57 protein-coding genes are annotated in these 57,671 nt (G+C 35.0%); 52 read left to right on the top strand and 5 right to left on the bottom strand.

The annotated features are described in order from the left end of the window. Window positions 1-59 precede the first annotated feature (59 nt). Complete coding sequence (locus AC23MC_RS08665; protein ID WP_487567994.1) at window positions 60-1,646, bottom strand: WG repeat-containing protein; 1,587 nt, start codon at window positions 1,644-1,646, stop codon at window positions 60-62. A gap of 35 nt (window positions 1,647-1,681) precedes the next feature. Here AC23MC_RS08665 and AC23MC_RS08670 point away from each other — a divergent pair, with 35 nt between their 5' ends. The 5 genes from AC23MC_RS08670 to AC23MC_RS08690 all read left to right on the top strand — a co-directional run bounded on the left by AC23MC_RS08670 (window position 1,682) and on the right by AC23MC_RS08690 (window position 4,226). Then, window positions 1,682-2,164, top strand: a complete 483-nt coding sequence (locus tag AC23MC_RS08670) for a hypothetical protein (RefSeq protein ID WP_487567995.1) — start codon at window positions 1,682-1,684, stop codon at window positions 2,162-2,164. A 331-nt stretch (window positions 2,165-2,495) separates the two neighbouring features. After that, entirely contained in the window at window positions 2,496-2,873 is a 378-nt protein-coding gene (locus tag AC23MC_RS08675) for a helix-turn-helix domain-containing protein (protein WP_487567996.1), read from the top strand. Between the two features lie 122 nt (window positions 2,874-2,995). Beyond that, window positions 2,996-3,436, top strand: coding sequence for a thioredoxin family protein (locus tag AC23MC_RS08680; RefSeq protein WP_487567997.1), 441 nt, complete (start codon window positions 2,996-2,998; stop codon window positions 3,434-3,436). Window positions 3,437-3,556: 120 nt separating this feature from the next. Continuing rightward, window positions 3,557-3,703, top strand: coding sequence for a hypothetical protein (locus tag AC23MC_RS08685; RefSeq protein ID WP_291095073.1), 147 nt, complete (start codon window positions 3,557-3,559; stop codon window positions 3,701-3,703). Window positions 3,704-3,797: 94 nt separating this feature from the next. Continuing rightward, window positions 3,798-4,226, top strand: coding sequence for a hypothetical protein (locus AC23MC_RS08690; RefSeq protein ID WP_291095075.1), 429 nt, complete (start codon window positions 3,798-3,800; stop codon window positions 4,224-4,226). A 19-nt stretch (window positions 4,227-4,245) separates the two neighbouring features. Here the strand turns inward: AC23MC_RS08690 and AC23MC_RS08695 are convergent, their stop codons facing one another. Continuing rightward, window positions 4,246-5,523 carry a replication-associated recombination protein A gene (locus tag AC23MC_RS08695; protein WP_487567998.1) on the bottom strand — a complete coding sequence of 426 codons (1,278 nt, stop codon included), beginning with the start codon at window positions 5,521-5,523 and terminating at the stop codon, window positions 4,246-4,248. Window positions 5,524-5,768: 245 nt separating this feature from the next. Between AC23MC_RS08695 and AC23MC_RS08700 the strand changes: the two genes are divergently transcribed. Continuing rightward, window positions 5,769-6,524 (top strand): rhomboid family intramembrane serine protease, encoded by a 756-nt coding sequence (locus AC23MC_RS08700; protein WP_487567999.1) that lies wholly within the window; start codon window positions 5,769-5,771, stop codon window positions 6,522-6,524. A 181-nt stretch (window positions 6,525-6,705) separates the two neighbouring features. On the opposite strand, the gene rlmB is transcribed toward AC23MC_RS08700, so the two are convergent. Together rlmB and AC23MC_RS08710 are read right to left on the bottom strand one after the other, a co-directional pair. After that, window positions 6,706-7,440: a 23S rRNA (guanosine(2251)-2'-O)-methyltransferase RlmB gene (gene rlmB / locus AC23MC_RS08705; RefSeq protein ID WP_487568000.1), complete on the bottom strand. Its 735-nt coding sequence runs from the start codon at window positions 7,438-7,440 to the stop codon at window positions 6,706-6,708. 29 nt (window positions 7,441-7,469) lie between these two features. Continuing rightward, a complete protein-coding gene (locus tag AC23MC_RS08710; protein ID WP_487568001.1) occupies window positions 7,470-9,137 on the bottom strand; it encodes a BamA/TamA family outer membrane protein in 1,668 nt (555 codons plus the stop codon). 402 nt (window positions 9,138-9,539) lie between these two features. Between AC23MC_RS08710 and rpsL the strand changes: the two genes are divergently transcribed. The 34 genes from rpsL to eno all read left to right on the top strand — a co-directional run bounded on the left by rpsL (window position 9,540) and on the right by eno (window position 29,787). Then, window positions 9,540-9,944 (top strand): 30S ribosomal protein S12, encoded by a 405-nt coding sequence (gene rpsL, locus AC23MC_RS08715; protein WP_129463124.1) that lies wholly within the window; start codon window positions 9,540-9,542, stop codon window positions 9,942-9,944. 23 nt (window positions 9,945-9,967) lie between these two features. Then, entirely contained in the window at window positions 9,968-10,444 is a 477-nt protein-coding gene (rpsG, locus tag AC23MC_RS08720) for a 30S ribosomal protein S7 (protein WP_129463123.1), read from the top strand. 10 nt (window positions 10,445-10,454) lie between these two features. Next, on the top strand, window positions 10,455-12,611 hold the full coding sequence (gene fusA / locus AC23MC_RS08725) for an elongation factor G (protein WP_487568002.1): 2,157 nt from the start codon (window positions 10,455-10,457) through the stop codon (window positions 12,609-12,611). Between the two features lie 11 nt (window positions 12,612-12,622). Further along, window positions 12,623-12,928, top strand: coding sequence for a 30S ribosomal protein S10 (gene rpsJ, locus AC23MC_RS08730; RefSeq protein ID WP_026710316.1), 306 nt, complete (start codon window positions 12,623-12,625; stop codon window positions 12,926-12,928). 136 nt (window positions 12,929-13,064) lie between these two features. Further along, entirely contained in the window at window positions 13,065-13,682 is a 618-nt protein-coding gene (gene rplC / locus AC23MC_RS08735) for a 50S ribosomal protein L3 (protein ID WP_291095095.1), read from the top strand. Continuing rightward, the gene (gene rplD / locus AC23MC_RS08740; protein ID WP_291095097.1) at window positions 13,682-14,311 is read left to right on the top strand and encodes a 50S ribosomal protein L4; all 630 of its coding nucleotides are present in this window, start codon (window positions 13,682-13,684) and stop codon (window positions 14,309-14,311) included. Before rplC ends, rplD begins: the two co-directional genes overlap by 1 nt. A gap of 6 nt (window positions 14,312-14,317) precedes the next feature. Next, complete coding sequence (gene rplW / locus AC23MC_RS08745; protein ID WP_291095099.1) at window positions 14,318-14,608, top strand: 50S ribosomal protein L23; 291 nt, start codon at window positions 14,318-14,320, stop codon at window positions 14,606-14,608. Between the two features lie 6 nt (window positions 14,609-14,614). Continuing rightward, complete coding sequence (rplB, locus tag AC23MC_RS08750; RefSeq protein WP_487568003.1) at window positions 14,615-15,439, top strand: 50S ribosomal protein L2; 825 nt, start codon at window positions 14,615-14,617, stop codon at window positions 15,437-15,439. A gap of 10 nt (window positions 15,440-15,449) precedes the next feature. Continuing rightward, window positions 15,450-15,728, top strand: a complete 279-nt coding sequence (gene rpsS / locus AC23MC_RS08755; RefSeq protein WP_129463117.1) for a 30S ribosomal protein S19 — start codon at window positions 15,450-15,452, stop codon at window positions 15,726-15,728. Window positions 15,729-15,734: 6 nt separating this feature from the next. Then, window positions 15,735-16,145: a 50S ribosomal protein L22 gene (gene rplV / locus AC23MC_RS08760; RefSeq protein WP_112086728.1), complete on the top strand. Its 411-nt coding sequence runs from the start codon at window positions 15,735-15,737 to the stop codon at window positions 16,143-16,145. 8 nt (window positions 16,146-16,153) lie between these two features. Continuing rightward, window positions 16,154-16,903: a 30S ribosomal protein S3 gene (gene rpsC / locus AC23MC_RS08765; protein ID WP_112086727.1), complete on the top strand. Its 750-nt coding sequence runs from the start codon at window positions 16,154-16,156 to the stop codon at window positions 16,901-16,903. Between the two features lie 19 nt (window positions 16,904-16,922). Beyond that, window positions 16,923-17,342 (top strand): 50S ribosomal protein L16, encoded by a 420-nt coding sequence (gene rplP, locus AC23MC_RS08770; protein WP_112086726.1) that lies wholly within the window; start codon window positions 16,923-16,925, stop codon window positions 17,340-17,342. 13 nt (window positions 17,343-17,355) lie between these two features. Further along, the gene (gene rpmC / locus AC23MC_RS08775; RefSeq protein WP_248432892.1) at window positions 17,356-17,547 is read left to right on the top strand and encodes a 50S ribosomal protein L29; all 192 of its coding nucleotides are present in this window, start codon (window positions 17,356-17,358) and stop codon (window positions 17,545-17,547) included. A gap of 17 nt (window positions 17,548-17,564) precedes the next feature. Beyond that, a complete protein-coding gene (rpsQ, locus tag AC23MC_RS08780; protein WP_112086724.1) occupies window positions 17,565-17,825 on the top strand; it encodes a 30S ribosomal protein S17 in 261 nt (86 codons plus the stop codon). A 2-nt stretch (window positions 17,826-17,827) separates the two neighbouring features. Continuing rightward, the gene (gene rplN / locus AC23MC_RS08785; protein ID WP_007803649.1) at window positions 17,828-18,196 is read left to right on the top strand and encodes a 50S ribosomal protein L14; all 369 of its coding nucleotides are present in this window, start codon (window positions 17,828-17,830) and stop codon (window positions 18,194-18,196) included. An 11-nt stretch (window positions 18,197-18,207) separates the two neighbouring features. Then, window positions 18,208-18,522, top strand: a complete 315-nt coding sequence (gene rplX, locus AC23MC_RS08790; protein ID WP_112086796.1) for a 50S ribosomal protein L24 — start codon at window positions 18,208-18,210, stop codon at window positions 18,520-18,522. A gap of 2 nt (window positions 18,523-18,524) precedes the next feature. Continuing rightward, window positions 18,525-19,076: a 50S ribosomal protein L5 gene (rplE, locus tag AC23MC_RS08795; protein WP_487568004.1), complete on the top strand. Its 552-nt coding sequence runs from the start codon at window positions 18,525-18,527 to the stop codon at window positions 19,074-19,076. Window positions 19,077-19,079: 3 nt separating this feature from the next. Beyond that, on the top strand, window positions 19,080-19,349 hold the full coding sequence (gene rpsN / locus AC23MC_RS08800; protein WP_291095103.1) for a 30S ribosomal protein S14: 270 nt from the start codon (window positions 19,080-19,082) through the stop codon (window positions 19,347-19,349). Between the two features lie 140 nt (window positions 19,350-19,489). Next, window positions 19,490-19,888, top strand: coding sequence for a 30S ribosomal protein S8 (rpsH, locus tag AC23MC_RS08805; RefSeq protein ID WP_112086721.1), 399 nt, complete (start codon window positions 19,490-19,492; stop codon window positions 19,886-19,888). Between the two features lie 16 nt (window positions 19,889-19,904). Next, window positions 19,905-20,447 (top strand): 50S ribosomal protein L6, encoded by a 543-nt coding sequence (gene rplF, locus AC23MC_RS08810; protein WP_291095104.1) that lies wholly within the window; start codon window positions 19,905-19,907, stop codon window positions 20,445-20,447. Between the two features lie 10 nt (window positions 20,448-20,457). After that, a complete protein-coding gene (rplR, locus tag AC23MC_RS08815) occupies window positions 20,458-20,811 on the top strand; it encodes a 50S ribosomal protein L18 (protein WP_487568005.1) in 354 nt (117 codons plus the stop codon). A gap of 6 nt (window positions 20,812-20,817) precedes the next feature. Next, window positions 20,818-21,342, top strand: a complete 525-nt coding sequence (rpsE, locus tag AC23MC_RS08820; RefSeq protein ID WP_487568006.1) for a 30S ribosomal protein S5 — start codon at window positions 20,818-20,820, stop codon at window positions 21,340-21,342. A 14-nt stretch (window positions 21,343-21,356) separates the two neighbouring features. Beyond that, window positions 21,357-21,539, top strand: coding sequence for a 50S ribosomal protein L30 (rpmD, locus tag AC23MC_RS08825; RefSeq protein ID WP_291095106.1), 183 nt, complete (start codon window positions 21,357-21,359; stop codon window positions 21,537-21,539). Window positions 21,540-21,550: 11 nt separating this feature from the next. After that, the gene (gene rplO / locus AC23MC_RS08830) at window positions 21,551-22,003 is read left to right on the top strand and encodes a 50S ribosomal protein L15 (protein ID WP_112086716.1); all 453 of its coding nucleotides are present in this window, start codon (window positions 21,551-21,553) and stop codon (window positions 22,001-22,003) included. Between the two features lie 12 nt (window positions 22,004-22,015). Next, window positions 22,016-23,362, top strand: coding sequence for a preprotein translocase subunit SecY (gene secY, locus AC23MC_RS08835; protein ID WP_487568007.1), 1,347 nt, complete (start codon window positions 22,016-22,018; stop codon window positions 23,360-23,362). Between the two features lie 5 nt (window positions 23,363-23,367). Then, a complete protein-coding gene (gene infA, locus AC23MC_RS08840) occupies window positions 23,368-23,583 on the top strand; it encodes a translation initiation factor IF-1 (RefSeq protein ID WP_112086714.1) in 216 nt (71 codons plus the stop codon). Between the two features lie 12 nt (window positions 23,584-23,595). Beyond that, a complete protein-coding gene (ykgO, locus tag AC23MC_RS08845; RefSeq protein WP_084139925.1) occupies window positions 23,596-23,712 on the top strand; it encodes a type B 50S ribosomal protein L36 in 117 nt (38 codons plus the stop codon). A 2-nt stretch (window positions 23,713-23,714) separates the two neighbouring features. Then, on the top strand, window positions 23,715-24,089 hold the full coding sequence (rpsM, locus tag AC23MC_RS08850; protein ID WP_487568008.1) for a 30S ribosomal protein S13: 375 nt from the start codon (window positions 23,715-23,717) through the stop codon (window positions 24,087-24,089). An 8-nt stretch (window positions 24,090-24,097) separates the two neighbouring features. Beyond that, window positions 24,098-24,481 (top strand): 30S ribosomal protein S11, encoded by a 384-nt coding sequence (rpsK, locus tag AC23MC_RS08855; protein ID WP_112086712.1) that lies wholly within the window; start codon window positions 24,098-24,100, stop codon window positions 24,479-24,481. Window positions 24,482-24,597: 116 nt separating this feature from the next. After that, complete coding sequence (gene rpsD, locus AC23MC_RS08860) at window positions 24,598-25,203, top strand: 30S ribosomal protein S4 (RefSeq protein ID WP_248432898.1); 606 nt, start codon at window positions 24,598-24,600, stop codon at window positions 25,201-25,203. 21 nt (window positions 25,204-25,224) lie between these two features. After that, entirely contained in the window at window positions 25,225-26,217 is a 993-nt protein-coding gene (locus tag AC23MC_RS08865) for a DNA-directed RNA polymerase subunit alpha (protein ID WP_112086710.1), read from the top strand. 63 nt (window positions 26,218-26,280) lie between these two features. Continuing rightward, window positions 26,281-26,787, top strand: coding sequence for a 50S ribosomal protein L17 (gene rplQ / locus AC23MC_RS08870; protein WP_291095108.1), 507 nt, complete (start codon window positions 26,281-26,283; stop codon window positions 26,785-26,787). Window positions 26,788-27,214: 427 nt separating this feature from the next. Next, window positions 27,215-28,333 (top strand): glutamine-hydrolyzing carbamoyl-phosphate synthase small subunit, encoded by a 1,119-nt coding sequence (gene carA / locus AC23MC_RS08875; protein WP_487568009.1) that lies wholly within the window; start codon window positions 27,215-27,217, stop codon window positions 28,331-28,333. Window positions 28,334-28,494: 161 nt separating this feature from the next. Then, on the top strand, window positions 28,495-29,787 hold the full coding sequence (gene eno / locus AC23MC_RS08880) for a phosphopyruvate hydratase (protein ID WP_487568010.1): 1,293 nt from the start codon (window positions 28,495-28,497) through the stop codon (window positions 29,785-29,787). Window positions 29,788-29,836: 49 nt separating this feature from the next. Here the strand turns inward: eno and AC23MC_RS08885 are convergent, their stop codons facing one another. After that, window positions 29,837-30,631: a helix-turn-helix domain-containing protein gene (locus tag AC23MC_RS08885; protein WP_487568011.1), complete on the bottom strand. Its 795-nt coding sequence runs from the start codon at window positions 30,629-30,631 to the stop codon at window positions 29,837-29,839. 363 nt (window positions 30,632-30,994) lie between these two features. Between AC23MC_RS08885 and AC23MC_RS08890 the strand changes: the two genes are divergently transcribed. The 12 genes from AC23MC_RS08890 (at window position 30,995) to AC23MC_RS08945 (ending at window position 57,600) form a co-directional block, all read left to right on the top strand. Continuing rightward, a complete protein-coding gene (locus tag AC23MC_RS08890; protein ID WP_487568012.1) occupies window positions 30,995-33,619 on the top strand; it encodes a T9SS sorting signal type C domain-containing protein in 2,625 nt (874 codons plus the stop codon). Between the two features lie 192 nt (window positions 33,620-33,811). Next, the gene (locus AC23MC_RS08895; protein ID WP_487568013.1) at window positions 33,812-37,927 is read left to right on the top strand and encodes a YDG domain-containing protein; all 4,116 of its coding nucleotides are present in this window, start codon (window positions 33,812-33,814) and stop codon (window positions 37,925-37,927) included. Between the two features lie 220 nt (window positions 37,928-38,147). Next, window positions 38,148-41,867, top strand: coding sequence for a beta strand repeat-containing protein (locus AC23MC_RS08900; RefSeq protein WP_487568014.1), 3,720 nt, complete (start codon window positions 38,148-38,150; stop codon window positions 41,865-41,867). Window positions 41,868-42,137: 270 nt separating this feature from the next. Further along, entirely contained in the window at window positions 42,138-42,491 is a 354-nt protein-coding gene (locus AC23MC_RS08905) for a hypothetical protein (protein WP_487568015.1), read from the top strand. A 205-nt stretch (window positions 42,492-42,696) separates the two neighbouring features. Beyond that, window positions 42,697-44,664 (top strand): tetratricopeptide repeat-containing sensor histidine kinase, encoded by a 1,968-nt coding sequence (locus tag AC23MC_RS08910; protein WP_487568016.1) that lies wholly within the window; start codon window positions 42,697-42,699, stop codon window positions 44,662-44,664. Window positions 44,665-44,721: 57 nt separating this feature from the next. Continuing rightward, entirely contained in the window at window positions 44,722-45,483 is a 762-nt protein-coding gene (locus tag AC23MC_RS08915) for a LytR/AlgR family response regulator transcription factor (protein ID WP_487568017.1), read from the top strand. Between the two features lie 94 nt (window positions 45,484-45,577). Beyond that, window positions 45,578-48,823 (top strand): T9SS type A sorting domain-containing protein, encoded by a 3,246-nt coding sequence (locus tag AC23MC_RS08920; protein WP_487568018.1) that lies wholly within the window; start codon window positions 45,578-45,580, stop codon window positions 48,821-48,823. 174 nt (window positions 48,824-48,997) lie between these two features. Next, window positions 48,998-52,279 (top strand): DUF7619 domain-containing protein, encoded by a 3,282-nt coding sequence (locus AC23MC_RS08925; RefSeq protein ID WP_487568019.1) that lies wholly within the window; start codon window positions 48,998-49,000, stop codon window positions 52,277-52,279. A 198-nt stretch (window positions 52,280-52,477) separates the two neighbouring features. Next, window positions 52,478-53,761, top strand: coding sequence for a citrate synthase (locus AC23MC_RS08930; RefSeq protein ID WP_487568020.1), 1,284 nt, complete (start codon window positions 52,478-52,480; stop codon window positions 53,759-53,761). Window positions 53,762-53,906: 145 nt separating this feature from the next. Continuing rightward, window positions 53,907-56,144 (top strand): C25 family cysteine peptidase, encoded by a 2,238-nt coding sequence (locus AC23MC_RS08935; protein ID WP_487568021.1) that lies wholly within the window; start codon window positions 53,907-53,909, stop codon window positions 56,142-56,144. A gap of 82 nt (window positions 56,145-56,226) precedes the next feature. Next, on the top strand, window positions 56,227-57,144 hold the full coding sequence (locus tag AC23MC_RS08940) for a dimethylarginine dimethylaminohydrolase family protein (protein ID WP_487568022.1): 918 nt from the start codon (window positions 56,227-56,229) through the stop codon (window positions 57,142-57,144). 90 nt (window positions 57,145-57,234) lie between these two features. Continuing rightward, a complete protein-coding gene (locus AC23MC_RS08945) occupies window positions 57,235-57,600 on the top strand; it encodes a four helix bundle protein (RefSeq protein ID WP_487568023.1) in 366 nt (121 codons plus the stop codon). Window positions 57,601-57,671 lie beyond the last annotated feature (71 nt).

Consider the following 57,671-nt stretch of genomic DNA (forward strand, 5'->3'; position numbering starts at 1 on the left):
TCAAAAAAATCATTTATCTTTGAATTATTAACGAAATACTCTATTAGCAAAAGTCCAATTTAGTTTGAAGATATACATTGTTGTATGATATTGTCATACATTGCCGGAGCTACTATTTTGCCGGTTACTTCATTGATTAATCCATATTTTCCATTTTTGTCTTTAAAATATAAAAGGTGGATATTGCTGTAGCTGTCATTGTTATTTAAACGCTCTTCATTTGGCACACAACCGTATTCTGAAACATTTTCTGAAAAGAGGATGTTGTTTTCAGGTGAAAAAAAATTGAACGTTTTATCAGAACTGTCTAAAATGAATAGTTTACTGTTTCGGGTGTTACTCTTTGCAATCCAATGGTAATTTAAAGGCACAATTACTTCTCCCTTTTTATTGCATATCCCCACTCTATTTGGGTTTCGCATCCCCACTTTAAACATATCGTTTTCAGCGTCAACAAAATCATATTCAATCGGGATGACTATTTCACCATTCAAATGAATAACACCCTGTTTTCCGTTGTTTTCAACTTGTATATAGTCTTTGAAATTACTTTGATACATAAAATTATAATTGTCATACATCGCCGGTATGATCACTGTACCATTTTTATCGATCATGCCTTTTTTTCGGTCTTTTGTAAATGAAAAATTATTATTCGAAAGTAATCGTATGCTGTTTGAATCATATATAAAGGGAATTATCAATTTACCTTCGGTATTAAAAACGCCCGTTTTATTATCTTTAACCGCCATTATGTGTTCTGAGCCCTCTGCGTAAACCGACTGGTATTCAAAATTTGTTTTTACATTGGTTTTTGTAAAATAGATACTGTACAGGTTATTTTTCTTTATTAAGTAATGATGTTTTTGCTTTATTCTTTCAATGTTATCATTATCAGGCTCATAGAGTATTTCACCTGTATTGCTTAACAGTCCGATTTTTTTATTTTTTACGGTAAATAAATCATTTACAAATGTTTCGCTTACTTTTAAAGTGGATGGTTGATTATAATTGGATTGTTGAGGTTTATGTTCAACATAGAGTGAATCATATACAAAAGGGGAGTTGAAGCTTTCTGAAATAACCCCAAATTTTCCATTTTGTTTGGCAATAAGTAGGTTTTGATAGGCCGTAACAATTTCTGTATTTTTTGGTAATGAAATTTTAGCATCAATCACTACCATTTTTTTATTTCCTTTTTTGTCTTTTACAGATGCCGCCAGTTTATTGCTTATAAGTATCTCACTGTATAGGATGGGTAGTACTATTTCGCCGGTATTAGAAAGCAAACCGAATTTCTTATTTTTCTTTACTTTATAAAATGATTTAAAGGTTTCGATGTGGTCATAAATGATTTTTGATTTCAACGTTCCTTCTTCGTTGGCTATTCCGAACTTATTGTCTTTTTGCACAATAAAGCCAAAAAGGCCATAAGTGATATTATCATAGATTGCTTCTTGTTTATTATTTTGGTAATCTTCAAACCCAAATTTAGAATTGGCTTGGTATATTTTTACAAACTTGCTTTTGACTTGTGCTGTTTTTTCAGTTGGATCGTTTCCATCAGCGTAACCCGTATTTCCTTTGTTTTGACAAACGATAAGGTTGCTCACCATCAAAAAAAATAAGAGTATATTTTTTCGCATAATTTTTTTACATTTGTTGCCTATACTGCTAAAATATGAAATATTCACTGATATTACCAGCTTTATTTTTATTGATTTTTTCCAACTTCGGAATGGCTCAAACAGTTGAAAAGCTGAGAGAGAATACCGTCACTGTTGAAGAAACTGTTCAAATGGTCGAAGAACCGGATTTCGAAGTGTCAATAGCAGTAGTTGAAGTACCACCTATTTATCCGGGATGTACTGCTTCACGAGAAGAAAGCATAAAATGTTTATTTGAAAAAATAAATGAAAAGTTCAACAAAGAATTTGTGTTTCCAAGTTCTTTAGAAAAAAAGGAACAACGGATATTTGTGAGTTTTAATGTGTCTCATGAAGGGGTTGTTAAAATTGCTGTGCTCAGAAGTCCACATAAGGATATTGATGAACAAGTCAAAAAAGTGTTCAGTGATTTTCCACAACTATTTCCCGGAATCCAAAGAAACAAGCCTGTGGTGGTAACTTTTTTAGTTCCTTTTACGCTTAATAAAGGGTTGTAAGCGGTTATTTTGATGGGGATCTTATGGTCTCGTTTAATATCTTTAAACAGTAACTACCTGCCATCGTTACTTTGGTGTTGGGAAATTGGAGCTTTGTTAATGTGTCAATTTGACAATTAGTCAATGTGTCAATTAGTGGTATAGCCATAAAGGGTAATGATTTCAATTTTTTACTTTCGTTGGGAATCAATCATTAAAATTTGTATTTTTGTTAGAACGCTACATTCGATGAGGTTTTTGTTGAGGTAGTATTTTAATCAATTTGGTTTCTTACCAAATGGATTGGTTTTTTACCAGTATATCGTTTTTAATTTTTTAGTATTTTTACACCATGAGCACAGCAAAACCTAAACACATCGGACGAAATATTAGTCGTATCAGAGAATTACGCCAAATGAAACAAGAAGCATTAGCACAAGCAATGGGTGTTAGTCAGCAGACCGTTTCCAATTTAGAAAATAGTGAAACGATTGATGACGAAAAACTTTCAGAGGTGGCTAAGGCACTAGGAGTTAGTCCGGAAGGTATAAAACAATTTAGTGAAGAAGCTGTTTTCAATTACTTCAATTACTTTAATGATCAGAGTAGCGGTTTCAACACTAATTGCACTTTCAATCCCCTCGACAAAGTCGTAGAATTATACGAGCGTTTAGTTCAGGCGGAAAAGGATAAGGTGGCTTATTTGGAGAAGTTGATGGAGAGGAAGTAGTTGTCTGTTGTCTGTTGTCTGTTTGGGTCGTTTGAATCTGTTGGATGCTTTGTACAACGCTGACTTTACTTTCTGTACAAATTTTTGATTGTCAATTCTTTCCTAACTTTACTAAAAAAGTGATGAAAAAACTAGTTATTCTCTTTAGTGTACTTTGGTTGGGAAGTTTTTTTCTCTCCTTTTCTTTTCCCACTGAAGAAGAAACGGCGGCTAAAGGAATTGATTTCTTTAAGGGAACTTTTCAAGAAGCGTTGGCTTTGGCAGAGAAGGAGAAAAAGTATGTGTTTGTAGATGTTTATGCCACGTGGTGTGGCCCTTGCAAACAGTTGAAACGAACGACATTTAAGGACAAAGAAGTGGGAGCGTATTTCAATAAAAACTTTATCAATATTGCTATTGACGGTGAAACGGAAGAGGGAGACGAAATCCTTAGTCGGTATAGCATTCGTTCGTATCCTACGTTGTTGATTTTGGATGGAAAAGGTCGCGTGCAAACAAGGTATTCCGGTTTTATGAAACCTTATATTTTGATTAATTTTGGTAGACGAATTGTGCCTTTGTAACGGTTTAGAGCGATGAACGGGACTATTCTTTTAAGTCAGTATGTTTGCGGAGCGAGTGCTGATTTTCAAAATCAATTAAGATTCGCATAAATTATTTATATTTGCTAAAATTGATGCAGCATGAACTACAAACTATCCTTTCAGGAAAGAGCCCAGTTGAGTTTGGAACAATTAGAGAAGCAGCCACCGATTACGTTAGAAAAAGCAAAAGCTCAAGCCGAGTGGTTACGAAAAGCTAGTCAATTAAAAGATAAGAAACAACGTTAATCAAACACGATTTATCATCGAAATTGTTTCCCGAAAGCCAGTGAAACTCCTCAAAAACATTTTCCTATTCGCGTTTGTCGTTGTAATCATTTACTTGGCATTCTTTATCCCGAAACGTATCCGTATTGATGGGACTTGGTCTGTTTCAAAAATTCTATTGGACGGCAAATCATTAATCGATAGCAAAAAGGATACACTTTTTTATCATTCGTTAGAGCTTTTTAAACCAAAGTATGTAGCACACATTGATGGAGATTCTCTGATTATTAAAAAAGGGGAACATAAAATAGGAACGAAGTACATTATTCAACAAGGCAAAAACGGAAACCATTTGATTAATTTAACCTCCAATGAACAAACATTAAACGGAACTTTTCAGATCACCTTTGACACACTGGTTACCAGTGCAAGTTTTTATAATGTATATGTTGACATTGTCTCCAATTCTACACAATTGTCGTTGCAAAAAGAGGTTTACGTTAAACCCTGGAAACCCAGACCTATTGAAAGAGGTAAACCTTAATGGATTGATTTTCTTTTTTTTAATACCCATATTTATCCTTCCACCGATTCTTCAAAAAATTCCGCAACTCTTTCTCCCTCGCATTATTCCCCGGTTCATAAAAAGAAGTATTTTGAATTTCATCAGGTAGAAATTCCTGTTCGGCAAAATTATTTTCAAAATCGTGGGAGTATTTATATTCATCACCATAACCCAATTCTTTCATCAATTTGGTAGGAGCGTTTCGCAGATGTAACGGAACAGGCAAATCGCCGGTTTGTTTCACGATTTGCTGGGCTTTTCCAATCGCTAAATAACTTGCATTACTTTTGGCAGATGTCGCTAAATAAATTGCACATTGACTCAATAAAATTCTGCTTTCAGGATAGCCAATGGTGGTTACTGCTTGAAACGTATTATTTGCCATAATCAATGCTGTCGGATTGGCATTACCAATGTCTTCACTGGCTAAAATGAGCATTCTTCGGGCGATGAATTTCACGTCTTCGCCTCCTTCAATCATTCGGGCTAACCAATACACTGCACCGTTTGGGTCGCTTCCGCGAATTGATTTAATGAATGCCGAAACAATATCATAATGTTGTTCACCCGTTTTGTCATATAAAACCGTATTCTTCTGAACCAATTGCATCACTTTTTCATTCGTGATTTCAATTGAATTTTCTTCGGTTGCATTAACGATTAATTCAAAAATATTCAGCAATTTTCTTCCATCACCACCGGAAAGTCGCAAGAGAGCTTCGGTTTCTGTTAACGTAATTTGTTTTGTTTTTAAAATTTCGTCTTGTTCTATTGCTCGGTGTAACAATTGCTCTAAATCATCTTTTGAAAATGCATTTAACACATACACCTGACATCTTGACAATAGAGCCGGAATTACTTCAAAACTTGGGTTTTCAGTGGTAGCACCAATTAATGTAATCCATCCTTTTTCGACTGCGGCTAACAACGAATCTTGTTGTGATTTGCTAAAACGATGAATCTCATCAATAAACAAAATCGGATTTTTGGCTGTGAATAATCCGCCACTCATTTTGGCTTTTTCGATTACTTCGCGAATGTCTTTTACCCCCGAATTAATGGCACTTAACGTAAAAAAAGGACGTTTACTTTCCTGAGCCATAATTTGAGCCAGGGTAGTTTTTCCGGTTCCGGGTGGTCCCCATAAAATTAAACTCGGAATGATACCTTTTGCGATTTGATGTGTCAACGAACCTTGTTCGCCAACCAAATGCAACTGACTAATGTATTCCGATAAATGTTGTGGCCGGATGCGTTCGGCAAGTGGTGCTTCCATGGTGTAAAAATACTCATTTCTGACAAAAAAGCACTATTTTCGTTTTGGATGTGTTTTTGATAATGAATTTGAGTTCGGAATTAATCTTACTTATTTTGGCCACTAATTCACTAATTTATAGGCTATCTTGATTTGGATTAATTCGGATTTTCATCTACGATGAACGAATTTGGTTTTCTAAATTAGACTTTTATTTGTGAATTCGTGGTTATCTAAAATTCCGAACCTATGTAACGAATAGAATTATGAAACAAAAATCCTTTATTTTTTCAACTTCGGTAATTGCTTGGCCTTTATTTTTTGTATTGGCTTTATGGATAGTTTTTTGGGTTGAAGTTCGATTCAAAATCGATTTAGGCATTTACGGTGTTTTACCAAGAACAGTCAGCGGTTTAAAAGGCGTTATTTTGAGTCCGTTTTTACACGGGGATATCAAACATTTGTATAATAATTCGATTCCATTACTGTTTTTAATTGCGGTTTTACGTTATTTCTACCGAGAAGTTTCGTTGCAAGTTTTAGTGTTTGGTATTCTACTTTCCGGACTCGGAACGTGGCTAATTGGAAGAGAAAGTTACCATATTGGTGCCAGCGGATTAATTTATGTATTGGTCAGTTTTATCTTTTTTAAAGGAATTCAAACCAAACATTATCGATTAGTTGCCCTTTCATTAGTTATCGTGATGTTGTATGGCGGAATGATTTGGTATATTTTTCCTGAAGTTGAAAACGGCATTTCGTGGGAAGGCCATTTGGCCGGATTCATCACCGGATTTTTATTTTCACTTTTATACAAAGCTGAAAACTATAAAAAACCAATTCGTTACGACTGGGAAAAACCCGATTTTAATCCTGAAAATGATCCGTTTATGAAACATTTTGATGAGAATGGAAATTTCGTCAACACGCCAAAACCTGAAGAATTAGAAGTAGATTACACTTTTTTCAATATTGATGAAAATGTGTTTTATGAATTTAAATCAGAGAAAGAGAAGGAGTGATTCTTTCTTTACTAATTTGAATTAATAAAAAGCCACGAATGCACAAATTAAAGTTCTAATTTTTAGAATTTAATTAGCTTGTCTTAGATAAATATTCGAATTAAATCGAATTGATTGTCAATTTAAAATTTGTGACCCGAGACCGAAGGTCGAACAGACGAAGTAATTCGTGGTCAGAAAATTATCGTCTCTGTCTCACCACTTCATATAAAAAAGCTCCACACGCAACAGAAACATTCAACGAAGCAATTGTGCCAAACATAGGTAATTTTGCTTTCTCATCCACAATTTTCAAAACGGATGGATTGATTCCGCGGTCTTCGCTTCCCATAATGATAGCTAGAGGTTCATTAAGTGCTAAATCATAAATGGCATCGTCTGTTTTTTCCGTGGCTGCAATGGTTTTGATTCCTGAACCTTGCAAGTAAAAAATGGCATCTTTAATATGTTCCACTTTACAAATCGGCACATTAAAAACTGCACCGGCACTGGTTTTTACCGTATCTCCGTTCACGGGAGCAGCACCTTGTTTACCAATGATAATTCCGTCAACACCGGTACATTCTGCTGTGCGGATAATGGCACCAAAATTTCGGGCATCCGAAAGTTGGTCTAAAATTAAAAATAGAGGAGTTTTACCACTTTCCAATACATTGGAAATCAAACTTTCCAAATCGTGAAAATTTACCGGAGCAATTGTCGCCACCGCACCCTGATGATTTTTGGCAGTAAGACGATTTAATTTTTCAACAGGAACGTAAGTGAAATTCACTTTATGTGATTTCATCACTTTCATTAATTCACGCATCAAATCGCCTTGAATGTCTTTTTGTAAAAACACTTTGTCGATTTCTTTACCGGCTTGAATTGCTTCAATAATCGCTCTTATTCCAAAAATTTGATTGTCTTTTTCCATTCGGCAAAGGTATGATTAGTTTTGATAAACTAAAAATTTGTCCTAAAACTAATATGCACAATCGAATTAGAGAGTTTAATCTCTTGATTGCCCACACTACCATTGGCATACACCAAATTTAAAAGTCCGTTTTTGGTAAGAAGTCCAAACCCGAAGCCCAATCCCAATAATGAATCACTCATATCGGTTGTTTGATCTTGATAATAGCCATAATCAATAATCGAATGAACATACATTCCGGATGAAAGAACATAGCGGTATTCCGTTAGAATAGACGAAAATAAATTCCCCTGTAAACTATTTTCATTAAAACCTCTAATCGAATTAATTCCACCAAAGCGATGCAATTCATTCACAATAAAAGAATCGCTTTTGAGGTAATAACTTTGCGATTTCAGATGCACAATGTTTTTCGCATTCAAATACACATTATGCCTTAATTCCAGCTGACCAAACAACTGACTTTGTGAATCGGTTTTAGAATCCCGACTTCCTAAACCAACTTTTAAATGCAAAGCAGTTTTTTCCGGAAACAAAAAATCATCGGCTTTAAAATCGGTGTATTCAAATTGTCCGGTTACGAATGAGTTTTTAAAATCACTAATAAAACTCGAATTTGTATTTTGAATATCGCTTGATTCTGTGGATTGATAACCCAAATAAACTCTTGTGTTATACGTAAAAAGATAACCCAAATCAATCGACGTACGCGTGTTTTGAAAAGTACTATCTTGTTTAAAAATCTGTAATTCCGTTTTCAATCCCAACGAGCTTTTAAAGAGATACGGAATTTGCAAACCGGCATTAAAAGTTGTCTGCTCATTACCGTCACTTTTCCAAAATATCGAAAACTGTTCGCCGGAATTCAACAGGTTGTGCAAAAGCAAATCTACATAACCATTAAAATTTATTTTTCCGCCTTCGTCGTTATTAAAGCCCACAAAACCATCAAATCGGTTGGCTTTTGCTTTTTCCAAATAAACATACACTTTGGTAGAATCTTGGGTAAACAGAATTTCAGGATATTTTGTTTGTCGCACAAACCGAAAACCTTCTACTGTTTTATACAGCTTGTCTAAATTCGATTGATTAAACGTTTGTTTGGCATACATTTTTTTTAAATTTTTCCGATGACTTTCAGGAAATTTCTCAAAACCATCAATCACAATGTCGTTTAAAGCTCTTTGCTTGTTTGGTTTAATCAACAAATCTGCATAAAGCAAATCTTCCTGATTTCTAAAGTTTTCTAACTTTAATTGAGCCAACGAATAACCGGTTGCTTCCAATCGTTTCAAAATGCCGGACATAAAAGGTTCCACATTTTCAATCGGAAGCTTTAATAATCCATCATCCGCTTTATAATCTTCACCTAAAAAAGGCAGCATTTCGTTACCTATATATATATGTAGGTTTGAAGTTCTTTTTCCTAACCTATATTCAAACAGAAAAGTAGAATCGTTTGCTTTTTTATTACTCAGGTTTTCGCTTTCCAAATAACCCAACTCAAAAAGCTTCTTGCTAAACAGTTTCGTTTCATCCACAACACCTTTTGCATTTACAAATTGCTTGGCATAACCAATCGAATCAATTTTTTTTGTTTCTTCAGTAGTCGAACCTTCGATGGTTAAATAGACATTTTGAGCCTTTCCGAAACAGAAAACCAATATAAACAACACGATAAACAAAAGCCTTTTCAAAACTATTTTAATTTCGATAAAAGTAACGCAAAAAAAGGAGATATGGTATAAGGGCCTTTTTCCTGCTTTCCATTCCAAGTCCGTTTGTTGGGGTTGGTTCGGCTAAGCTCCGCCAAAAGCTTCCTCCGGTCGCTTTGGCAAAGCAAGCCTCACACAACCCCAACAAGCCGGGCTTTCCATTGCAATCAGGGGCAGGGGAGTGGTGGTTAAAAGAAGTTTCAGGTTTCAAGTTTCAGGTTGGATCGTGAAACCTGAAACCTGAAACTTCAAACCTGAAACTAAAAATTTCTCAACTCAAACAAAATAAATAAATTATGATTTGTTTTAACAAAAAAAAGTACTACATTTGCAACCCCTTAAAATAGGGTAATTTTAAAAACATAGAAATTTTTAGTATTAATTATGCCAACAATTCAACAATTAGTAAGAACAGGGAGAGCCCAAATAACTAAGAAGAGTAAATCGGCTGCTTTAGATTCTTGTCCTCAAAGAAGAGGTGTGTGTACTCGTGTTTACACAACGACTCCAAAAAAACCAAACTCAGCGATGAGAAAAGTTGCAAGGGTTCGTTTAACAAACGGAAACGAGGTAAATGCATACATTCCTGGAGAAGGACACAATCTACAAGAGCACTCGATAGTATTAGTTAGAGGCGGAAGGGTAAAAGATTTACCAGGTGTTAGATACCATATCGTGCGTGGTGCGTTAGATACTGCTGGAGTAGCAGGTCGTACGCAACGTCGTTCAAAATATGGAGCAAAACGTCCAAAACCAGGTCAACCAGCAGCACCCGCAAAGAAAAAGTAATTAGAAACTTTTAAAGAAAAGACATGAGAAAAAGACAGGCCAAAAAAAGACCTCTTTTACCAGATCCAAAATTCAATGATCAATTGGTAACACGTTTTGTAAACAACTTAATGTGGGATGGTAAGAAATCTACCGCTTTCAAAGTATTCTATGATGCTTTAGAAATAGTAGAAACAAAAAAGCAAGATGCTGAAAAATCTGCTTTAGAAGTATGGAAAGATGCATTAACAAATGTTATGCCTCACGTAGAAGTTCGTTCACGCAGAGTGGGTGGAGCTACTTTCCAAATTCCAATGCAAATTCGTCCGGATAGAAAGATTTCCTATGCTATCAAATGGATGATTCTTTATGCAAGAAGAAGAAACGAGAAATCAATGGCAGCTAAATTAGCTTCAGAAATTTTAGCAGCAGCTAAAGAAGAAGGAGCAGCAGTTAAGAAAAGAATGGATACGCACAAAATGGCAGAAGCTAACAAAGCGTTCTCTCACTTTAGATTTTAATTCATAAGAAATGGCTAGAGATTTAAGATACACAAGAAATATCGGAATTGCAGCTCACATTGATGCAGGTAAAACTACAACAACAGAGCGTATTCTATTTTACACAGGAAAATCACACAAAATTGGTGAAGTGCACGATGGTGCTGCAACAATGGACTGGATGGCACAAGAGCAAGAAAGAGGTATTACAATTACTTCTGCTGCAACTACTTGTGAGTGGAATTTCCCAACCAATCAAGGAAAACCAACAGCAGAATCAAAACCGTATCACTTTAACATTATTGATACTCCTGGACACGTGGATTTTACCGTAGAGGTAAACCGTTCATTGCGTGTACTTGACGGATTAGTATTCTTGTTTAGTGCAGTGGATGGTGTTGAACCACAATCTGAAACTAACTGGAGACTTGCTGATCAATACCGAGTTCCAAGAATGGGATTTGTTAACAAAATGGACCGTCAAGGGTCTAACTTCTTAGGAGTTTGTCAACAAGTTAGAGATATGTTGAAATCAAATGCGGTTGCAATCACATTGCCAATCGGAGATGAAATCGATTTTAAAGGAGTTGTAGATTTAGTTAAAAACCAAGCTATTGTTTGGCATGACGAAACACAAGGAGCAACTTTTGACATTGTTGATATTCCTGCTGACATGGTTGATGAAGTAAAACAATATCGTTCAATTCTTATTGAAGCGGTGGCGGATTATGATGAAAACTTGTTAGATAAGTATATGGAGGACGAAAACTCTATTACTGAAGAAGAAATTAACAATGCATTACGTGCAGCAACAATCGACATGGCTATCATTCCTATGATTGCCGGATCTTCTTTCAAAAACAAAGGAGTTCAATTTATGTTAGATGCTGTTTGTAAATATTTGCCATCTCCAATGGATAAAGAAGGTATTGTCGGAATCAACCCTGATGATAAAGATTTATTGGAAGAAGATCAAAGAAAAATTTTACGTAAACCGGATGTTAAAGAGCCATTCGCTGCTTTAGCATTTAAAATTGCTACTGACCCTTATGTTGGTCGTTTAGCTTTCTTCCGTGCCTATTCAGGTCGTTTAGATGCAGGTTCTTACGTATTAAATACACGTTCAGATAACAAAGAGCGTATATCACGTATCTATCAAATGCACGCCAACAAACAAAACCCAATCGAATATATCGAAGCAGGTGATATTGGTGCGGCAGTAGGATTTAAGGATATCAAAACAGGAGATACATTGTGTGATGAAAAACACCCAATCATTCTTGAGTCAATGAAATTCCCTGATCCTGTGATTGGTATCGCGATTGAGCCTAAAACAAAAGCTGACGTTGATAAAATGGGTATGGCTTTAGCTAAATTGGCTGAAGAGGATCCAACATTTACGGTTAGAACAGATGAAGCTTCCGGACAAACTATCATTTCAGGAATGGGTGAGTTACACTTAGACATTCTTGTAGATCGTATGAAAAGAGAATTCAAAGTAGAAGTTAACCAAGGTGAACCACAAGTAGAATACAAAGAAGCTTTCACAAAATCAGCACAACACAGAGAAACTTATAAAAAGCAATCAGGTGGACGTGGTAAATTTGGTGATATCGTATTCAAACTTGGGCCAGCTGACGAAGTTGATGGAAAGCCATTCGTAGGTCTTCAGTTTGTGAATGAAGTAAAAGGAGGTAACGTTCCTAAAGAATATATCCCTTCTGTTGAAAAAGGTTTCAGAGAAGCTATGAAATCAGGTCCTCTTGCAGGTTATACTGTAGATAGTTTGAAGGTAACTCTTTTAGACGGATCTTTCCACCCTGTGGATTCGGATGCATTATCTTTCGAATTGGCTGCAAAAATGGGTTACAAAGAGGTTGCTAAAGCTGCTGGTGCTGTAATTCTTGAGCCAATCATGAAAATCGAAGTAATTACTCCGGAAGAAAACATGGGTGATATCGTAGGAGATTTGAACAGAAGAAGAGGTCAAGTGAATGATATGGGCGACAGAAATGGAGCCAAAACAATCAAAGCAAATGTGCCTTTATCTGAAATGTTTGGTTATGTAACTACTTTAAGAACATTGTCTTCTGGTAGAGCAACTTCAACAATGGAATTTTCACATTACGAACAAACTCCTTCAAACATCTCTGAAGAAGTTATCAAAAAAGCAAAAGGTAACGCTTAATTCTAACGAAAATGAGTCAAAAAATCAGAATAAAATTAAAATCTTACGATCACATGTTGGTGGATAAATCAGCAGAAAAAATCGTAAAAACGGTAAAAAGTACCGGAGCTGTGGTAACAGGACCAATTCCATTACCTACGCACAAAAAAATATTCACAGTATTACGTTCTCCACACGTTAACAAAAAAGCGAGAGAGCAGTTTGAAGTGAGTTCATACAAAAGATTGTTAGATATCTATTCTTCTTCTTCTAAAACTATTGATGCACTAATGAAATTAGAGTTACCAAGTGGTGTAGAAGTTGAAATCAAAGTCTGATAGAAAATAGTATTAAGATGAAAGTATTAAGTATTAAGACATTGTGTTCTTAATACTTATTGCTTTAATCTGTCTTAATACTTAATACAACAATCTTAATACAAAAGAATTTTTAATAATTTATAAATAGTTTAATATGTCTGGGTTAATTGGAAAAAAAATCGGCATGACTAGCATTTTCGACGAGAACGGGAAAAATATTCCTTGCACCGTGATTGAAGCAGGTCCATGTGTCGTTACCCAAGTCAGAACCAAAGCGGTTGACGGGTATGAAGCGTTTCAGCTTGGTTTCGATGACAAAACAGAAAAACACGCAACTAAAGCGGCCGTAGGTCACTTTAAAAAAGCGGGAACTTCTGCTAAGAAAAAAGTCGTTGAATTCCAAGATTTTGAAACAGAGTATAAATTAGGTGATTTAGTCACTGTAGATCAATTCAGCGAAGGAGAATTTGTTGATGTACAAGGTGTATCTAAAGGTAAAGGTTTCCAAGGGGTTGTAAAGCGTCACGGTTTTGGTGGTGTTGGACAAGCTACTCACGGACAACATAACCGATTAAGAGCACCAGGTTCTGTAGGAGCTTCTTCTTATCCATCAAGAGTATTCAAAGGAATGCGAATGGCAGGAAGAACTGGAGGAGAAAATGTAACAATTCAAAACCTTAGAGTTTTAAAAGTAGTAGCAGATAAAAATTTGTTATTAGTTAAAGGATGCGTTCCTGGACACAAAAACTCTTATGTAATCATTCAGAAGTAATGGAAGTAAAAGTTTTAGATATCAACGGAAAAGAAACAGGTAGAAAAGTACAACTTTCTGACGCTGTTTTCGCTATCGAGCCTAACAAACATGCTATCTATCTTGATGTAAAGCAATATCTTGCCAACCAAAGACAAGGTACTCATAAAGCAAAAGAAAGAGCAGAAGTAACAGGAAGTACTCGAAAAATTAAGAAACAAAAAGGAACAGGTACAGCTCGTGCCGGTAGTATTAAGAATCCATTGTTCAAAGGTGGGGGTACAGTTTTCGGTCCAAGACCAAGAAGCTATTCTTTCAAATTGAACAAAGCTTTAAAAAGATTAGCTCGTAAATCGGCCTTCTCTCAAAAAGTAAAAGATTCAGAATTAGTCGTGGTAGAAGATTTTAATTTTGACACACCAAGTACTAAGAATTTTATTACAGTTCTGAAAGCCTTAGGGTTAGAAAATAAAAAATCTCTATTTGTGTTGGGCGATACAAATAAAAATGTATATTTGTCGTCACGCAATTTAAAGGCCTCTAAAGTTGTAACTACCTCAGAATTAAGCACTTATGCTATTTTGAACACGAATAACTTAGTGCTTTTAGAGAGTTCTTTAGAAGGAATTGAAGAAAATTTAAGTAAATAATAGGCCATGAGTATCATAATTAAACCTATCATAACTGAAAAAATCACCAAGCAAAGTGAATTAAACAATCGTTATGGTTTTGTAGTGGATAAGAAAGCAAACAAAATTCAAATCAGAAATGCTGTAGAGGCAGCTTACGGTGTGAAAATTGTTGCCATCAACACTATGAATGTTAGACCAGACCGTTCTGTAAAATACACTAAAAGTGGAATGATTAGTGCTAAAACGAATTCTTTCAAAAAAGCAATCGTACAAGTACAAGAAGGAGAAACAATTGATTTTTACAACAATATCTAATAAGAAATGTCAGTTAGAAAATTAAAACCTATTACCCCGGGTCAGCGTTTTAGAGTTGTGAATGGTTTTGACGCCATCACGACTGATAAGCCGGAAAAGTCATTATTGGCACCGAAAAATAACTCAGGAGGTAGAAATAGTCAAGGAAAAATGACCATGCGTTATACAGGCGGTGGTCACAAACAAAAGTATCGTATCATTGATTTTAAAAGAACTAAAGCCGGAATTCCTGCTACAGTTAAATCAATTGAGTATGATCCAAACAGAACAGCATTTATCGCTTTGTTAGCTTATGCAGATGGTGCTAAAACCTATGTGATTGCACAAAACGGTTTAAATGTTGGTCAAACAGTAACTTCAGGTGAAGAAGCATCTCCGGAAATCGGAAATGCACTTCCATTAAGTAAAATTCCATTAGGAACTGTAATTTCTTGTATTGAGTTACGTCCGGGTCAAGGAGCAATCATTGCTCGTTCGGCTGGAACATTTGCTCAATTAATGGCAAGAGATGGAAAATATGCCACTATCAAAATGCCTTCTGGCGAAACAAGATTAATCTTGTTAACTTGTATGGCTACTATTGGTGCAGTGTCTAACTCAGATCATCAGTTGATTGTTTCCGGTAAAGCCGGTAGATCAAGATGGTTAGGAAGAAGACCAAGAACAAGACCAGTTGCAATGAACCCTGTCGATCACCCAATGGGTGGTGGTGAAGGACGTTCTTCTGGAGGTCACCCACGCTCTAGAAACGGTATTCCTGCAAAAGGATATAGAACCCGTTCTAAAGTGAGCCCAAGTAATAAGTATATTGTTGAACGCAGAAAGAAATAATTAGATAGACATGGCACGTTCATTAAAAAAAGGACCATTTGTACATTATAAATTAGATAAAAAAGTTCTAGAGAATATCGAGAAATCAAATAAAGCAGTGATCAAAACTTGGTCAAGAGCTTCAATGATTACACCTGACTTCGTAGGACAAACTATCGCAGTACACAATGGTCGTCAGTTTGTTCCAGTTTATGTAACTGAAAACATGGTAGGACACAAGTTAGGAGAATTTTCACCAACAAGATCATTTAGAGGTCATGCCGGTGCTAAAAATAAAGGTAAAAAATAAGAAGCAATGGGAGTTCGTAAAAGAGAAACAGCAGATGCGAGAAAAGAGGCTAATAAGTCTATAGCTTTCGCGAAATTGAATAACTGCCCTACTTCACCTAGAAAAATGCGCTTGGTTGCAGACTTGGTAAGAGGTCAGAAAGTGGAAAGAGCACTAAATTTATTAAGATTTAGCCAAAAAGAAGCTTCAAGAAAACTAGAGAAATTGTTGTTATCAGCTATCGCCAACTGGCAAGCTAAAAACGCAGAAGCTAGTATTGAAGAAGCAGCTTTATTTATAAAAGAGATCAGAGTTGACGGTGGAATGATGTTAAAAAGACTTCGTCCGGCTCCTCAAGGTCGTGCACACAGAATCAGAAAACGTTCAAATCACGTTACAATCGTGCTTGGAGCTAGTAATAACACACAAAGCAATTAATAATTAAGATGGGACAAAAGACAAATCCAATAGGAAACAGACTTGGGATCATCAGAGGATGGGATTCAAACTGGTATGGTGGAAATGATTACGGTGATAAAATTGCCGAAGATTATAAAATCAGAAAGTATATCCATGCTCGTTTATCAAAAGCTAGTGTATCAAAAGTAATCATCGAGAGAACTTTAAAACTTGTAACCGTTACTATCACTACAGCCAGACCTGGTATCATTATCGGAAAAGGCGGACAAGAGGTAGACAAGTTGAAAGAAGAACTTAAGAAAATTACTGACAAAGAGGTTCAAATTAACATCTTTGAAATTAAAAGACCTGAGTTAGATGCTTATTTAGTTGCAACAAGTATCGCTCGTCAAATCGAAAGCCGTATTTCATACAGAAGAGCCATTAAAATGGCTATCGCAGCAGCAATGCGTATGAATGCGGAAGGTATTAAAGTTTTGATTTCCGGTCGTTTGAATGGTGCTGAAATGGCACGTTCAGAAGGTTTCAAAGAAGGTAGAATTCCTCTATCAACTTTCAGAGCCGACATTGATTATGCTTTGGCTGAAGCTCACACTACTTATGGTAGAATGGGTATCAAAGTATGGATCATGAAAGGTGAAGTTTACGGAAAGAGAGATCTTTCTCCATTAGTAGGCATGGATAAAAAACAAGCCGGTGGTGGTGGTAACAAAGGTGGTGATGCTCCAAGAGGAGGAAAACCAAACGGAAAATCAAACCCACGTAAAAGAAAGTAATTTTTTAAATTAAAGAAAAATGTTACAGCCTAAAAGAACAAAATACCGTAAGGTACAAAAAGGTAGAATGAAAGGTGATTCTCAAAGAGGTCACGAGCTTTCAAATGGGATGTTCGGAATAAAATCAATGGATTCTTCGTTCTTAACTTCACGTCAAATCGAAGCAGCTCGTATTGCAGCCACTCGTTTTATGAAAAGAGAGGGACAATTATGGATCAAAATTTTCCCGGATAAACCAATCACTAAGAAGCCTCTTGAAGTACGTATGGGTAAAGGTAAAGGTGCAGTTGAATATTGGGCTGCCGTTGTTAAACCCGGAAGAATTATGTTTGAAGTAGGAGGAGTACCTTTGGCAGTTGCAAAAGAAGCGTTACGCTTAGCAGCCCAAAAGCTTCCTGTAAAAACTAAGTTTGTAGTTGCTAGAGATTTCGAAGCATAATCTTATATACATTATGAAACAATCAGAAATTATAAGTCTATCTGTAGCTGAGTTACAAGAACAACTTAGTCAGTCAAGAAAAACGTATGCCGACCTAAAAACGACTCATACTATATCTCCAATTCAAAATCCGCTTCAAATTAGAGCGATGAGAAGAACAATTGCGAGATTAGTTACTGAGCTAAGTAAAAGAGAGTTACAATAATTGTATTCTGCTGAAAGATGGAAGAAAAAAGAAATTTAAGAAAAGAGAGAATTGGTGTAGTTACTAGCAACAAGATGGAGAAATCTATCGTTGTTTCTGAAACAAGAAAAGTAAAACACCCATTATACGGTAAGTTCGTGTTAAAAACAAAGAAATATGTTGCACACGACGAAACAAACGACTGTAACATTGGAGACACTGTAAGAATTAGCGAAACGCGTCCTTTAAGTAAGTTAAAATGTTGGAGATTAGTTGAAATCATTGAAAGAGCGAAGTAATTATGGTACAACAGGAATCTAGATTAAAAGTAGCAGATAACACTGGAGCAAAAGAAGTTTTGACTATCCGTGTTTTAGGAGGAACGAAACGTCGTTATGCCTCTGTTGGAGATAAAATTGTAGTGTCAATAAAAGACGCAACACCAAACGGAAACGTAAAAAAAGGTGCTGTATCTACTGCAGTTGTTGTACGAACCAAAAAAGAAGTGAGAAGAGCTGATGGATCTTATATCCGTTTTGACGATAACGCATGTGTATTGTTAAACGCGGCAGGTGAAATGAGAGGTACTCGTGTTTTTGGTCCGGTTGCAAGAGAACTTCGTGAAAAACAATTCATGAAAATTGTATCATTAGCACCTGAAGTGCTTTAATTCGATTGATGATGACAAAATTAAAAATTAAATCAGGAGACATTGTAAAAGTTATCGCAGGTGACCATAAGGGTACTGAAGGTAAAGTTTTACGTGTTTTTGTAGATGCAAATAAAGCGATTGTTGAAGGTACAAACATGGTTTCAGTTCACACTAAACCAAGTGCAAAAAACCCTCAAGGAGGAATCGTAAAGAAAGAAGCTCCTATTCAAATATCAAACTTGTCTTTGATTGATCCAAAGTCAAAAAAAGCAACAAAAGTTGGTTATAAAGTAGAAGGAGATAAGAAAGTAAGATTTTCAAAAAAATCTAATCAAGTATTATAGTAATGGCTTATATCCCTAGACTAAAAGAAGAATATAAAAGCAGAGTTATTCCTGCTTTGAAAGAAGAGTTCGGTTACAAAAACGTAATGCAAGTTCCTAAACTTGAAAAAATCGTTTTAAGCCGTGGTGTCGGAGCTGCCGTATCAGACAAGAAATTGGTTGATTATGCAGTAGACGAGTTGACAAAAATCACAGGTCAAAAAGCTTTAGCTACTATTTCTAAGAAAGACGTAGCTGCCTTTAAATTAAGAAAAGGTATGCCAATTGGAGCTAAAGTAACTTTACGTGGTGAAAGAATGTATGAATTCTTAGATAGATTGATTACATCTTCTTTACCTCGTGTAAGAGATTTTGGTGGTATTAAAGCAACTGGTTTTGACGGAAGAGGTAATTACAATCTTGGAGTACTTGAGCAAATCATTTTCCCTGAAATTGATATTGACAAAGTAAACAAAATTTCAGGAATGGATATTACTTTTGTAACAACGGCCAAAACCGATAAGGAAGCAAAATCATTATTAGCAGAATTAGGATTACCTTTTAAAAAGAATTAAGATATGGCTAAAGAATCAATGAAAGCCCGCGAGGTAAAAAGACAAAAAGCGGTAGACAAGTATGCTGACAAAAGAAAAGCTTTATTAGAAGCTGGAGATTATGAAGGCTTACAAAAATTACCGAGAAATGCTTCTCCGGTTCGTTTACACAATCGTTGTAAATTAACAGGAAGACCAAGAGGGTATATGAGACAATTCGGTCTTTCACGTGTAACTTTTCGTGAAATGGCTAACCAAGGATTAATTCCAGGAGTAAAGAAAGCTAGCTGGTAGTTAGTTTATTTCAGCAGATAATTGTACATTTGCCAGCTTTTAGCAGGTAACGTACAATTATCTTCTTTAAAAAATGAGTTTAATGGTTTCAGGTTCAGCGGAATAGTTCCTCTGAAAACCGTTGCCGTAATTTTATAAATATGTATACAGATCCTATTGCAGATTATCTAACAAGAGTTAGAAATGCAGTAATGGCAAATCACAAAGTGGTTGAAATTCCTGCTTCTAACCTTAAAAAAGAAATCACAAAGATTTTATTCGATCAAGGTTATATCCTAAGTTACAAGTTTGATGACAGTTCTGTACAAGGAACTATTAAAATCGCCCTTAAGTACGACAAAGTTACTAAGGAGCCTGTAATTAGAGATATCCAAAGAATTAGTAAACCAGGTTTACGTAAATATGCAGGTTCTTCAAACCTTCCAAGAATCCTTAACGGATTAGGAATTGCAATTGTTTCAACTTCAAAAGGTCTTATGACCGGAAAACAAGCGAAACAATTGAATGTTGGTGGAGAAGTAATTTGTTACGTATACTAATAAACAAGACTGAACGATGTCAAGAATAGGTAAAAATCCAGTTGAAATTCCATCAGGCGTAACGCTAGAAGTTAACGAAGGTGTAATTACAGTAAAAGGAAAATTAGGTCAACTAACACAGGAGTTTTCGGATGTAACTGTAAAAGTTGAAGACGGTCAAGTATTAGTGGAAAGATCATCTGACCACAAAGATCATAGAGCTAAACATGGTTTATACAGGTCATTAATCAGTAACATGATTAACGGTGTATCAAACGGTTTTACAAAAGAATTAGAGTTAGTAGGGGTAGGGTACAGAGCTTCTAATCAAGGTCAAAAATTAGATCTTGCATTAGGATTTTCTCACAATATCGTTTTAGAAATTGCTCCAGAAGTAAAATTGGAAACAGTTTCAGAAAAAGGTAAGAACCCAATCGTTAAACTAACCTCTCACGATAAACAACTTTTAGGTCAGGTAGCCGCTAAAATTAGAGGTTTCCGTCGTCCAGAACCTTACAAAGGAAAAGGAGTTAAATTCGTAGGTGAAGTATTAAGAAGAAAAGCAGGTAAATCAGCTTAAAAATAAGATTATGTCATTAACAAAATCTGATAGAAGACAGAGAATTAAGTTCAGAATTAGAAAGATTGTAAGCGGAACTGCTACTAAACCAAGACTTTCTGTATTCAGAAGCAACAAAGAAATCTACGCACAATTAGTAGACGACGTAAACGGAACAACCATTTTAGCCGCTTCCTCTAGAGATAAAGGAGTAGATGCTAAAGGAACAAACGTAGAAGTTGCTAACGCAGTAGGAAAACTAGTTGCTGAAAAAGCATTGAAAGCTGGTATTGAAACAGTAACTTTCGATAGAGGAGGATACTTATACCACGGTCGTATTAAATCATTAGCAGAAGGAGCGAGAGCTGCCGGACTTAAATTCTAAGAAATTATGTATAGTCAATACAAAAATGTAGAGTTAGTAAAACCTAGTGGTCTTGAATTAAAAGATCGTTTGGTAAGTGTAAATCGTGTTACCAAAGTAACAAAAGGTGGTAGAGCATTTGGTTTTTCTGCTATTGTTGTTGTAGGTGATGAAAATGGAGTAGTTGGTCACGGATTAGGAAAATCTAAAGATGTTTCTGAAGCTATTGCAAAAGCAGTAGAAGATGCTAAGAAAAACTTAGTTAGAATTCCACTAAGCGGTCAATCTGTTCCTCACGAACAAAAAGGAAAATTTGGTGGAGCTAGAGTATTCTTGATGCCTGCTTCTCACGGTACCGGGGTTATTGCCGGTGGTGCTGTGCGTGCGGTACTTGAATCAGTTGGAATCCACGATGTATTATCAAAATCTCAAGGATCTTCAAACCCTCACAATGTAGTAAAAGCAACTTTTGATGCTTTACTTCAAATGAGAAGTGCTTATACAGTGTCTAAGCAAAGAGGAATTTCTTTAGAGAAAGTATTTAAAGGTTAATATACAAGGAAATTATGTCAAAGATTTTAGTAAAACAAGTAAAAAGTCAAATCAATTGTCCTCAAACACAAAAGAGAACATTGGTTTCTTTGGGTCTTAAAAGATTAGGACAAGTAGTAGAGCATGAAAATTCATCTGCTATCCTTGGTATGGTAAATAAAGTTAAACACTTAGTTTCTGTAGAAGAAACTAAATAACACTATTCAAAATGAATTTAAGTAACTTACAACCAGCTGAAGGTTCAACACACAATCAAAATAAAAGATTAGGTAGAGGAGAAGGTTCTGGAAAAGGTGGTACTGCGTCACGTGGTCACAAAGGAGCAAAATCTCGTTCTGGTTATTCTAAAAAGATTGGTTTTGAAGGTGGTCAAATGCCACTTCAAAGACGTGTGCCTAAGTTCGGATTTAAAAATATCAATCGAGTAGATTATCAAGGTATTAATCTTGACACTTTACAAGCTTTAGTTGATAATGGTACAGTAACTGATACAGTAGATTTCTCTGTAATCATTGAAAACCGTTTGGCCACTAAAAACGAATTGGTAAAAGTATTAGGTCGAGGTGAATTAAAAGCGAAATTAAAAGTAACCGCTCACAAATTTACTGCTACCGCAAAAGCAGCAATTGAAGCTGCAGGTGGTGAAGCTGTAACTTTATAATTTACTGACTGTATGAAGAAATTTTTTGAAGCACTCGCAAACGTATGGAAGATTGAAGAATTAAAGAATAGAATTCTTATAACTCTTGGATTACTTTTAGTTTATCGTTTTGGAGCACAGGTTACTTTACCGGGAATTGATGCAACTAAGTTGGAAGGCTTAGCATCGCAAACAGACCAAGGAATCGGATCGATTCTTAATATGTTTACCGGAGGAGCATTTTCTCAAGCATCTGTTTTTGCTTTAGGAATTATGCCCTACATTTCTGCATCCATCGTGGTGCAATTAATGGGAATCGCAGTTCCTTATTTACAAAAACTGCAAAAGGACGGTGAGAGTGGTAGAAAAAAAATCAATCAGATTACACGTTGGTTAACCATTGCTATCACACTAGTTCAAGGTCCGGGTTATATTTATAACTTGTACAGAACATTGCCTTCTGAAGCATTTTTATTAGGATTCAATTCTTTCTCATTCCTTTTCTCAGCAGTAGTAATCCTTGTAACAGGAACTATCTTTGCGATGTGGTTAGGTGAAAAAATTACTGATAAAGGAATTGGCAACGGTATCTCCTTATTAATTATGGTAGGTATTATTGCTCGACTACCCGAAGCATTTTTGCAAGAGTTTGTTTCAACAGTATCACAAGATCAAGGAGGTTTAGTGAAATTAGTATTCGAAATTATTCTTTGGTTATTAATCATCATAGCAAGTATTCTTTTAGTAATGGCGGTACGAAAAATACCTGTTCAATACGCCAGAAGAACAGCAGGAGGTGATTTTGAACAAGATAGTATGGGTGGAAATAGACAGTTCATTCCTTTGAAGCTTAATGCTTCCGGAGTTATGCCTATTATCTTTGCACAGGCAATTATGTTTATTCCTGCAGCAGTAGCCGGTCTTTCAAATTCTGAAACCGCTCAATCCGTTACAGGAGCTTTCAGTGATATGTTTGGTTTTTGGTATAATGTTGTTTTTGCTTTGTTAATTATCGTTTTTACGTATTTTTACACAGCAATTACAGTACCAACCAATAAAATGGCTGATGATTTAAAAAGAAGTGGTGGATTTATTCCAGGCATAAGACCAGGAGTAGAAACATCCGACTTTTTAGACAAAGTGATGTCTTTAATTACATTACCTGGTTCTCTCTTCTTAGCACTTATTGCTGTATTTCCTGCAGTAGTTGTTAATTTAATGGGAGTTCAACAAAATTGGGGAATGTTTTTTGGAGGTACATCCTTATTAATTATGGTAGGAGTTGCAATTGATACTATGCAGCAAATAAATTCGTATTTGTTGAATAGACATTATGATGGTTTAATGAAAAGTGGTAAAAATAGAAAAGCAGTAGCTTAATTTTTATGGCAAAACAATCAGCAATAGAACAAGACGGATCAATCATCGAAGCATTATCAAATGCAATGTTCCGCGTAGAATTAGAAAATGGTCACGTAGTGATTGCTCATATTTCCGGTAAAATGCGTATGCATTACATTAAATTATTACCTGGTGATAAAGTAAAATTGGAAATGAGCCCTTACGACCTGACAAAAGCAAGAATTACTTATAGATATTAAAGCTATTTCACAATGAAAGTAAGAGCATCAGTAAAGAAAAGAAGTGCCGAATGCGTAATCGTTCGCAGAAAAGGCAGATTGTACGTTATTAACAAAAAGAATCCTAGATTTAAACAAAGACAAGGATAATTATGGCAAGAATCGCAGGGGTAGATATACCTAAAAACAAAAGAGGAGTTATTGCTTTAACCTATATCTTCGGTATCGGTAGAAGCAGAGCTATTGAGATTTTAGAAAAAGCTCAAGTTAGTCAAGACAAGAAAGTTCAAGATTGGAATGATGACGAAATCGGAGGAATTCGTGACGCCGTTTCATATTTCAAAATTGAAGGTGAATTGCGTTCAGAAGTATCACTACACATCAAACGTCTTATGGACATTGGATGTTATAGAGGAATTCGTCACAGATCTGGTCTTCCATTAAGAGGACAAAGAACTAAAAACAATTCCAGAACTAGAAAAGGTAAAAGAAAAACTGTTGCTAATAAGAAAAAAGCAACTAAATAATAAGTAATATGGCTAAAGCAACAGCAAAAAAACGTAAAGTTATCGTTGAATCAACGGGTGAAGCTCATATTAATGCAACTTTTAACAACATTATTATTTCACTTACCAACAAAAAAGGTGAAGTAATTTCTTGGTCTTCTGCCGGTAAAATGGGTTTTAGAGGATCTAAAAAGAACACTCCGTATGCAGCTCAAATGGCAGCAGAAGATTGTTCAAAAGTAGCACTTGAGGCAGGTTTAAAGAAAGTGAAAGTGTATGTGAAAGGACCAGGAAACGGACGTGAGTCTGCTATCCGTTCTATCCATAACGGTGGAATCGAAGTTACTGAAATTATCGACGTAACTCCAATGCCACACAACGGATGTAGACCTCCAAAAAGAAGAAGAGTTTAATGAACAACTGATTCATTTCAGTTCTTTATAATTTTTATTAAGTATAACACAAGGTAGAGAACGATTATCGAAGGATTTGACCTGAATTCATAATCACTACCTTAAAACAATTTAAAATGGCAAGATATACTGGTCCAAAAACTAAAATAGCTCGTAAATTTGGCGAAGCTATATTCGGAGAAGACAAAGCCTTCGAAAAAAGAAATTACCCTCCAGGGCAACACGGTTTAGCTAAGAGAAGAGGTAAAAAATCTGAATATGCAGTTCAGTTAATGGAAAAGCAAAAAGCGAAGTACACGTACGGAATTCTTGAAAAACAATTCAGAAACTTATTTGAAAAAGCAGCAGCATCTAAAGGTGTAACAGGTGAAATCCTTTTACAACTTTGCGAAGCTCGTTTAGACAACGTGGTTTACAGAATGGGTGTAGCTCCATCAAGAAGAGCAGCTCGTCAAATCGTTGGACACAGACACATCACTGTAAACGGTGAAATTGTGAATGTTCCTTCTTACCACCTAAAACCAGGCGATAAAGTTGCTGTTCGTGAAAAATCTAAATCAGTAGAAGCTATCAACAATTCTTTAGCTAATGCTAGCAAAGTTTACGAGTGGATTACTTGGAACAATGATACCAAAGAAGGTACATTTGTAACTGTTCCACAACGTTTACAAATCCCGGAAAACATCAAAGAACAACTAATCGTTGAGTTATACAACAAATAATAATTGACAGAAGTCGTAATTATGGCAATATTTAATTTTCAGAAGCCCGATAAAGTTATCATGATCGATTCAACCGATTTTGAAGGTAAGTTTGAATTCAGACCTTTAGAACCTGGTTACGGATTGACTGTTGGTAACGCACTTAGAAGAGTTTTGCTTTCCGCTCTTGAAGGATATGCTATTACATCTGTTCGTATTGAAGGTGTAGATCACGAGTTTTCTACCATCTCTGGTGTAGTAGAAGATGTAACCGAAATTATTTTGAACTTAAAACAAGTTCGTTTCAAACGTCAAATCGAAGATGTTGACAATGAAACCGTTACCATCTCTCTTTCCGGAAAAGAACAAATTACCGCTGGTGATTTTCAAAAATTTATTTCAGGTTTTCAAGTTTTAAACCCTGAATTAGTAATCTGTAACCTTGACGCTAAAGTTAACATCAACATGGAGTTAACCATCGAAAAAGGTAGAGGATACGTTCCTGCAGAAGAAAATAAAAAACAAAACGCAGCTATTGGAACAATTTTCACTGATTCTATTTTTACACCTATTAAAAATGTAAAATATGCAATCGAAAACTTCCGTGTTGAGCAAAAAACAGATTATGAAAAATTGGTTTTCGAAATCAAAACCGATGGTTCAATCAATCCAAAAGATGCTTTAACAGAAGCCGCTAAAGTTTTAATTCACCACTTTATGTTGTTCTCAGACGAGAGAATTACACTTGAAGCTGACGAAATTGCACAAACAGAATCATACGATGAGGAATCATTGCACATGAGACAATTGCTTAAAACTAAGCTTGTTGACATGGATCTTTCTGTAAGAGCACTAAATTGTTTGAAAGCGGCAGAAGTTGATACATTAGGTGACTTAGTATCATTCAATAAAAACGACTTGATGAAATTCCGTAATTTCGGTAAGAAATCATTGACCGAGCTTGATGAGCTTGTGGCAATCAAAAACTTACATTTCGGAATGGATTTGTCAAAATATAAACTAGATAAAGAATAAATTTTCTTCATATTTTGCTCTCCAAAGCGGATAGATGCAAGATGAAGTTTTAAAAAACACGTCATGAGACACGGAAAAAAAATCAACCATTTAAGCAGACAACAAGGTCACAGAAGATCAATGTTGGCTAACATGGCTTGTTCATTAATTGAGCACAAAAGAATCAATACAACAGTTGCCAAAGCAAAAGCTTTGAAACAATTCGTTGAACCATTGATCACAAAATCAAAAGAAGATACTACGCACAACAGACGTATCGTATTTGCTTACTTGAGAAACAAATATGGTGTTACCGAACTTTTTAGAGAAGTAGCAGCAAAAGTGGGCGACCGTCCAGGTGGTTACACACGTATCATAAAGTTAGGAAATCGTTTGGGAGATAACGCTGATATGGCGATGATCGAACTAGTAGACTTCAACGAACTATACAACGGAGGTAAAAAAGAAGAGAAAAAAGCAAAAAGCCGTCGTGGTGGAAAAGCTAAGAAAACCGAAGCCGCTGCTCCAGAAGCAAAAGCACCGGAAGCTCCAGCTGCTGATTCAACTCCAACAACCGAAGCTGCTGAATAATGAAATTCAGTATCAAATAATAAAAAAGGATAAACTTTCGAGTTTGTCCTTTTTTTTTGATTTTTTCAGAAGCGATTGGCTCGGGCTTTTTCAGGAAACCATTTTCCCGCTTTCCGCTATATCTTTTGTTTCGTAAACTACACAAAAGGATACCGCTGCAATCGGGGCTAAAAAGTAAACCATAAAAAGATTGAATTTCTAAGAAAATATCAACTAAAAAATTGCCAATCCATTTCAAAAAACTTAAATGAACTTAAACCTTAATGTAACTTAATTTCTTAGTGGTTCAAAAAATTTAAAACTTATATGCTTATATGGTTAAAAAAACTCAGCCAGAAAAAACTCAACATCTCAGCCACTCAGCAACTCAGAAAAAAACTTTCCCAAATTCAGAAATTAAACTAAATTTGCAAAACAACACACAACAATGAACTACACCACACGACAAACCGCCATATTGTTACTCGCAGATGGCACCATTTTTCACGGAAAATCAATCGGAATCAGCGGAAAAACCTTCGGCGAAGTCTGCTTCAACACCGGAATGACAGGCTATCAGGAAATCTTTACCGATCCATCCTATTTCGGTCAAATTATGGTAGCCACCAATGCTCACATTGGAAATTATGGCGTAAACGACCAAGAAGTAGAATCCGATTCCATCAAAATTTCCGGATTAGTTTGCAAGAATTTCAGTTTCAACTATTCCCGACCCGATGCAGCAGGAAGTTTATACGACTATTTCGAAAAACAAAACCTAATCGCCATTTCTGACGTTGATACACGAGCATTAGTAAGCTATATTCGCGATAATGGTGCACAAAACGCTGTTATCTGTACTGACGGAACGCATATTGACGAACTGAAACATCAATTGGCCAACGTTCCCGATATGAAAGGATTGGAATTAGCCTCTACCGTTTCAACCAAAGAACCTTATTTCTTCGGAGATGAAAACGCAACCTATAAAATTTCAGCGTTAGATTTAGGTATTAAAACCAACATCCTACGCAATTTAGCCAAGAGAGATTGTTACATTAAAGTATTTCCATACAGCGCATCGTATGCCGATTTACAAAGTTTCAATCCGGATGGTTACTTTTTGTCCAACGGTCCCGGCGATCCGGAACCATTGACCGGCGTAATCGAATTAGCAAAACAAATCATAGCCGACAATAAACCATTATTCGGAATCTGTCTTGGTCATCAAATCATTGGTTTGGCCAACGGCATTTCAACCTATAAAATGTTTAACGGACATCGCGGAATCAATCATCCCGTAAAAAATCTAATCACCGGAAAAGGAGAAATCACTTCTCAAAACCACGGATTTGCTGTTGTTCGCGAAGAGCTTGAAAAACATCCTGATTTACAAATCACCCACGAACACCTAAACGACGGAACCGTAGCCGGAATGCGAATGAAATCGAAAAATTGCTTCTCGGTTCAATACCATCCTGAAGCAAGTCCCGGACCACACGATTCATCTTATTTGTTTGATGATTTCATTTCCAACATTAAAAAAGCAATGTTACAAGAAGCATAAATTAATCTGAGCCTGACAGTTTTACAAATTGTCAGGCCTTTTTTATACTAAAACGTTTGCGTTTATAACTTTCTTGATTTATGTAAAATTCCAAATTTAGAATCCTTAAATTTGTGTATCATTCAATAAAAACAACAAAAAAATAATAAATAAACAGTATCATGAGTATTATTATCAAAGTACATGCAAGACAAATCCTTGATTCAAGAGGAAATCCAACTATTGAAGTGGATGTCATTACAGAAAACGGAATTTTAGGAAGAGCAGCTGTTCCTTCAGGAGCTTCAACAGGAGAACACGAAGCAGTAGAGCTACGTGACGGAGGAAAGTCATATATGGGTAAAGGTGTGTTGAAAGCGGTAGATAACGTAAACACAACCATCGCAGAAGAAATCGTTGGAATGTCAGTTTTTGAACAAAATCAAATCGACAAAACGATGATTGAATTGGATGGTACTCCAAATAAATCAAATTTAGGAGCTAATGCAATTCTTGGTGTTTCATTAGCCGTAGCAAAAGCAGCAACCAACGAATTAGGAATGCCTTTGTATCGCTATGTTGGAGGAGTTTCCGCTAATACGTTACCGGTTCCAATGATGAACATCATCAACGGTGGTTCGCATTCTGATGCTCCAATTGCATTTCAAGAATTCATGATTATGCCTGTAAAAGCAACAAGTTTCACTCATGCTATGCAAATGGGAACAGAGATTTTTCATAACTTGAAAAAAGTATTACACGACCGTCATTTGTCAACAGCAGTGGGTGATGAAGGTGGTTTTGCACCTAACTTACCGGGCGGAACAGAAGATGCGTTAGATTCTATCAAATTGGCTGTTGAAAATGCAGGTTATACGTTTGGAGAAGATATTATGATTGCGTTAGATTGTGCTGCGGCTGAATTTTATGTAAATGGAAATTACGATTACAAAAAATTTGAAGGTGAAACAGGAAAAATCAGAACTTCTGCAGAACAAGCAGAATATTTAGCTGAATTAGCATCCAAATATCCAATCATCTCCATCGAAGACGGAATGGATGAAAACGATTGGGACGGTTGGAAATATTTAACTGATTTAATTGGAGATAAAGTTCAATTAGTTGGTGACGATTTATTTGTAACCAACGTTCAACGTTTATCAACCGGAATTCAAAAAGGAATTGCCAATTCCATTTTAGTAAAAGTAAACCAAATTGGTACGTTAACGGAAACGATTGCAGCGGTAAATATGGCTCACAATGCGGGTTATACTTCAGTTATGTCACACCGTTCAGGAGAAACAGAAGATAACACGATTGCTGATTTAGCTGTAGCTTTAAACTGTGGTCAAATTAAAACCGGTTCTGCTTCGCGTTCTGATCGTATGGCAAAATACAATCAATTGCTTCGTATTGAGGAAGAATTAGGAAATGTGGCTTACTTCCCGGGCAAAAAAGCGTTTAAACAAAAATAATATTTCGATTAGATAGTAAAAGCCCGGAAATTCCGGGCTTTTTTTATGCTTATTGTTTTGCAATTTTTTCTTTTATTTTATAAAGTAGAATAATCTGTAGAATTGTGAGTGGAATGAGTAAGAAAACACCAATTAGAAATAGAAACACAACAATAAATGTTGCTCCGGTAACAATTAGAACTATTCCGGTTAACGTAGGTAAATTTTTATCTAAATGAGATTTCAGTCGTAAAACGCCAATTCCATTCAACACATAAGCACATCCAAAAATGATGGATAAAACCACCAAGAAATATTCTTCAGAATCCAGCGGATTATACCAAGTAAAAATATCAAAGACATAACCCATCCCGAAAGTGAAAATGGCAACAATAGAACTTATTCGCAATAAATAATTTGAAAAAATCGTTCCACTAACCACAAATCCGGTATATAAAAATACCATGCTTATTAGGGAAATCAGTTTTACGGAAATGTAAATCGATGTCGATGAGTTCACCGTTTTGAAATCTTCTATATCTAGGTCAAAATATACTTCTATAAAACCAATAAAAAAGTAAATTACTCCGGCAATGATGGCTAAATTTAAAGCCAAAAGTTGGTTTTTTGAAACGCTCCAATTGCTTTTTTCCTCATTAGGAAACAATGTCTTGATGTTTTCCAAATTATAATCTAATGCAGCTAAAATGGTTTTGATTGTAAAACTTCTTGGCGTTACCTCTCCAGCTTCAATGCGTTGAATTGTTCGCACACTGATGTTGCATTTATCCACAAGTTCTTCTTGTGTGAGTCCTTTTTCGTTGCGTAAGTTGGTGATAATCTTACCTAATTCCGGTTGTTTCATGATGTGATGATTTAATTTTAGGCAATACTACAACCCTTCTCATTTTGTTGCAATTATTTGGATGGAAATTGCCCCGACATTAACCCGACATTTGATTTTATAAAGCAAAAAAGCAAATTCTATTGAATTTGAAAATTAAAATAGACACTATATCAGTTTTTTTTCGGAATCAATATTTAAGAAAAAACTGTCTTAAAAACTGTCATTTTTATAATTTATAGGCAATAAAAATCAATTTCAAATAAATTTATTAACACTAAAACGTTATAGTTTGTAATATTATATCATAATTTAAAAAAAATATTAAATTTACCTAAATTTACTGTTAAGAAATTTTACCCAAATTTAAAAAATTACTTACTTATGAAAAAATTATTACTATTACTATTTGTGTTTGTCAATGGTGTAGTCTCGGCTCAAACGTATATCAATGGATGCGGAAATTGGTCTAATGTATGGAGAAATTCCTCTGGTTGTAATGGTTTTCCTGGAGGAGTCCAGTTGTTCTCTTTTGGAGCGACCAATCAAGGGGATGTTAATGGAAGGTTTATCACTGTTGATGGTACGATTGGAGGTACTCAAGTTACACTAAATCCCGGACAGAAAATTGTTATGCGTATAGCAGGGCAAGATGGCGGGGGTAGAACAGGCATAACAACTGATGGAATTATTGGTTTTTCTCTCAGAACTACTACAAGTTTGTTTGATGGTGGTGCAGATTTAGACCCCAGATACAACAACAATGCTCTTACAAAAGTGGAGTTTCGCGGTGGTGATGGGAATGCAAGGTATAATACTGCAAATGGTTTAGTATATGCCAACATGCCTAATTTTAGTTCCTTTAAATCAGGTACTACGTATGAAATTGAAGTTATATCTGACAAGGAATTCAATATCATTATTGGTGCAACTCGAAATAACATTGAGCCGTTTGCAAATGGTGGAGGTTCAATTAGACAAATACAAATTAGAAATAGTGGAGCGAATATGGATGCAAATTTCACCAATTTAGCTGTATCCAACTTACCTATCAATTTAACCTCTAATTCAGGTGAAACTAAGACCGTAACCGGAGTTATGAGTAACAACGGTGCCAATATTAACACTGTTAACAAAAACGGAGTTGGAACTGTGGATCTTACCGGTCAAAATACGTTTACCGGACTAACTACTGTAAATGCAGGAACATTACGTTTAAACAGAACCGGTGGTGCAACGTTGCCATCCACTAATAACGTAACGGTTAGTTCCGGAGCTACATTGCGTGTTTCCACAAACCAAACGTTAAATAATTTGACACTTCCTGCCGGAGCAAGTTTGACGGTAGATTCTGGTGCAACTTTGACTATCAACGGAACATTTACATATAGCGGAACCATTTCAGGAACGGGAACAATTGCCTACGGTAGTTCAGGAACATTAGTGTACGGTTTAGCCGGAAATCAAACAACGGCAGTAGAATGGCCAAGTGCAAGCGGACCATCAACCGTAACTATCAATTCAGGAAATTATACATTAAATAATAGTAAAACGCTTTCAGAAGATTTAATTCTTAGTACAGGAACAGCCTTAACCGTTCCTTCTACAATTAATTTGACTGTTGGAGATGATTTAATTACCAACGGAGGAAGCGTTACTGTTCAAAACAATGCTAACCTAATTCAAAACGGTTCAACCAATGATAATTCGGGAACCATCACTGTTTTTCGCAATAGTGCGAGCTTGTTCAAGCTAGATTATACCCTTTGGTCTTCGCCTGTTGCAGGTCAAAATTTATTGGATTTTTCACCAGACACAATGACCAATCGTTTTTATACATATAATTCAGGTAGTAATGTTTACAGTCCAATTAGTCCTTCAGCCAACGACTTTGAAGAAGCAATTGGTTACTTAATTCGTATGCCTGACAATCATCCAACAGCTACAGCTACCATTTGGAATGGTCAGTTTAACGGTCTTCCCAACAATGGTGATGTTACTTTAACTGTTGCAAGTGGTACATACAATGCAATTGGAAATCCATATCCGTCAACAATTGACGCAGATGATTTTATAAATACAAACGGATTGACAGAAGCTTTATATTTTTGGAGAAAAACCAATAATGCAGCCACTTCTTCCTATGCTACCTATACGCTGGCGGGAGGAGTTGGAACAAATCCAAACTCAGGAGATCCACTTGGTTTAGATCCCAATGGAGTAATTCAGGTTGGGCAAGGATTTATTGCAAAAGCTACTTCATCTACTCTTGTTTTTGATAATACCATGCGAATTGCCGATAACAACAATCAGTTTTTTAGAAATTCGTCCGAAATTGAAAACAATCGTATTCGATTAACAGCAACGGGTGATAATGGTTTTTACAGTCAAGTGTTAGTGAACTACCGTTCGGAAGCCACCAATGATTTTGATGCCGCTTTAGACGGAAGATACATTAATGATAGTGACAATGCTTTTTATACAATTTTAGAGCAAGAACCATTTGTTATTCAAGCCCGAGCATTGCCTTTTGAAAATTCAGATGTGGTTAATTTAGGTTTTAAAACAAATACCGCAGGAACTTTTTCAATTGAGTTGAATGAAAAAGATGGTGTTTTTGCGGAAAACTCTGAAATCTATATCAAAGATAATGCCTTAGGAATTTGGCATAATATTACCACTGCTCCGTATGAATTTGTGAGTGAAGCAGGCACATTTTCAGAACGGTTTGATTTAGTTTATCAAGATGTTTTGGCAGTAGAACAGCCGTTGGCAAACAATAACCATTTTATAGTTCTAAAAGAAAACAATGGCTTAACCGTTCGTTCTGCACAAGAAGAAATTTCTAGCGTTACAGTGTATGATTTAAGTGGAAGAAGTATTGCTTCATCACATAACAATTCGTCTACAAGTGTTTCTATTCCAATGGGAGCAACTCAAACACAAGTACTTTTACTACAAGTTGTTACACAAAACGGAATTATTATAACAAAAAAAGTAGTTTTCTAAAATAGCATAAAACCAAAAACCTTCTGTAAATTCAGAGGGTTTTTGGTTTTATATTTTTTCATATACAAAGAAATAACCATTTCGTAACGCAAAATTTTAGTTTATCGACCAAGTGTAACATTTTAACGTTATATTTGCCCTCGCTTCAAAGATACCACATTCTTGAAGTTTCCAAAAACTAAAATTTTTTATATGCTTAACTCTACTCAATTGTTTTTTACTGATGGTAAAAAATCGTTTAAAAATCTTTTTGTAATTTGTAGTTTGTTTTTTATGATCTTGATGGGATATGGACAAAATAATCCTACGCCACATAATTTAAGTTCATCAAATTATTCATTTACAGGATTTGCTGCCGGAACAACAACTATTTATCCAACTTCTATGCAAGGATGGAGTTTTAGTGCAGAGCCAACAACTGCCATCACAGGAAGTGCAAATGCTAATTTTCCTTTGTCAAATAATGCAAGCGGTTTTAATTCAGGATCAATTAGAAATGAAATAGCAGATGGAATAAGTTTGTTGAATTCTTCTAGTAATAATATTGGTGCAATAGTTGTATCAGTCAATACGACAGGAAGACAGGATGTTACAGCCACTTGGACAGCTGCTGAAATTTCTGCAAATGGTACTCGATCAAATTCTTTGGTTCTACAATATAGAGTAGGTACAACAGCAACTTGGAATACAGTTTCCGGAACAACATATACTACTAATACTGCTGCAACAAATACAGCAGCTCAAACCTTTTCAAATATTGCTTTGCCATCAGGCGTAAATAATCAAAGCGTTGTACAGCTAAGATGGTTGTATTATATGGCTGGTGGTACAACGGGAACTAGAGATAGAATTCGTTTAGATGATATTACTGTTTCAAGCTCAGCTATTGTTGTTGCTGCCCCAGTCGTAACTGGAGCAACCGTAAACGGAACTGTTGGATCAGCAACCAACTATCAAATAGTTGCTGCTAATTCACCCGCTTCTTACGCAGTAGGTTCAGGAACATTGCCTGCAGGTTTGTCATTAAATCTAACTTCTGGAGTTATTTCAGGAACACCAACCACTGCTGGTTCAAGTTCTGTTCAAGTAACAGCGACCAATGGAACAGGAACAAGTGATCCCGCTACATTAAATTTTGTAATTGCGTTGGGCAACCAAACCATTACATTTAATGCATTAACAAATAGACAATATGGCGATGCCAATTTTAATTTAACCGCAACAGCCAGTTCGGGTTTAACGGTTGACTACAATAGTTCAAATCCTTTAGTAGCTACAGTTTCGGGAAATATCGTTACGATTGTTGGTGAAGGAACAACTGATATCACAGCATCTCAAGCCGGAAATGCAAATTATAATTCTGCAGCAAATGTTGTTCGCACATTAACAATCACCAAACGTCAGCTTACTGTTGGTGGATTAACAGGAACTAATAAAATATATGATGCAACAACAACCGCTTCGGCAACCGGAACTGGAACATTGAATAATGTTTTAGCAGGTGATGAAAGTAATGTTACATTATCGGGAACACCAAGCTTTGCTTATGTAACCGCTACAGTGGGAACAAACAAAACAATTAATGGAAGTGGCTTCACTTTATCAGGTTCTGCAGCAGGAAATTATGTTTTAACACAACCTACTTTAACAGGAAACATAACTGCAAAAACAATTACCGTAACCGGAGCAACAGCAAACAACAAAGTGTATGACGGAACAACCACCGCAACTATTGTTGGAGGAACATTAAACGGAGTAGAAGCAACAGATGTTGCCAATGTAACGTTAGTTTCAACAGGTTCATTCGACACAGCAACGGTTGGAGAAAACAAACCCGTAACTTTATCTATATCAGGAAGTGCAGCTTTTAATTACAGTTTAACACAACCTGGTATTACAGCTTCAATTACAAAGGCAAACCAAACGATTACGTTTAATGCGTTACCAACTTTAAATACAAACTCAGCGAGTGTAAACTTGAATACGTATGCATCTGCATCGTCAGGTTTAGCTTTAACGTATGAAAGTTCTAATCCGACTGTGGTTAGTGTTTCTGGAAACACATTATCTGTTGTTGGCGTGGGAACGGCTATCATTACTGCTTCACAAGATGGTGATACCAATTATAATGCCGCAACTGATGCAACTCAAAGTGTAACTGTAAATATTGCTCCTACTATTATTGCGGGTTGGGATTTTCAAACAACAACTAATGGAGGAACAGCATTAGCTGCAGCTCCAGGTACTCCAAAGCAAATTACTGCAAATTTTGGTTCAGGTGTTTTATATTTAAATGGAACTAATTTTTCTAGTAATTTTAATGCAAATACAACTGGAAATGAATTAACTGCTTTTGGAGGAACAGCTTTAAATACCACAGGGACAAGTTTTTCTACATCTACATCGGGTGCAACTTCTCTTACTTTAGTAAGTGGAACAAATTCAACCGCAAATGGTAAAAGTGCAGTGTTTGTAATAAACATGTCTAATTACGCTAATTTAGAAATTTCTTATGCTGTTCAAAGATCAGGCTCTGGTTTTACAACTAATGAGTGGGAATATAGTTTAGATGGTTCGGTTTGGAATTCAATAGGTACAATAAATAGTATTCCTACATCTTTTGGTGTAGTTTCCTTACCTGTGCCTTCGAGCTTGAATAATGTTTCAACTGCTTATATTCGTTTAACGGTTGATGGTTCAACAGCAAGTGGTTCTAACAATAGATTAGACAATATTAAATTTGAAGCTACCATAATTCCAATCACCGAAGTAACCTGGAACGGAACCGAATGGTCAAACATCGCCGGTCCGGATGAAACAATCGATGCCATTATTGATGGTGTTTATGTAACCGGAACTCATGGAGAATTTACTTCAAAAAAATTAACAGTAACCTCTGGTTCTTTTACAGTGAGCACAGGAACTTCAATTACTGTGGAAGATGTATTAGAAAATGAATTGTCTGCAGCAGCTATTGTAGTTGAAAATAACGCAAACCTTATTCAATCGAATGATGTGGATAATATAGGTTCAATTACGGTTGAAAGAAATAGCTCAGATGTAATGCGTTTGGATTACACGTTATGGTCGTCGCCGGTTGCCGGACAAAATCTTTTAGGGTTTTCACCTCAAACAATGGCTAACCGTTTTTATGTTTATAATCCGTCTAACAATCAATATGCAACAATTACCCCTTCTACTAACAGTTTTGCAGAAGGAACAGGGTATTTAATTCGTTCACCCGATAATCACTCAACTACGCCAGCTTCTTGGGCAGGAACATTTGTGGGCGAACCACATAATGGAGATGTTACTATTTCGGTATCAAACGGTACTTATAATGCAGTGGGTAATCCATATCCTTCAACTATTTCGGCAAATTCTTTTATCACTGCCAATGGTTTAACTGAAGCAGTATATTTTTGGAGAAAAATCAACGGAGCAGCAGGATCTGCCTATGCTACCTACACATTTGCAGGTGGAGCAGGAACAGGTTCTAGTGACAGTGATGCACAAGTTCCAAACGGAACAATTCAAGTAGGTCAAGGTTTTCTTGTAAAAGCTACTTCTGGTTCTTTGGTATTTACTAACCTAATGAGAACAGCCAATCACCAAAATCAATTTTTTAGAAATGCTGATTCGGATAAAAACAGAATTTGGTTAAACGTAAGCAATGCTCAGAATGTAATCGGACAAACGTTACTTGCTTATATGGAAAATACATCAGTTGAGTACGATGCTATGTATGACGGAAAATATATTAATGACAGTCAAACTGCATTTACTTCGCTACTTAATAATGAAGAATTTGTAGTGCAAGCAAGAGGTTTGTTTACTGCTTCCGATGTTGTTCCAATGCATTTTAAAACAGAAGCTGCCGGAAGCTATACTATTTCACTAGCCAATGTAGATGGTTTGTTTGAAACAGAACAAGATATTTTTGTAAAAGATAATTTTACCGGAGTTGAACATAATTTGAAAAACACGGCTTATGAATTTACTTCTGTTGAAGGTTCTTTTGGTGATCGTTTCGAAATTATTTATCAATCTACATTAAGTGTATCTGTTCCTGAATTTGCAAACCAAACTATTGTTTTTGCAAAAGATAATAATTTGAATGTTCAAAGTGGTTCTGCAAACATTACCGCCATTCAAGTGTTTGATGTGCAAGGTAGACTTGTTTTGGATGTTAAAGAAATCAATTCGGTAACCTACTCAACTTCACTAGACCAAATTAGTAATGGTGTGTTGTTAGTAAAAGTAACTGCTGAAAACGGACAAAGCACAACTAAGAAAATTATCAAATAAAAAACATAAATTTCCAAAAAAAAACCTCCGAATTTCGGAGGTTTTTTTATTTTCCATTTTTTGCTATTGTAGTGTTTTACTTAGTTAATTTAACATAAATCCTTCTTGATTTTTTATTTTTTTAACAGTTGTCGGTTTTTTGTTCAGTTTGACGATATTTTTTTTTTATTTCAATTATCGAAACTAATTTCGGTCGTTAAATTCAACTAAATAACCTTTTATGAACAAATTTTTACGATTGACTCTGCTCATGATTATTTTTATGGGAAGTCTATCTGTTACTGCCCAAAAAACATGGGTAGGTGCCAATAATGGTAACTGGAATACATCTGCAAACTGGTCGCCAAGTGGTGTTCCCGGCTCGGGTGATAATGTAATTATCAACACAACAAGAAATATTAACATAGATGTTACTACTACTATAAACCGATTAACGGTAACTAGTAATGCATCAGTTACTTTTACTTCTAGTGGAGGTGGGAGAACCCTTACTATTGATGATACCGGAAGTTCAATTGATACTGGTTCTTCATTAGAGTTAAGAGGATCTACTGGAAGCGGAACACGTTCTATGACTTTAGCTTTCACCGGTTCTAACGAAACAATGAATATTGCAGGAACATTAACAGCTACTAACGTTGGTGATGGTTCCGTTTATAATGCATCGAATAGTTTAACTACGGTTAATGGTACGGTAATTAGTTCAGGAGGAACTATTACCTCCACAGCTGCTAATTTGACAATCTCAGCAACAGGGACGTATCAACATAACAGAAATGGCGGACCAATTCCAACCGCAACTTGGAATGCAGCTTCTAATTGTTTGATTAGTGGAATAACAAATACTATTCCTTCAGCTGGTCTGGGGCAATCTTTTGGTAATTTTACTTGGAATTGTTCGGGTCAAAGTGCTGCAATTAATAATTTAACCGGAGCCTCAGGAGGACTAACAACGATTAATGGTAATTTAACAATATCTTCAACAAATGGACAAACGCTAAATTTTAATAATTCTGGTACCAATAGAACAGTAACATTAGGAGGTAATTTCAATCTAACGGGTGGTGTTGTCGATTTAGAAAGCGGTACAGGAAATACTGTTGTTTCTATGTCAGGAAATTTGTCGGTTTCGGGAACAGCTGTTTTAGATTCAAGTACAGGGTCAACATCTACAGTTAATGGAACTTTTGTTTTTAATGGTTCAGGTGTAAAAACATTAAATTTTTCAACTCCTGCTAATGTGGGGTATATAAATTTTACAGTGAATTCTGGTGTAACACTTGAGTTATTAAGTGGAGTGACTCTAACAAAATCAAATACAGCAGCTTGGCGGGGTACGATTTTAGTCAATTCCGGAGGAATAATCAATTGTGGTACTCAAGTAATTGATGGACAATTTACAGGAACAAATGCAAATTTCACAATTAGTTCCGGTGCAAAAATGATTACCGCTAATGCAACCGGAGTGCAAGGTTCTGTTGCTACAACCAATGTAAATGCAACATATAATTCTGGTGCGAGTTATGAATTTAGAGGAGCAGCTACTGGTATATTTACATTATCTACCGCCAATACCATAACCGGAACGATGACCATTAACCGTTCTGCCGGCGTGACAGTTAGTCAAGATTTTACAACTTCTACCTTAGAATTTTTAGATGGAGTTGCCACAACTGGTAGTTTTGCTATTACGATTCCTTTGACTGGTTCAATTACAGGAGCAAATGCTTCACGATATGTAAATGGACGTTTAAATAAAGTATTTAATTCAGCAACTAGCTTTACTTATCCAATTGGGAAAGATGGTGTTTATAAACCTGTTGTTTATGAATATACTGCTTTAACCGGAACTAGTACTGTTTCTGTAGAACAATTTGAATCTGCATTAGTCGGTACACTTCCATCGTTAAGTAATTTAAATAATAACAGATACTGGGAAATCAGTCAATCAGGCGGTTCTTCAATTGGTTATAAAGTAACATTAGATGGAACAGGCGATTCTGTTACAGGAACGGTCGTTATGCTCAAAAGAGAGTCGGGAAGTACAACGAGTCATGCAGTAACAACGCCTAACTATACAAATACAACAAGTTACACTACCTTGACAGGAAATAATCAATTTACATTAGGTAGTAATTGTACACAAACTGCTTCAGTAGGCAGTAATCAAAGTTTCTGTTCTCCTGAAGCTGTTGTTTTAAGCGGTAATACACCAACATATGGTTCGGGAACTTGGTCAGTATCCGGACCTAGTACTTCGTTGACACAATTTTCTGATGTTAATGCTCCAACTGCTACTTTTACACCTGCAGGAGGAAATGGTATTTATACTTTAACCTGGACAATAACCAACGGAAACTGTTCTATCACTGCCAACCAAGATTTGGAATACGGCAAAACAACATCATGGACATCTGCATCTGGAGGAAGTTGGAGTAATGGTACACCTGATGCTACCACTTCAGCTGTTATAGAATATGATTATACATCATCCGGTAATTTAATCGCTTGTTCAATGACTGTGAGTAACAATGCAGAAGTTGTTATTTCCACTGGAGATACAATAGATCTTTTAGGTGGTTTAACGGTAAACACAGGAAGTTCATTTACACTGGAAAATGATGCATATCTTTTGCAAGGCGGTACAACTAATTTAAATAGCGGTGCTATTACAGTTGAAAAACAAACACAAAATTTAATGCGTTTGGATTATGTGCTTTGGTCTTCACCGGTTGAAAATCAAAACTTGTTGAGCTTTTCTCCATTAACAGTTACAAATCGTTTTTACACTTATAATTCGTCTTCAGACAGTTATTCAACAATTGTTCCGGGTTCAAATGATTTTGCTGTTGGTCAAGGTTATTTAATTAGAATGCCGGATAATCACCCAACTTCGCCAACCGCTTGGCAAGGTAGTTTTGAGGGTAAACCTAATAGTGGTGATTTAACCATTGCTTTGTCTAACGCAGGTAACGGCTTTACGGCTGTTGGAAATCCATATCCATCTCCAATTAGCATTGATACATTCCTAGATGATAATAGTAGTTTGATTGATGGAAATTTATATTTCTGGAGAAAAACAAACAATATGACAGGAAGTGCTTATGTTACCTACAGTGGTGGTGTTTTTAGTGATGGTCCTCATACCAACGATAACATTCAGCCTGGGCAAGGTTTCATTGTTAAGTCAACAAGTGCAGGAAATTTACAATTCAACAATTTACAAAGAGAACTGAATAGTGGTGTTTTTTATAGAAACAATGAAGTTGGAAATGATTCCAGAATTTGGTTGCATTTAAAAAACAACAATGCAATTGTAGGTAAAATGGCCATTGGATATAATGACCACGCTACCAATGAAATTGATTTACATTTGGATGGCGAATATATTAATGATAGTTCATTAGCTTTAAATTCAATTGTTGGCGATACTGAGCTTGCTGTTCAACAACGTGCCAATTTTGTTGCAACAGATGTTGTTCCCTTAAGTTTTAAAACAAACAATGCGGGGAGCTATGAAATTGCAATTAATACATTTGATGGTTTGTTTTTAAATGAGGAGCAACAAATTTTCATAAAAGATAATCTTCTTTCTCTGGAACATGATTTGAAAAATGGAAGTTATAGTTTTGTTTCAGATGCCGGAACTTTTGCAGATCGATTTGAAATTATTTACCAAAGTACATTATCGGTACAAAATCCAATGCTAGAAAATTCGGTTGTTGTTTATTCAAAAGACAAAACAATCCAAATTAGTTCAGGTTTAACTACTTTAACTAACGTAAAAGTATTTGATTTGAGAGGAAGATTATTGGCAGAGCAAAACGATGTAAATGCTTCTACGGTTGCGATTCCTTTAATGCAAGTTGAAAACCAAGTACTGATTGTTCAGATCACTTCTACAGACGGACAAACTACTTCTAAAAAAGTAGCTCACTAAAAATAATAATTATAAAATGCAAAACCTTCGAGCAATCGAAGGTTTTTTTTTGCTCAAATCTATAAATCAGTCAAACTACACGTTTCAACGTTCTATGGAAAGTACCGTTATTTAAGCAATTATCGATGAACTGCATATTTTAACCATCCATTTTCAAACTGATGTCTTTTTATCGAGTTTATCAACACGTTATCGAAAAAATAGGGTAGCGGCATACAATCGGGATACTTTTACATCAGAAATAAAAACAAAACGATTTTTAAAATACATATGAAAGCAATCAACACTAAATTCTTAATCACTTTAATCTTAGTTATTTTTTCTGCTATTACTGAAGTTTCTGCTCAAACTACAGTGGCTAACGAAATAGTTTCAGAAGAACAAGCACAAGAGATGATTCAAGAAAGTACTGTTGAAATGAGTTCAATTGAAATATCAAATTGGTTTTCGGGAGCAAAACAAGAAACTAAAGTTTCTACTGCAAAAGAAGAATCAACTACTATTAACCGTTCTGCCTTGGTTTCAAAAAAAGAACAATATTTAAAATCAGGAATGTCTACAAAAACAATTTTGATTCGTTCTATCATGAAAAAAGCAGACAGTTATGTAAACGCAACGGTTTAGTTTTACGTCAAAAAGAAACTAAACAATCAGTTACTTAAAACCCTTCATAACCCTTCTTTTAGAGGGGTTTTTGATTTTATATAACGTTGATCACTTCTATTGAATTTTGATGTTTTTCATCAGATTCTCATTCAAAACCTACAATTACTCATTTACCGATTAACTTCAAAATGGATAACTTATATTTGTTATTCAAATAATGTGTATGAAGAAGTTATACCTTTTATTCTTTTTGTATTGCTCTAGTTTTTACTTGGTTTTTGCACAAAACAAAACAGCAGATAGCTTAAAGAATGTATTGAATAAATCCAAAAGTGACATTGAAAAAGTGCAACTTCTCAATGAAATTGCCGATTATTATAAAAGTAGTAATCCGGTTTTGATGAATGAGTATGCCACAAAAGCATTAACCTTAGCCAAAAAAATCAACTATCAAACCGAAGAAGGAACTGCCTTGCTTAATTTGGGTATTTCCAAAATTATTACAGGAAATTATCCCGAAGCATTAGACTTTTTCTCCCAAGCCAAATTGGTGTATGAAAACGAATTGGCTGTTAATTCAAAAGATAACCTCAAACTTAAAAACGGATTAGCCAGAGTGTATGGAAGTATGGGAATTGTTTTTTCGGAACAAAGCAATTATGCAAAAGCACTTCAACATCATCTGAAAGCTGTTTCCATTTATGAAGAAACAAAAGAAGAAGAAAAATTAGCACGCGTTTATAATAATATTGGAATAGTTTACCGAGCCCAAAATGAAGATTTTAAAGCTTTGGATTATTTTAGCAGAGCTCAAAAAATTCAAGAGAAAATAGGCGATAGAACCGTTGGAATTACCATTACCAATATTGGAAATCTTCATTTAAAACAAAACAACTTCAAAGAAGCAGAAGACTATTATACGAAAGCAAAATACTATTTTGAAAAATTTCCTAATCCGCGTGGTTTGGGTGAATTGTATAACAACTTAGGGTTGCTTTACAAGAAGAAATCAATTTCAGAAAAAGCGTTGGAAAGTTGGAATTTGGCTTTACAATCATTCGATTTAATTGATGATAAATTTGGGAAATCCGATACCTATTTGTTTCTGGGAGACTATTTTTATGAACAAAATAATTGGACTGAAGCGTTGAAATATGCTCAAAAAGCAGCCGAATTATCCAAGCAACTAAACGTTTTGGAAGGAACTGCCTTGGCGGAAAAATTAATTAGTTCCATTTATGAAAAGTTGAATCAACCCACTGAAGCGTTCAAACATTTCAAATTATACAAAACGGCACAAGACAGCTTGATTAATCACGAAAATATTAGAAAAAGTGTTCAAGCCGAAATGAATTATGAATTTGAAAAGAAAGAAGCCATCAAGAAAAAAGAAGAAGAAAAGAAAGCATTGCTTTTAGCCGAACAGTCGAAAAGACAAACCTTGCAAACCATTTTTATTGCCTTGTTTGTATTGCTTTTGTTGGGAATTGCCTTTTTGATTTACAACCGAATTCAGTTAAAGAAAAATTTAACGTTACAAAAAGAACTCGCAGAATACGAACAGAAAGCGTTGCATTTACAGATGAATCCGCATTTTGTGTTTAATTGTTTGGGATCTATTTCGAGTTTTATTGTGCAAAACGGAACGGATTCGGCCATCAAATACTTATCAAAATTCTCCAAATTGATGCGATTAACATTAGAATATTCCAAAGAATCGCTTATTCCGATTGACAAAGAAATTGAAAGTTTACAGAACTATTTGGAATTGGAACAACTTCGTTTTAATAATGTTTTTGAATTCAGAATATCAAAAAGCAATGAAATTGAAGATGATATGGCTTTGCCTCCTTTATTATTACAACCATTTGTAGAAAATGCCATTATTCACGGCTTAATTCCTAAAAAGGAAAACGGAACAATTTCTGTTGATTTTTCGATTGAAAAAGATAATTTAGTTTGCACTATTTTGGATGATGGAATTGGGTTTGATAAGTCAAAAGAAATCAAAGAAAATTTAGTAGCCATTCACAAATCGATGGCATTGGATATTACCAAAAAAAGATTAGAAATGATGGAAGCTTCTACCGCTCAAAAAGCAAAAGTGGAAATCAAAGAAATTAAAAACGATTTAGATGAAATTCAAGGCACAAAAGTCGTACTGAATTTACCAATACAATATATAAAATAACATTAAACGGTTTGCGACCCCAACAAAAACTCGCAACCCGCAACCCGTAACCCGAAAATGACAACAGCCATATTAATAGACGACGATGCTAACTTGAGAGCCGGAATGCGACAAATGCTTTCGCGGTATGCTCCGGATATTTCCATTATTGGAGAAGCAGATAGTGTGCAATCCGGTGTGGAAACCATCAGCCGATTGAAACCACAAGTTTTGTTTTTAGATATTCAATTAACAGACGGAACCGGTTTTGATTTATTGGAACAATTGGCAGAACTTAATGGAAAAATAACCTCGCAAGTGGTGTTTATAACGGCTCACGAACAATATGCCATTAAAGCATTTCGGTTTAGTGCATTAGATTTTTTATTAAAACCCGTTGATCCGGAAGAATTGCAAAAAGTGATTGGAAAGATTAATCAGGTTTTATCGCAAAGTGATAATTATGCTCATATTGATTTATTGTTGGAGAACATTCGTAGAAAAGTAGATAACTTCAAACGAATTGCTCTTTCTACTTCAGACGGAATTCATTTGTTTGAAATCAGCGATATCATCCGATGCGAAAGCGAAGACAATTACACCAAGTTTTACATCAAAAACAATAAACCGATTTTGATTTCCAAAACCTTGAAAGAATATGAAGAATTGTTAACGGAGCACGGTTTTGAACGCATTCATCAATCGCATTTAATCAATTTGGCTTATTTGAAATCGTATATCAAAAAGGATGGAGGATATGTGGTGATGGCAGACAATAGTAATCTTCCTATTTCACAACGAAAAAAAGAGCGATTGCAAGAGTTGTTGAAATCATTTTAAATTCTAATTCAAAACCACTAGATACTCATTAATCGATTTTTAAACTAAAAACATAAATTAAATTAGCTAAATAAATTTTCAAATTAAAGCGATCATGAAAAAATTTCTACATTCATTTCTAATACTAATTTTCTTGAGTTTGTCTTCCTTACTAAATGCTCAAGACGAATTGACTCCTATTACTGCTTGTGATACAATTGGTAATGGTACTGCTGAATTTAATTTAGTTTTTGCTTTTGAAGCGTATACATTGTCTGGAACAACTCCTTCCACACATGCGATTGCATTTTATGAAACTGAACAAGAATTATTGGATCGTGAAAATCCAATTGGTTCTTATACAGATTATACAAATATTTCTAATCCCCAAACCATTCATGTTCGATTAGAAAATATTGAAAATAGTGCTGATTTTTTCTATTACACAGTCAATTTAGTAGCCCATCCTCCGGTAGTGATAAATGAGCCAATTAATTTATTCAGTTCGTCCGGTTTCTTTGATTTAACAGTGAACGAACCTATTATTTTGGGTGCCAGTACAGGGTATGAATTGGCTTTTTTTGAAACAAATCAAGACGCAGCAAATTTTGCTAATCAGATAGCTAATCCAACATCTTATTTATCTCAATCTCCTTCTCAAACAATCTGGGTAAGAGTCGTTGATAGTTCTACGGGTTGCTTTGAAATAACTAGTTTTATAATTTATAATACAGATGGTGATTTGCCTATTCCATCTAGTATCACACAACATATTTGTGATGACAATTCAAACGGTTTAGTTGTTTTTGACTTAGAAACTGCTATTCCAACTGTTCTGGGTGATTTAAATCCTAGTGAATATACTTTTTCATTTCATAGCACGCAACAAAACGCACTCAATAACATAAGCCCTATTTTAGATACAGCCAATTACATAGCAGGTGGAATGGGTTGGGTTGTATATTGTCGGGTGCAAAACATTGCTACAAATGAAATAGGTTACACACAACTTTTACTAAGTGTTAAAAGAAAGCCAGTAGTTTACACTATTCCGGATCTTGTAGCCTATCAAGGAGTTGATTTTACGGGAACAGCTTCATTTGATTTAGTTCAGGAAGTTGCTATGGGTGAATTTATCATTCTACCTAACCAGGAAAGCGGAACAATTGACGTAAAATTCTATTTAACAGAAAGTGATGCTATAAATGGAATAAATGATTTAGGTTCATCAGGTGCAAATTTATCAGCTTATGTTAATGTGTCAAACCCGCAAACAGTTTATATTGGTGCAACGAATAACTCAGATGGAGTTCAAGGGTGTGAAGCTACCTATTCAAGTTTTCAATTAAGAGTGGAAGCCGGCGATGAAGAAATTGTTTTTATACCGGATGCCAATTTTAAAGCAAAAATTTTAGAAGCCGATGTTACTAATTCTATAGCACAAAATCTCTCTTGGCAAAATATGAAAGTTGATGCCAATGATGATGGGGAAATTCAAATAAGCGAAGCAAGAGCAGTAGCTTCACTTACTGTTTCCAACACAGCAATTGCCGATTTAACAGGATTGAATAGTTTTATTTACCTTAGAACTTTCGATGCACGAATAAATCAAATCACAACTATCAATACAACGGGTTTGCATTTTATGGTTAATCTTTTCTTAGAAAATAATCCACTCACAGAAGCAACTTTGGTCGATTTAAATAATATTGTGATGTTAAACCTGAGCAATACCACTCTGAGTCATATTGATTTGAGTCAAACTTTTGGTGGTTTTGAGTTCTTTTGCTCCAATACACCCAACCTTACCTCTTTGAACGTTAAAAATGGCGTTCCAGGCAATATCTATTTAGGCTTAGGAGAATGGGAAAACAACGAAATAATTAACACAACTGCATTAGAATTAATATGTGCAGATGATTTTAACGTTAGTAGTTATATCGATTTCCTTAATATGTTTCAAAATGCCGAAGACATTATTGTTAATTCTTATTGTTCATTTAGTTCAGAAGGAAACAACATTATTTCAGGAACAGTAACCTATGATTTTAATAATGATGGCTGTAGTGAAGATGATATTACTCGTTTTACAAAAATTGTACTAAATGATGGAACACAAGAAGGAGCATCTTTTAGCAATGACGAAGGAAATTATCTATTTTATACACAGGCAGGAGCTTTTACATTGAATGCTCAACTTGAAAACCCAAGTTATTTTTCAGTTACGCCAACTAGTTCCACAGTTAATTTTCCCTTGGTTGATGGAAGCCAAGAAATAGTAAACTTTTGCATTACACCAAACGGAACTCATCCTGATTTAGAAGTAGTTATTGCACCATTAATACCTGCACGTCCCGGATTTAATGCGACTTATCAATTAGTTTACAGAAATAAAGGTAATACAATTTTATCGCAAGACTATGGTTTAAGCTTTTTCTATAATCAACACCTTATGAGTTTTATTTCTGCTACTCAAACTCCTGAAAGTCAAATTGAAGGAGCTGTAAATTGGAGTTATGAAGATTTATTGCCTTTTGAAAGTAGAAGCATCATAGTTACATTTTTAATTAATGCCCCTACTGATGCTGAAAATCCGGTAAATATTGATGATGTATTGACTTTTACTTCCATAATTACGCCACAAGCAGGAGACGAGAATGTAATTGATAACACGTTTATTTTAAATCAAGTAGTTGTGGGTGCGTATGACCCGAATGATATAACGTGTATCGAAGGTGATGTAGTAAGCCCGAATTTAATTGGAGAGGAATTGCACTATGTAATCCAATTTGAAAATACAGGAAATTTTTATGCCGAGAATGTCGTTGTAGTAATGGATATTGATGAAACTAACTATGAAGTTTCCAGTTTAAAAGTTTTAAATAGTTCTCATGATATGCGAGCACAAGTAAGAGGAAATAAAGCCGAGTTTATTTTTAACAACATTTATTTAGATTCAGGTGGTCATGGAAACATTTTATTGGTTATGAATTCAAAAAACACACTGATTAATGGTGATTTCGTAAAAAGTAAAGCGAATATCTATTTTGATTACAACTATCCTATTACGACTAACGAGGCTAAAACATTATTTGAAGCTTTAAGTGTTGTTAATCCAATTTTAGAAAATTTGATTACCATCTATCCAAATCCTGTAAAAGATATCGTTAACATAACCATCAAAAACAATTCAACTATCAAAACCATTGAATTGTATGATGTTCAAGGAAGATTATTACAAACGCAATTGGTAAACAATATCTCTTCAGAATTAAATTTATCATCAAGAGCCAACGGAATGTATTTTATAAAAATAAATACCGATAAAGGAAGTAAAGTTGAAAAATTAGTAAAAAAATAAGTAGTTAAAATTAGTTTAAAGTTGAAAACTCACGTACACAGATGCGTGAGTTTTTTGTTTGTTATAGTTGCGATTTTGTTAAAAAATCAACACTAATTAGTTGAAAGCGTGAAAAAAATTCTTACTATTGCAATACATTATTGATTCAGGAATCATAATTTAAATGTATAAAATATGTTAAAAAAATATGTTATTAAAGTTGTTTTACTTCTTCTAATTATTCATTTTTCAGAGTCTATTGCTCAAACAGTAGAAATTGGAGGTTCAAGTGGCATAGAGAGTGAGGGCGGCCCAATTTGGATGCATCGAACAGGTAATACAAATATCAGTACAAGCGTTCAAGTTGTGCGTCAACAACAACTTATTGACTCCGGTATAGTTCCTGGTTCAGTTATTACAGAATGGGGATTTAAAAAAATGTCATCATCAGCAATTTTTGACAACGATATTTGGGAAATTAAAGTATATTTAAAAAATGCCGATTTTCCGTTTCACAACATGTTTCCCACGTCTTATTCTTCACTAAAAAATAATGCAACATTAATTCATCAATCAATAGTTACTAAGCATAATTTTCCGGTAGTAAAAGGTTTTTGGCTGTGGCAAGCACAAGATGTTTTTCAATATACTGGAAATGATATTTTTTGTTTTGTTGAATTTACACCAATTAGCAGCCCCACATATAATAACATAACACAGTGGTTGAAATGGGAGAAATCTTTAAATTCCGGAACTCATAGTTTTCAATCAGCCTACAATACCGGAACTCAGCATCTAATCAATGGGCAGCAAGTAACTTTTACAAGTGGATTTAATACACGTATTACATATCTTACCGAAGAACTAATTGAAGGTTTGCCAAATGCAGGTATTTTAAGCTCTAGTGTTTCTAATGCAAACAGTGGTGCTCCTTTTGTTTTATTGGCTTCTGGTCTTTCTCATGGGTTTGATATGACGTATCAATGGCAAAAATCACCTTTGCAGTTAAATCAATGGGAGAATCTGGGGGAAGTTTCATCATTTCCATCCAAGTCAGCAGTTTTGCAAGATGAACCTACAGATTATCGATTAATTTCAACCTGTACAACAACAAATCAAAGTTCAATATCAAATAGTTTATCGGTTGGGCAAAATCAAAATGTACTATTTATCGATCCATTTTTGAAAACTGCAATTTTACGAATTACAGAGAATTCTGGACATGCAAAAAATTTGCAAGACCAAAATTTTGCTCCAGATGCTAATGATGATGGAGAAATTCAAATTGAAGAAGCAATGGAGGTTAGTGAATTTTCATTTACCAATACCGTTAACACAGCTTCAGGTGTTTTAAGTATAAATGATACCGCAAATTTTCTAAATTTAAAATCACTTGGTTTTGGTAATGGTAGTTTTCCAAATGTTGTTGTGCCTAATCTACCGCTATTAGAGTCTTTTTCAATGTTTTCATGCGGTGTTGAGAATATTGTATTTCCAGAATTACAAAATCTTAAATATTTATCACTTTCTAATAATCAATTAACTACGATAGACTTAATCAATCTTCCTCAAATTATTGATTTGAGATTAGCCAACAATCTACTCAACAACATTATTATTCCTGAATCAGAAACTATTAGACGGATATTCTTAAACAATAATTTACTAACAACGCTAAGCGTAAATAATACCCCAGATTTGGATCATTTGAATTGTGAGGGAAATTTACTAACTAGTTTATCAGTTACTGGCATTAATTCTTTTCAATCAGAATCAATTCTGGGAGAATTAAATTGCAGTAATAATCAACTTGTTTCACTAAACATAGAAAATGTTGACCATATAGCTCAATTAAAGTGCAACAATATTTTTTTAGAAGAACTAGATTTATCAAAAATAAGAGTTCAAGGTTTATATTGTCAAAATAATAATTTAAATAATCTGAACATTCGAAATGGTTTTTCTGAATTTAACCCAAACTTTTCCAATAATCCTAACTTGGAGTATATTTGTGCGGACGTACTTCAAATTGAAACTATTCGTAATTTAGCCATAACCTATGGTTACAATGATTTGAACATAAATGATTATTGTTCTTTTGACAATGTCGGCGAATTTAAGTTAGTTTATGGAATGTCAACGTATAGTGAAACTCAAGAGAATTGTGAAGAGAGTGATATTGTATATCCTAATTTAAAGTTAAAGTGGTTTGAGGATTTTGAAAATGAATTGTATTTCTTAGAAAATTTTTATTCTAAATCTAATGGAGAGATAGATATAGCTACCAATTATTCATATAGTTTCTTATTACAGCCTGAACTGGAAAATCCAGAATATTTTAATGTACATCCAGAAACTTTTTCATACAACTTTGAAAACGGAAACAGTGTAAATCAAAACTTTTGTATAACACCAAATGGAAGTCATCACGATGTTGAAGTGGTTTTCTTCCCTTTATCTGAGGCTAGACCAGGGTTTGATGCTATTTACCGCATTTTATTGAAGAATAAAGGAACTGAAGTTAGCTCTGGGCAAATTACGTTGGATTATGAAGATAATGTAATGGATTTAATTTCATCAGAACCAATGCCATTATCAAATAGTAACAATCAAATGATTTGGGAGTATCAGGATTTAATGCCATTTGAAACAAGAAGTATTAAGTTATTGTTTAGTTTAAATACGCCAGGTTCAACACACCCTTTAAATGACGGAGATGTTTTAGACTTTTATCTTGTTGCTAACACGACAGAACCAGATGAGTATTTATTAAATAATGCGTTTTTATTAAATCATGGAGCAGTAAATTCATATGATCCCAACGATAAAACTTGCTTACAAGGCAATGTTGTTGGTCCAGAATTAATTGGAGAATATGTTCACTATTTAATTCGTTTTGAAAATACAGGAAGTGCTTCGGCAATTAACGTAGTTGTAAAAGATGTTATCGATTCAAGTAAATTTAATATTAATTCCCTAATACCTTTGCAGGCAAGTCATCCATTTGCAATTAGACAAAAAGAGAATAGTTTTGAATTTGTTTTTGAAAACATAAATCTACCATTTGAAGATGCTGAAAACGATGGGTTTATAATGTTTAAAATAAAGTTGCTAAATGAATTAAACCTAAACGATGAGTTTTCTAACCACGCCGAAATCTATTTTGATTATAATTTCCCAATAGTTACAAATAATGAAATTACTGTAATTCAGTTGTTGAATAACGCCGATTTTAATTCTGACGACACTATCACTGTTTCCCCAAATCCAGTAAAAGATATCGTTAACATCACCATCAAAGATAATTCAACCATCAAAACCATTGAATTGTATGATGTTCAAGGAAGATTATTACAAACGCAATTGGTAAACAATATCTCTTCCGAATTAAATTTATCATCACGAGCAAACGGAATGTATTTTATAAAGATAAATACCGATAAAGGAAGTAGAGTTGAAAAATTGGTAAAAAAATAAGTAGTTAAGATTATTTTAAAAGTAAGAAACTCACGTATACAAATGCGTGAGTTTTTTTATATTTAGTCTATGTATAGGAAATTAGCAATTTTTAAACTAAATTTAACTAAATCATTTCGAATTAAATTTTAACAATCCTACTTTATTTCGTAATTTCGCAACAAACATTATTTAGACCTATAAATTTATTATAAAATCATGTCAAAAACTGCAATATTAAAATTCGAAGGCAAAGAGTATGAGTTTCCTGTTATCGTAGGAAGTGAAAATGAAGCCGCCATCGATATCGACCAACTACGTGCCTTGACCGGAGCAATCACGATTGATCCAGGTTACAAAAATTCAGGGTCATGCAAAAGTGAAATCACCTTTTTAGATGGTGAAGAAGGAATTCTTCGCTACCGTGGTTATTCCATCGAAGAATTAGCCGAAAAAGCAGATTTCTTAGAAGTTTCTTATTTGTTAATTTTTGGAGAATTACCAACTAAAACTCAATTAGAAAAATTCGAAACAGATATTCGTAAATACTCATTGGTAAACGAAGAGATGAAAAACATCATCGACGGTTTCCCAAAAACAGCTCACCCAATGGGCGTTTTGGCTTCGTTAACTAGTGCATTAACAGCTTTTAATCCTAAGTCTGTTAATCCTCACAATGAAAAAGAAATGTATGAAGCAGTTTGCAAAACCATGGCTAAGTTTTTAGTTATTGCTACTTGGACATACAGAAAATCAATGGGTTATCCATTAAATTATTATGACAACACGAAAGGTTATGTGGAAAATTTCATGCATTTGATGTATGAGTTGCCAACAGGACCATATAAAATAGATTCAACTATCGTTAATGCTTTAGATAAATTATTCATCCTTCATGCCGACCACGAACAAAATTGTTCAACATCAACTGTTAGAATAGTAGGTTCTTCACATGCCGGGTTGTTTGCTTCTATTTCTGCCGGAGTTTCTGCACTTTGGGGGCCACTTCACGGTGGTGCAAACCAAGCTGTGTTAGAAATGTTAGAAGAAATTCATAAAAATGGTGGTGATGTAGATAAGTATGTATTAAAAGCAAAAGACAAAGACGATTCTTTCCGCTTGATGGGATTTGGCCACAGAGTTTACAAGAACTTTGACCCAAGAGCAAAAATCATCAAAAAAGCAGCAGATGATGTTTTAAATGCTTTAGGAATTGATGATCCATTATTAGATATCGCCAAAAAATTAGAAAAAGTAGCGTTAGAAGATGACTACTTCAAATCAAGAAATTTATATCCAAACGTCGATTTCTATTCCGGAATTATTTACCGTGCATTAGGAATTCCATCCGAAATGTTTACCGTAATGTTTGCCATCGGTCGTTTGCCGGGCTGGATTGCACAATGGAAAGAAATGCGTGTCAACAAAGAACCAATCGGAAGACCTCGTCAGGTCTATGTAGGTTCTCCGTTGAGAGCTTTTGTTCCGGTTGAGAAAAGATAATTTTTAACCTTCTAAAAAATCCATTTTATTGTAAAATGGATTTTTTTTATGCCTTAAAGTTGGAAATATGCACGATTTAATTCACTCGATTCATCTTTTATATATATTTGTAAGTGATTAAAAATGAATCAACCAGCTTTTGCCCATGAAAAATCGTTACTTTTCTTTTTGTTTATTTCTTTTAGGAACTTTTATCAGTAACGCTCAAACCTTTTCAATAAGTCGTTTGAGTGAAACGCAATTTGAATTAGCCTTATCTATTCCTGATTATTTTAGTAAAGTAAAAATAGTGCAAGGACAATCCTATCAAGATTTTTCTGCTGTGAGCAGTATTTTAATGTTGCAAAAAGATGCTCCTGCTTTGCCAATGTTTTCTGAATCTATTCAAGTTCCCGATTCCGGAGATTTTTCAATTGAAATAAAGTATGACAGTTTTGTGGAATATGAAAATGTAAATGTTTTACCTTCCAAAGGAAGTTTGAAACGAAACATCAATCCGGAAACAATTCCTTATGTAAAAGGTGAAACATACAATCAAGATAGCTTTTTCCCTGGTGATTTAGCTCAATTAGGCAAACCTTACATTTACAGAAAAACTAGAGGGGTTACGGTGACTTTTTATCCGTTTCAATATAATCCATTATCAAAAAAATTAAGGGTTTACAATTCTATTTCAGTAAAAATTATTCATCTACCTTCTCAAACGGGAATTAATCAACGTACCAATTCAACTCCTGAAAATGATGGTGTTTTTCCATCGTATTATAGAAATCATTATGCCAACGCAGTTCAATATGAAAGTCTAAATGAACAGGGCGAACTTTTAATTATTTGTCCAGCTAACTTTAGAAATACAATTCAACCTTTTGCTAATTGGAAAAATGAAAAAGGAATTAAAACGACCATTGCAGAACTAACTGAAATCGGTTCTTCTTCCACACAAATTAAATCGTTTATTGCCAATTATTATTCTTCCAATCCAAATTTGGTTTATGTGATTTTAGTGGGTGATCACGAACATCTTCCAACGTATTCATACGGAATTACCGGTGCAGATGAAGAACTTTACAGCGATTCATTTTATGGTCAATTGGAAGGAGAAGATTATTATCCTGAATTGTTGGTAGGACGTTTTTCAGGAAATAGTGCTACAGTTCAAACCATTGTAAATCGTACTTTAGAATATGAAATCAATCCTATGGTCGGAACTTGGATGACCAATGCAATAGGAATTGGTTCCAATGAAGGGTATGGCTACGGAGATGATGAAGAAGCCGATTGGCAACATCTCCGAAACATTAAAAACAAATTACAATCTTTTGGATATAATACCGTTCATGAGTTTTATGAAGGTTCTCAAAACGAAGGCGACGGTCCCGGAAATCCATCTTCCTCAATGATTGTGAATGCTATTAATGAAGGAGTAGGATTGATGAATTACACCGGTCACGGTTGGACAGAAGGTGTGAGTACCGGAGATTTTACTAACAGTTCAGTGAACCAATTGTCAAATGGTGGAAGTTATCCTTTTGTTGTTTCGGTTGCTTGTAATAACGGAACTTTTGTCAATAGCACTTCCCTTTGTGAAGCACTTACTGCTGCCAAACAAGGTCAAACTATCACTGGAGCCATTGCCAGTTGTGGTTCGTCGATTTTGATGGCGTGGGCAGAACCGATGCAAACGCAAGACGAAATGACTGAATTAATTATTCAAAATAATGAAGATAACATCAAAACTACACTTGGCGGATTGTTTTATAATGGTCAAGTTAGTATGTTGGAATCCTACAATCAAAGTTATACTGCCGAAGAAGTAATGCAAACGTGGGTGTTTTTTGGTGACCCAACTACCGTTTTCAGAACTCAAGAAGCCATAACGATTACAGCTGATCACCCTGAAGAAATTTCCATCAATGGAGGCGTTTTGAATTTAGTTAGTAATGTAGATAACGCTGCAGTGACCATTTCTCAAAACAATGAAATTATTCTGAATGATTTTCTTTTCACCAACGAATTGAATTTAAATTTATCTGAATTAACTTCTAATGATGTTCTTAAAATAACCATTACAAAACCAAACACCTATCCTTATCGAGGAGAGATATTAGTTGATGATACCTTAACTGTTACAGATTTTGAAAAAGGTTTTGTTATTTATCCGAATCCAACCTCTGATTTTATTCATATAAAAAATAATACACTTAATTTAGAAGATGTCACGTTGAATTTAACTGATATAAACGGAAGAATTTTATACAATCAAAACGCTGTTTCACTTGGTTCTAATTTTACAATTCCAGTGAATGGTTTTTCAAGAGGATTGTATGTTTTGACAATTAAAAGCGGTAATAATCAGAAAGACCAAAAAATAATAATCAAATAATGATTTATTTTCAATAGATATACCAAAAGCTCCTTTTTATCAGGGAGCTTTTTTTTATCTTTGTCAAAAGCCAACTAAAGTTATGCTACCAATACACATTCAAAACGAAACCTCCCGATTAAGGGCCGTGGTCTTAGGAACTGCTGTTAGCAACGGACCAACTCCAACTGCCGAAGAAGCCTATGACCCAAAATCACTCGAACACATTCTCGCCGGAACCTATCCCATAGAATCCGATATGATTACCGAAATGGAAGCCTTCAACCAAGTATTCAAAAAATACGACGTAGAAGTTTTCAGACCGGATATCATCAATAATTACAATCAAATTTTTGCACGCGACATCGGTTTTGTTATCGATGATATTTTTATCAAAGCCAATATTCTTCCCGACAGAGAAAAAGAACTCGATGCTATTCAATACGTTATTGATCACATCGATCCAAAAAAAGTAGTTCGCCCACCCGAGGAAGTACATATAGAAGGAGGTGATGTGATGTTATGGAACGATTATATTTTCATCGGAACATACAAAGGATCTGATTATAAAGATTACATCACAGCCAGAACCAATTGGCAAGGTGTGGAATACATCAAACAATTATTTCCAAACAAAAAAGTAAAAGATTTCGATTTAGTCAAATCAAAAATTGAAGCCCGCGACAATGCTTTGCACCTCGATTGTTGTTTTCAACCCGTTGGAAAAGACAAAGGAATAATTTACAAAAGCGGTTTCCGTGAAGAAGCTGATTATATGTTTTTAGTGAACCTTTTCGGAAAAGAAAATTTATTTCACATCACGCGAGACGAAATGTATCACATGAATTCCAACGTGTTTTCCATTGCACCCGATGTCGTAGTATCCGAACGAAATTTCACCCGCCTAAACAATTGGCTTCGTGAAAATGGCTTCACCGTAGAAGAAATCCCATACGCCGAAATTGCAAAACAAGAAGGATTGTTGAGATGTTCGACACTTCCATTAGTACGTGATAAATAGTTGTCGGTTGTCTGTTATCCGTTATCGGTTAATTGAAATCAAAACTGTTTTTCAAAGAAATATAAACCAAATAAAATAAAATTATAAGCCATGAAAAGTTATAACGATTTAGACATTTATCAACTGAGCTCAGACTTATTTTTCAAAGTACATCCAGCTTCATTACTATTGCCAAAGTATGAGCTATATGAATTGGGAAGCCAAGTTAGAAGATCATCCGATTCCGTAGTTTCAAACAATGTAGAAGGCTACGGACGAAAAAGATACAAAGCAGAATTTATTCGATTTCTAGTTTTCAGTCACGCCAGTTGCTTAGAAACAAAAAATCATCTTTTTAAAATTGATCGTTTATATCCGGGAGTTGTTCCAAATATTGAAAGTTTTATTGAAGAATATGATATTTTAGGAGCAAAAATTTTTACTTTTATAAAATATGTAGAAGAACACTGGAAGTAGAAATCGGTTGTCTGTTGTCAGTTATCCGTTATCGGACAACCGACAACCGAGAACCGACAACTGACAACCGA

It is taken from the genome of Flavobacterium sp. T50_26, from assembly GCF_057652995.1.

Bases quoted from the DNA above. Each gene is read 5' to 3' on its own strand.
- AC23MC_RS08665 (WP_487567994.1), bottom strand. From the start codon at position 1,646: ATGCGAAAAAATATACTCTTATTTTTTTTGATGGTGAGCAACCTTATC.
- AC23MC_RS08670 (WP_487567995.1), top strand. From the start codon at position 1,682: ATGAAATATTCACTGATATTACCAGCTTTATTTTTATTGATTTTTTCC.
- AC23MC_RS08675 (WP_487567996.1), top strand. From the start codon at position 2,496: ATGAGCACAGCAAAACCTAAACACATCGGACGAAATATTAGTCGTATC.
- AC23MC_RS08680 (WP_487567997.1), top strand. From the start codon at position 2,996: ATGAAAAAACTAGTTATTCTCTTTAGTGTACTTTGGTTGGGAAGTTTT.
- AC23MC_RS08685 (WP_291095073.1), top strand. From the start codon at position 3,557: ATGAACTACAAACTATCCTTTCAGGAAAGAGCCCAGTTGAGTTTGGAA.
- AC23MC_RS08695 (WP_487567998.1), bottom strand. From the start codon at position 5,523: ATGGAAGCACCACTTGCCGAACGCATCCGGCCACAACATTTATCGGAA.
- AC23MC_RS08700 (WP_487567999.1), top strand. From the start codon at position 5,769: ATGAAACAAAAATCCTTTATTTTTTCAACTTCGGTAATTGCTTGGCCT.
- rlmB (WP_487568000.1), bottom strand. From the start codon at position 7,440: ATGGAAAAAGACAATCAAATTTTTGGAATAAGAGCGATTATTGAAGCA.
- rpsL (WP_129463124.1), top strand. From the start codon at position 9,540: ATGCCAACAATTCAACAATTAGTAAGAACAGGGAGAGCCCAAATAACT.
- rpsG (WP_129463123.1), top strand. From the start codon at position 9,968: ATGAGAAAAAGACAGGCCAAAAAAAGACCTCTTTTACCAGATCCAAAA.
- fusA (WP_487568002.1), top strand. From the start codon at position 10,455: ATGGCTAGAGATTTAAGATACACAAGAAATATCGGAATTGCAGCTCAC.
- rpsJ (WP_026710316.1), top strand. From the start codon at position 12,623: ATGAGTCAAAAAATCAGAATAAAATTAAAATCTTACGATCACATGTTG.
- rplC (WP_291095095.1), top strand. From the start codon at position 13,065: ATGTCTGGGTTAATTGGAAAAAAAATCGGCATGACTAGCATTTTCGAC.
- rplD (WP_291095097.1), top strand. From the start codon at position 13,682: ATGGAAGTAAAAGTTTTAGATATCAACGGAAAAGAAACAGGTAGAAAA.
- rplW (WP_291095099.1), top strand. From the start codon at position 14,318: ATGAGTATCATAATTAAACCTATCATAACTGAAAAAATCACCAAGCAA.
- rplB (WP_487568003.1), top strand. From the start codon at position 14,615: ATGTCAGTTAGAAAATTAAAACCTATTACCCCGGGTCAGCGTTTTAGA.
- rpsS (WP_129463117.1), top strand. From the start codon at position 15,450: ATGGCACGTTCATTAAAAAAAGGACCATTTGTACATTATAAATTAGAT.
- rplV (WP_112086728.1), top strand. From the start codon at position 15,735: ATGGGAGTTCGTAAAAGAGAAACAGCAGATGCGAGAAAAGAGGCTAAT.
- rpsC (WP_112086727.1), top strand. From the start codon at position 16,154: ATGGGACAAAAGACAAATCCAATAGGAAACAGACTTGGGATCATCAGA.
- rplP (WP_112086726.1), top strand. From the start codon at position 16,923: ATGTTACAGCCTAAAAGAACAAAATACCGTAAGGTACAAAAAGGTAGA.
- rpmC (WP_248432892.1), top strand. From the start codon at position 17,356: ATGAAACAATCAGAAATTATAAGTCTATCTGTAGCTGAGTTACAAGAA.
- rpsQ (WP_112086724.1), top strand. From the start codon at position 17,565: ATGGAAGAAAAAAGAAATTTAAGAAAAGAGAGAATTGGTGTAGTTACT.
- rplN (WP_007803649.1), top strand. From the start codon at position 17,828: ATGGTACAACAGGAATCTAGATTAAAAGTAGCAGATAACACTGGAGCA.
- rplX (WP_112086796.1), top strand. From the start codon at position 18,208: ATGACAAAATTAAAAATTAAATCAGGAGACATTGTAAAAGTTATCGCA.
- rplE (WP_487568004.1), top strand. From the start codon at position 18,525: ATGGCTTATATCCCTAGACTAAAAGAAGAATATAAAAGCAGAGTTATT.
- rpsN (WP_291095103.1), top strand. From the start codon at position 19,080: ATGGCTAAAGAATCAATGAAAGCCCGCGAGGTAAAAAGACAAAAAGCG.
- rpsH (WP_112086721.1), top strand. From the start codon at position 19,490: ATGTATACAGATCCTATTGCAGATTATCTAACAAGAGTTAGAAATGCA.
- rplF (WP_291095104.1), top strand. From the start codon at position 19,905: ATGTCAAGAATAGGTAAAAATCCAGTTGAAATTCCATCAGGCGTAACG.
- rplR (WP_487568005.1), top strand. From the start codon at position 20,458: ATGTCATTAACAAAATCTGATAGAAGACAGAGAATTAAGTTCAGAATT.
- rpsE (WP_487568006.1), top strand. From the start codon at position 20,818: ATGTATAGTCAATACAAAAATGTAGAGTTAGTAAAACCTAGTGGTCTT.
- rpmD (WP_291095106.1), top strand. From the start codon at position 21,357: ATGTCAAAGATTTTAGTAAAACAAGTAAAAAGTCAAATCAATTGTCCT.
- rplO (WP_112086716.1), top strand. From the start codon at position 21,551: ATGAATTTAAGTAACTTACAACCAGCTGAAGGTTCAACACACAATCAA.
- secY (WP_487568007.1), top strand. From the start codon at position 22,016: ATGAAGAAATTTTTTGAAGCACTCGCAAACGTATGGAAGATTGAAGAA.
- infA (WP_112086714.1), top strand. From the start codon at position 23,368: ATGGCAAAACAATCAGCAATAGAACAAGACGGATCAATCATCGAAGCA.
- ykgO (WP_084139925.1), top strand. From the start codon at position 23,596: ATGAAAGTAAGAGCATCAGTAAAGAAAAGAAGTGCCGAATGCGTAATC.
- rpsM (WP_487568008.1), top strand. From the start codon at position 23,715: ATGGCAAGAATCGCAGGGGTAGATATACCTAAAAACAAAAGAGGAGTT.
- rpsK (WP_112086712.1), top strand. From the start codon at position 24,098: ATGGCTAAAGCAACAGCAAAAAAACGTAAAGTTATCGTTGAATCAACG.
- rpsD (WP_248432898.1), top strand. From the start codon at position 24,598: ATGGCAAGATATACTGGTCCAAAAACTAAAATAGCTCGTAAATTTGGC.
- AC23MC_RS08865 (WP_112086710.1), top strand. From the start codon at position 25,225: ATGGCAATATTTAATTTTCAGAAGCCCGATAAAGTTATCATGATCGAT.
- rplQ (WP_291095108.1), top strand. From the start codon at position 26,281: ATGAGACACGGAAAAAAAATCAACCATTTAAGCAGACAACAAGGTCAC.
- carA (WP_487568009.1), top strand. From the start codon at position 27,215: ATGAACTACACCACACGACAAACCGCCATATTGTTACTCGCAGATGGC.
- eno (WP_487568010.1), top strand. From the start codon at position 28,495: ATGAGTATTATTATCAAAGTACATGCAAGACAAATCCTTGATTCAAGA.
- AC23MC_RS08885 (WP_487568011.1), bottom strand. From the start codon at position 30,631: ATGAAACAACCGGAATTAGGTAAGATTATCACCAACTTACGCAACGAA.
- AC23MC_RS08890 (WP_487568012.1), top strand. From the start codon at position 30,995: ATGAAAAAATTATTACTATTACTATTTGTGTTTGTCAATGGTGTAGTC.
- AC23MC_RS08895 (WP_487568013.1), top strand. From the start codon at position 33,812: ATGCTTAACTCTACTCAATTGTTTTTTACTGATGGTAAAAAATCGTTT.
- AC23MC_RS08900 (WP_487568014.1), top strand. From the start codon at position 38,148: ATGAACAAATTTTTACGATTGACTCTGCTCATGATTATTTTTATGGGA.
- AC23MC_RS08905 (WP_487568015.1), top strand. From the start codon at position 42,138: ATGAAAGCAATCAACACTAAATTCTTAATCACTTTAATCTTAGTTATT.
- AC23MC_RS08910 (WP_487568016.1), top strand. From the start codon at position 42,697: ATGAAGAAGTTATACCTTTTATTCTTTTTGTATTGCTCTAGTTTTTAC.
- AC23MC_RS08915 (WP_487568017.1), top strand. From the start codon at position 44,722: ATGACAACAGCCATATTAATAGACGACGATGCTAACTTGAGAGCCGGA.
- AC23MC_RS08920 (WP_487568018.1), top strand. From the start codon at position 45,578: ATGAAAAAATTTCTACATTCATTTCTAATACTAATTTTCTTGAGTTTG.
- AC23MC_RS08925 (WP_487568019.1), top strand. From the start codon at position 48,998: ATGTTAAAAAAATATGTTATTAAAGTTGTTTTACTTCTTCTAATTATT.
- AC23MC_RS08930 (WP_487568020.1), top strand. From the start codon at position 52,478: ATGTCAAAAACTGCAATATTAAAATTCGAAGGCAAAGAGTATGAGTTT.
- AC23MC_RS08935 (WP_487568021.1), top strand. From the start codon at position 53,907: ATGAAAAATCGTTACTTTTCTTTTTGTTTATTTCTTTTAGGAACTTTT.
- AC23MC_RS08940 (WP_487568022.1), top strand. From the start codon at position 56,227: ATGCTACCAATACACATTCAAAACGAAACCTCCCGATTAAGGGCCGTG.
- AC23MC_RS08945 (WP_487568023.1), top strand. From the start codon at position 57,235: ATGAAAAGTTATAACGATTTAGACATTTATCAACTGAGCTCAGACTTA.